This is a genomic window from Nocardia thraciensis (genome assembly GCF_054782435.1).
In genome coordinates this window covers 1-46,129 of record NZ_BAAGSM010000048.1, presented here as the reverse complement: position 1 = coordinate 46,129, position 46,129 = coordinate 1, and the positions used below count along the sequence as shown (strand labels likewise).

The 46,129-nt window shown below is 68.7% G+C and carries 40 protein-coding genes, 1 tRNA gene and 4 pseudogenes; 25 read left to right on the top strand and 20 right to left on the bottom strand.

What is annotated here, in order from left to right; translation table 11 throughout:
* Nucleotides 1–375: universal stress protein (locus ACYVLQ_RS29475; protein WP_460700804.1), on the top strand; the 375-nt coding region annotated here is incomplete at its 5' end.
* A 4-nt stretch (nt 376–379) separates the two neighbouring features.
* On the opposite strand, the gene ACYVLQ_RS29470 is transcribed toward ACYVLQ_RS29475, so the two are convergent.
* Nucleotides 380–2,113 (bottom strand): sensor histidine kinase, encoded by a 1,734-nt coding sequence (locus ACYVLQ_RS29470; protein ID WP_460700803.1) that lies wholly within the window; start codon nt 2,111–2,113, stop codon nt 380–382.
* A 487-nt stretch (nt 2,114–2,600) separates the two neighbouring features.
* On the opposite strand from ACYVLQ_RS29470, the gene ACYVLQ_RS29465 reads away from it, so the two are divergent.
* The gene (locus tag ACYVLQ_RS29465) at nt 2,601–3,530 is read left to right on the top strand and encodes a universal stress protein (RefSeq protein WP_460700802.1); all 930 of its coding nucleotides are present in this window, start codon (nt 2,601–2,603) and stop codon (nt 3,528–3,530) included.
* Nucleotides 3,531–3,550: 20 nt separating this feature from the next.
* Nucleotides 3,551–4,579 (top strand): hypothetical protein, encoded by a 1,029-nt coding sequence (locus ACYVLQ_RS29460; protein ID WP_460700801.1) that lies wholly within the window; start codon nt 3,551–3,553, stop codon nt 4,577–4,579.
* A 237-nt stretch (nt 4,580–4,816) separates the two neighbouring features.
* Here ACYVLQ_RS29460 and ACYVLQ_RS29455 read toward each other — a convergent pair whose 3' ends face one another.
* From ACYVLQ_RS29455 to ACYVLQ_RS29440, 4 genes and pseudogenes are all read right to left on the bottom strand, one after another.
* Nucleotides 4,817–5,158, bottom strand: coding sequence for a CBS domain-containing protein (locus ACYVLQ_RS29455; protein WP_460700800.1), 342 nt, complete (start codon nt 5,156–5,158; stop codon nt 4,817–4,819).
* A 325-nt stretch (nt 5,159–5,483) separates the two neighbouring features.
* Nucleotides 5,484–6,002, bottom strand: a pseudogene (locus ACYVLQ_RS29450) (site-2 protease family protein); the annotation flags it as partial.
* Between the two features lie 146 nt (nt 6,003–6,148).
* Nucleotides 6,149–6,703, bottom strand: coding sequence for a flavodoxin domain-containing protein (locus ACYVLQ_RS29445; RefSeq protein ID WP_460700799.1), 555 nt, complete (start codon nt 6,701–6,703; stop codon nt 6,149–6,151).
* A gap of 407 nt (nt 6,704–7,110) precedes the next feature.
* The gene (locus tag ACYVLQ_RS29440; RefSeq protein ID WP_460700798.1) at nt 7,111–7,995 is read right to left on the bottom strand and encodes a DUF302 domain-containing protein; all 885 of its coding nucleotides are present in this window, start codon (nt 7,993–7,995) and stop codon (nt 7,111–7,113) included.
* 245 nt (nt 7,996–8,240) lie between these two features.
* Here ACYVLQ_RS29440 and ACYVLQ_RS29435 point away from each other — a divergent pair, with 245 nt between their 5' ends.
* Complete coding sequence (locus ACYVLQ_RS29435; protein ID WP_460700797.1) at nt 8,241–8,516, top strand: hypothetical protein; 276 nt, start codon at nt 8,241–8,243, stop codon at nt 8,514–8,516.
* A gap of 9 nt (nt 8,517–8,525) precedes the next feature.
* Nucleotides 8,526–9,218: a magnesium transporter gene (locus ACYVLQ_RS29430; protein ID WP_460700796.1), complete on the top strand. Its 693-nt coding sequence runs from the start codon at nt 8,526–8,528 to the stop codon at nt 9,216–9,218.
* On the opposite strand, the gene ACYVLQ_RS29425 is transcribed toward ACYVLQ_RS29430, so the two are convergent.
* The gene (locus ACYVLQ_RS29425; RefSeq protein ID WP_460700795.1) at nt 9,205–9,630 is read right to left on the bottom strand and encodes a hypothetical protein; all 426 of its coding nucleotides are present in this window, start codon (nt 9,628–9,630) and stop codon (nt 9,205–9,207) included. The two genes, ACYVLQ_RS29430 and ACYVLQ_RS29425, sit on opposite strands and share 14 nt — an antisense overlap.
* Nucleotides 9,631–9,832: 202 nt before the next feature.
* Between ACYVLQ_RS29425 and ACYVLQ_RS29420 the strand changes: the two genes are divergently transcribed.
* The 11 genes and pseudogenes from ACYVLQ_RS29420 (at nt 9,833) to ACYVLQ_RS29370 (ending at nt 21,810) form a co-directional block, all read left to right on the top strand.
* A complete protein-coding gene (locus tag ACYVLQ_RS29420) occupies nt 9,833–10,735 on the top strand; it encodes a universal stress protein (protein WP_460700794.1) in 903 nt (300 codons plus the stop codon).
* A gap of 107 nt (nt 10,736–10,842) precedes the next feature.
* Nucleotides 10,843–12,213, top strand: a complete 1,371-nt coding sequence (locus ACYVLQ_RS29415; RefSeq protein ID WP_460700793.1) for a serine hydrolase domain-containing protein — start codon at nt 10,843–10,845, stop codon at nt 12,211–12,213.
* Nucleotides 12,214–12,346: 133 nt separating this feature from the next.
* The gene (locus ACYVLQ_RS29410; protein WP_460700792.1) at nt 12,347–13,264 is read left to right on the top strand and encodes a universal stress protein; all 918 of its coding nucleotides are present in this window, start codon (nt 12,347–12,349) and stop codon (nt 13,262–13,264) included.
* A 30-nt stretch (nt 13,265–13,294) separates the two neighbouring features.
* Nucleotides 13,295–13,897, top strand: coding sequence for a hypothetical protein (locus ACYVLQ_RS29405; protein ID WP_460700791.1), 603 nt, complete (start codon nt 13,295–13,297; stop codon nt 13,895–13,897).
* Between the two features lie 147 nt (nt 13,898–14,044).
* Nucleotides 14,045–14,869 carry a sigma 54 modulation/S30EA ribosomal C-terminal domain-containing protein gene (locus tag ACYVLQ_RS29400; RefSeq protein ID WP_460700790.1) on the top strand — a complete coding sequence of 275 codons (825 nt, stop codon included), beginning with the start codon at nt 14,045–14,047 and terminating at the stop codon, nt 14,867–14,869.
* Nucleotides 14,866–15,777 (top strand): ABC transporter ATP-binding protein, encoded by a 912-nt coding sequence (locus tag ACYVLQ_RS29395; RefSeq protein ID WP_460700789.1) that lies wholly within the window; start codon nt 14,866–14,868, stop codon nt 15,775–15,777. Before ACYVLQ_RS29400 ends, ACYVLQ_RS29395 begins: the two co-directional genes overlap by 4 nt.
* Complete coding sequence (locus tag ACYVLQ_RS29390; protein ID WP_460700788.1) at nt 15,774–17,396, top strand: ABC transporter permease; 1,623 nt, start codon at nt 15,774–15,776, stop codon at nt 17,394–17,396. The genes ACYVLQ_RS29395 and ACYVLQ_RS29390 overlap by 4 nt, the downstream gene beginning before the upstream one ends.
* A 205-nt stretch (nt 17,397–17,601) precedes the next feature.
* The gene (locus ACYVLQ_RS29385) at nt 17,602–18,519 is read left to right on the top strand and encodes a cation-transporting P-type ATPase (protein ID WP_460700787.1); all 918 of its coding nucleotides are present in this window, start codon (nt 17,602–17,604) and stop codon (nt 18,517–18,519) included.
* Nucleotides 18,520–18,866: 347 nt separating this feature from the next.
* The gene (locus tag ACYVLQ_RS29380; RefSeq protein ID WP_460700786.1) at nt 18,867–19,301 is read left to right on the top strand and encodes a spore germination protein GerW family protein; all 435 of its coding nucleotides are present in this window, start codon (nt 18,867–18,869) and stop codon (nt 19,299–19,301) included.
* A 265-nt stretch (nt 19,302–19,566) separates the two neighbouring features.
* A complete protein-coding gene (locus tag ACYVLQ_RS29375; RefSeq protein ID WP_460700785.1) occupies nt 19,567–20,022 on the top strand; it encodes a pyridoxamine 5'-phosphate oxidase family protein in 456 nt (151 codons plus the stop codon).
* A 117-nt stretch (nt 20,023–20,139) separates the two neighbouring features.
* Nucleotides 20,140–21,810, top strand: a pseudogene (locus ACYVLQ_RS29370) (SulP family inorganic anion transporter).
* A 49-nt stretch (nt 21,811–21,859) separates the two neighbouring features.
* Here the strand turns inward: ACYVLQ_RS29370 and ACYVLQ_RS29365 are convergent.
* On the bottom strand, nt 21,860–22,378 hold the full coding sequence (locus tag ACYVLQ_RS29365) for a flavodoxin domain-containing protein (protein WP_460700784.1): 519 nt from the start codon (nt 22,376–22,378) through the stop codon (nt 21,860–21,862).
* A 313-nt stretch (nt 22,379–22,691) separates the two neighbouring features.
* Between ACYVLQ_RS29365 and ACYVLQ_RS29360 the strand changes: the two genes are divergently transcribed.
* A complete protein-coding gene (locus tag ACYVLQ_RS29360) occupies nt 22,692–23,114 on the top strand; it encodes an Hsp20/alpha crystallin family protein (RefSeq protein WP_460700783.1) in 423 nt (140 codons plus the stop codon).
* 125 nt (nt 23,115–23,239) lie between these two features.
* On the opposite strand, the gene ACYVLQ_RS29355 is transcribed toward ACYVLQ_RS29360, so the two are convergent.
* Nucleotides 23,240–23,887 (bottom strand): response regulator, encoded by a 648-nt coding sequence (locus ACYVLQ_RS29355; RefSeq protein WP_460700782.1) that lies wholly within the window; start codon nt 23,885–23,887, stop codon nt 23,240–23,242.
* A 209-nt stretch (nt 23,888–24,096) separates the two neighbouring features.
* Between ACYVLQ_RS29355 and ACYVLQ_RS29350 the strand changes: the two genes are divergently transcribed.
* Entirely contained in the window at nt 24,097–24,537 is a 441-nt protein-coding gene (locus ACYVLQ_RS29350) for a pyridoxamine 5'-phosphate oxidase family protein (protein ID WP_460700781.1), read from the top strand.
* A 135-nt stretch (nt 24,538–24,672) separates the two neighbouring features.
* On the opposite strand, the pseudogene ACYVLQ_RS29345 reads toward ACYVLQ_RS29350, so the two are convergent.
* From ACYVLQ_RS29345 to ACYVLQ_RS29330, 4 genes and pseudogenes are all read right to left on the bottom strand, one after another.
* Nucleotides 24,673–24,801: pseudogene (locus tag ACYVLQ_RS29345) on the bottom strand (carbonic anhydrase family protein); the annotation flags it as partial.
* Complete coding sequence (locus tag ACYVLQ_RS29340) at nt 24,759–25,442, bottom strand: carbonic anhydrase family protein (RefSeq protein WP_460700780.1); 684 nt, start codon at nt 25,440–25,442, stop codon at nt 24,759–24,761. The gene ACYVLQ_RS29340 and the pseudogene ACYVLQ_RS29345, both read right to left, overlap by 43 nt.
* 288 nt (nt 25,443–25,730) lie before the next feature.
* Nucleotides 25,731–26,315, bottom strand: a complete 585-nt coding sequence (locus ACYVLQ_RS29335; RefSeq protein WP_460700779.1) for a flavodoxin domain-containing protein — start codon at nt 26,313–26,315, stop codon at nt 25,731–25,733.
* Nucleotides 26,316–26,418: 103 nt separating this feature from the next.
* Nucleotides 26,419–27,423: an Acg family FMN-binding oxidoreductase gene (locus tag ACYVLQ_RS29330; protein ID WP_460700778.1), complete on the bottom strand. Its 1,005-nt coding sequence runs from the start codon at nt 27,421–27,423 to the stop codon at nt 26,419–26,421.
* A 286-nt stretch (nt 27,424–27,709) separates the two neighbouring features.
* On the opposite strand from ACYVLQ_RS29330, the gene ACYVLQ_RS29325 reads away from it, so the two are divergent.
* On the top strand, nt 27,710–27,949 hold the full coding sequence (locus ACYVLQ_RS29325) for an SHOCT domain-containing protein (protein ID WP_460700777.1): 240 nt from the start codon (nt 27,710–27,712) through the stop codon (nt 27,947–27,949).
* A gap of 227 nt (nt 27,950–28,176) precedes the next feature.
* Complete coding sequence (locus tag ACYVLQ_RS29320) at nt 28,177–29,100, top strand: universal stress protein (RefSeq protein WP_460700776.1); 924 nt, start codon at nt 28,177–28,179, stop codon at nt 29,098–29,100.
* Here ACYVLQ_RS29320 and ACYVLQ_RS29315 read toward each other — a convergent pair.
* Both ACYVLQ_RS29315 and ACYVLQ_RS29310 read right to left on the bottom strand, forming a co-directional pair.
* Nucleotides 29,097–30,605 (bottom strand): bifunctional aminoglycoside phosphotransferase/ATP-binding protein, encoded by a 1,509-nt coding sequence (locus ACYVLQ_RS29315; protein ID WP_460700775.1) that lies wholly within the window; start codon nt 30,603–30,605, stop codon nt 29,097–29,099. The genes ACYVLQ_RS29320 and ACYVLQ_RS29315 overlap by 4 nt on opposite strands.
* An 11-nt stretch (nt 30,606–30,616) precedes the next feature.
* Nucleotides 30,617–31,597: an Acg family FMN-binding oxidoreductase gene (locus tag ACYVLQ_RS29310; protein WP_460700774.1), complete on the bottom strand. Its 981-nt coding sequence runs from the start codon at nt 31,595–31,597 to the stop codon at nt 30,617–30,619.
* A 157-nt stretch (nt 31,598–31,754) separates the two neighbouring features.
* Here ACYVLQ_RS29310 and otsB point away from each other — a divergent pair, with 157 nt between their 5' ends.
* Nucleotides 31,755–35,729 carry a trehalose-phosphatase gene (gene otsB, locus ACYVLQ_RS29305; RefSeq protein WP_460700773.1) on the top strand — a complete coding sequence of 1,325 codons (3,975 nt, stop codon included), beginning with the start codon at nt 31,755–31,757 and terminating at the stop codon, nt 35,727–35,729.
* 23 nt (nt 35,730–35,752) lie between these two features.
* Here the strand turns inward: otsB and ACYVLQ_RS29300 are convergent, their stop codons facing one another.
* Together ACYVLQ_RS29300 and ACYVLQ_RS29295 are read right to left on the bottom strand one after the other, a co-directional pair.
* A complete protein-coding gene (locus tag ACYVLQ_RS29300) occupies nt 35,753–38,134 on the bottom strand; it encodes a phosphoketolase family protein (RefSeq protein WP_460700772.1) in 2,382 nt (793 codons plus the stop codon).
* 12 nt (nt 38,135–38,146) lie between these two features.
* Nucleotides 38,147–39,073, bottom strand: coding sequence for a universal stress protein (locus ACYVLQ_RS29295; protein ID WP_460700771.1), 927 nt, complete (start codon nt 39,071–39,073; stop codon nt 38,147–38,149).
* Nucleotides 39,074–39,424: 351 nt separating this feature from the next.
* Between ACYVLQ_RS29295 and ACYVLQ_RS29290 the strand changes: the two genes are divergently transcribed.
* Together ACYVLQ_RS29290 and ACYVLQ_RS29285 are read left to right on the top strand one after the other, a co-directional pair.
* A complete protein-coding gene (locus tag ACYVLQ_RS29290) occupies nt 39,425–39,829 on the top strand; it encodes a nitroreductase family protein (protein WP_460700805.1) in 405 nt (134 codons plus the stop codon).
* 13 nt (nt 39,830–39,842) lie between these two features.
* A complete protein-coding gene (locus tag ACYVLQ_RS29285) occupies nt 39,843–40,445 on the top strand; it encodes an Rv1733c family protein (protein ID WP_460700770.1) in 603 nt (200 codons plus the stop codon).
* 751 nt (nt 40,446–41,196) lie between these two features.
* Here the strand turns inward: ACYVLQ_RS29285 and ACYVLQ_RS29280 are convergent.
* The 4 genes and pseudogenes from ACYVLQ_RS29280 to ACYVLQ_RS29265 all read right to left on the bottom strand — a co-directional run bounded on the left by ACYVLQ_RS29280 (nt 41,197) and on the right by ACYVLQ_RS29265 (nt 42,654).
* Nucleotides 41,197–41,508 (bottom strand): hypothetical protein, encoded by a 312-nt coding sequence (locus ACYVLQ_RS29280; RefSeq protein WP_460700769.1) that lies wholly within the window; start codon nt 41,506–41,508, stop codon nt 41,197–41,199.
* 22 nt (nt 41,509–41,530) lie between these two features.
* A pseudogene (locus ACYVLQ_RS29275) lies at nt 41,531–41,635 on the bottom strand (hypothetical protein); the annotation flags it as partial.
* Between the two features lie 226 nt (nt 41,636–41,861).
* Nucleotides 41,862–42,089, bottom strand: coding sequence for a helix-turn-helix domain-containing protein (locus tag ACYVLQ_RS29270; RefSeq protein WP_460700768.1), 228 nt, complete (start codon nt 42,087–42,089; stop codon nt 41,862–41,864).
* A gap of 488 nt (nt 42,090–42,577) precedes the next feature.
* Nucleotides 42,578–42,654: transfer RNA gene (locus ACYVLQ_RS29265), tRNA-Pro, on the bottom strand.
* Between the two features lie 295 nt (nt 42,655–42,949).
* Here ACYVLQ_RS29265 and ACYVLQ_RS29260 point away from each other — a divergent pair.
* Both ACYVLQ_RS29260 and ACYVLQ_RS29255 read left to right on the top strand, forming a co-directional pair.
* Nucleotides 42,950–43,552: a hypothetical protein gene (locus ACYVLQ_RS29260; RefSeq protein WP_460700767.1), complete on the top strand. Its 603-nt coding sequence runs from the start codon at nt 42,950–42,952 to the stop codon at nt 43,550–43,552.
* Between the two features lie 160 nt (nt 43,553–43,712).
* On the top strand, nt 43,713–46,100 hold the full coding sequence (locus ACYVLQ_RS29255; RefSeq protein ID WP_460700766.1) for a beta-glucosidase family protein: 2,388 nt from the start codon (nt 43,713–43,715) through the stop codon (nt 46,098–46,100).
* Nucleotides 46,101–46,129: the final 29 nt, after the last annotated feature.

The following is a 46,129-nucleotide window of genomic DNA, read 5'->3' as shown; positions in this document are numbered from 1 at the left end:
CTCATCAACCAGCACGAAACCACATGCTACCCAAAAACATTACAAAGTGATGCTGGAGTACTAGAACCGTCGATCCTGGGCTGGGACGTGATCCGCGATACCGAGGACGCCGTGTTCGCCGAAAGCCTGGCCGGGTTCGGTGAACGGTATCCGGATGTGCCGGTGCGGCGAATCCTGGTGCGCGACCGGCCCGTTCGCTCGCTGCTCGAGGAGTCGGAGAAGGCGCAACTGGTCGTGGTCGGCAGTCACGGGCGCGGTGGATTCGCCGGGATGCTGCTCGGATCCACCAGCGCCGCCCTGGTGCAGTCGGTGGACTGCCCGATCATCGTCGTGCGGCAACCCGCGAAAGATGCCTCCGGACAAAAGGATTCGTGATCGGTCAGCCCAGCGGTGCGGACCACCGCAGCCGGGTGCCGGGGCGTGTCCCGGCACCCTCGGAGGTGCCTTGGAGCGCGGAGAACTCGCCGTCGGCGGATTCGGCGCGCCGGGCCAGATTGGTCAGGCCGCTGGGGGTGATGTTGTCCGGGATGCCGCGGCCGTCGTCGGTCACGATGATCACGAGGTTGTCCGCCACGTCGATCTCCACGTCGATCGAGGACGCCTCGGCGTAGCGGACGGCATTGCTGACTCCTTCGCGCACAACGGCTTCCGCGTGGTCGGCCAGGTCGGCCTCTACCACCGACAGTGGACCGGTCACGCGCAGCGAGGTCCGGATCTCCGTATCGGCGGCCTGCTGGCGGATCGCCTCCTCGACGCGCTGCCGCAGCCGGGTGCTGTTGGTGGCGTTGCCGTGCAGGTCGAAAATGGCTGTGCGAATCTCCTGCACCACATCCTGCAGATCGTTGATGGCGTCGGTGAGGCGGACCCGGACCTCGGGGACCTTGGTACGGGGCACTGTGCCCTGCAAGCTGAGGCCGATGGCGAACAGCCGCTGAATGACATGGTCGTGCAGGTCCCGGGCGATACGGTCGCGGTCGGTGAGAATGTCGAGATCCCGCATCCGGCGCTGCGATTCGGCCAGGTGCATGGCCAGTGCCGCTTGATCGGTGAACGCGGTCGCCAATTCCAGGGTCTCGTCGTCGTAAGGTGCTTCCTCACGCGGCCGCGCCGCGATCAGCACACCCAGCGGTGCGTCCGGGGTATGCAGGGGGAGGACCAGTACGGGGCCGGACTGTTCGATGATGTCGGCGAGATCGGTGGCGCGCGCATCATCGATGCGTAGCGAAGTGCGCCGGGCGAACGCCTTTCCGACCGTGGTGCCCTCTAGCGCCAATCGCCTGCCACGGTGCGCGTCCGGATCTCCGGACGCCTGGGTCACGAGGAGTTCGGTGACCTCATCGGGCGGTGTTCCCGGTTCGGCGACCGTGGCGAGCAGCATGCGATCGGAACGAGTCAGCCGCCGCGCGTTGTCGACCAGGTGTGCCAGGACGTCGTCGGGATCGGTACCGGCGAGGAATTCGGTGGTCAGATCGCCGGTGGCCTCGATCCAGGACTGCCGGGCACGGGCGGACTCGTAGAGCCGGGCGTTCTCGATGGCGATACCGGCGGCCGCGGCCAGCGCCTGCACGATCAGCTCGTCATCCTCGGTGAACAGCTGGCCGTTGGATTTCTCGGTCAGGTACAGATTCCCGAAGATCGAGCCGCGGATGCGGACCGGGACCCCGAGGAAGCTGCGCATGGGCGGATGGTTGGGCGGGAAGCCTACCGAGGCCGGATGGGTTGCCAGGTCCTCGAGCCGGATCGGCTTGGGCTGGCTGAACAGCAGTCCGAGGACGCCGTGGCCCTCGGGCAGGTCGCCGATCAGGGTGCGGGTCTGTTCGTCGATGCCCTCGTAGATGAACTGGGACAGCTGCTCGTCGTGGCCTCGGACGCCCACGGCGCCGTAATGCGCGTCGACCAGGCTGGTGGCGGTGTGCACGATGGTGCGCAGGGTCTCGTCCAGGTCGAGCCCCGACGTCACGGCGAGCATGGCCTCGACCAGCCCGTCCATGCGGTCGCGGGAATCGATGATCTGCTCGACGCGGTCCTTCACCTCGGTGAGCAGCTCCCGCAGCCGCAGCTGCGACAGAGTGTCGCGCACCGAATAGGAGCCGGTCCGCGAATCGTCGGTCATCTCAGCAATCCTGTACTCCGGAGGGGCTATTTCCGAACCACAAGATTCTACGCGGAGCGAACCAATGACGCCGGAATCAGGACTGTACCGTCGGTAGACAAGAATCCGATCAACCCATGGAAATTTGGGTTCGCTGTATCCAGGCTTCTCTGACGACGTGTCGCGGGTGCTCGGTTGCGTCGTGCGCCGGGCAGCACCGACGCTCGATTCCGCCGCACGCGAGCGGATCGGCTGTGCCCTCGTCGCCGCTCGCTCGTAGCGGCTTTGTCCATCGCCCGGAGTCAGCGTCACGCAGGTCCGGTATCCGATGCCATGGCCGAAGGTCCCGCGTCGGTGCGTCGATGGCCCCGCGGGTGGTGCGACCCCGGGCGGATTGGTCTTTCGGCTCGCGGCTCGGTGACGATCGGCAGCGGTGGGCTGCCGCGTCCGGCTTCTACCGTTGAACCGGTTGCCGCTGGGGCGATCACGGCCGGTTTCGGAGGTCGACATGAGTGTGCGGCGCAGCGGCGATTCCCATCGTCTGGCATCGGCGGCGGTGGTCGTCGGGGTGGACGGTTCCGAGGGATCCGATAGTGCCCTGCGCTGGGCCGCGCGGTATGCGGCACTGCGCGACCGTGAATTGCGGATCGTGCACGGGACGGACCTGCGGGGGATGCGCCGGGTGATCGGTATCTACGAGGTGGTCGTGCCGCCGGTGGTCGAGGCCGTGGAACGACATGGCAAGGCGGTGGTCGCGCGGGCCGAGCGCACCGCACACGCGGCGGCGCACGGGCTGCGGGTCACCACGATGGTGTCGGACGATTCGCCCGCCCACGTACTGATCGAACAGAGCGACGGGGCCTTCGTCACTGTGCTGGGTGCCACCGGATCCGCGGGAACCATGGCGCATCTCGGGTCGACATTGCTCGCGGTGTCCTCCCACGGGCATGGCGCAGTGGTCGTGGTGCGTTCGGATCCGGAGTCCGACAACGTAGTTCGCGATAGCGGGCCGGTCGTGGTCGGTATCGACGGTAGCCGTGTCGGCGAGGCGGCGATCGCGGCCGCGTTCGCGGAGGCGGCCGAACGGCGTACCGACCTCGTCGCGGTGCATGTCTGGAGCGATTGGGATTACGGCCGATTCGCCGGGCAGGACGACCCACTGCTGCCCTACGCCAACCTCGAGGAGGTCGAGCACGCCATCCTGGCCGAGCGGCTCGCCGGGTGGCAGGAGAAGTATCCGGACGTGCGGGTGTGCCGCAAGGTGTACATGTCGGCGCCCGTACGGCACCTGCTGACCTGGTCGGAATCGGCGCAGCTACTGGTGGTCGGGAGTCGTGGCCGGGGCGGATTCCTCGGAGCGGTGCTCGGGTCGACCTCCAATTCCCTTGTGCAGCACGCCCATTGCCCGGTGATGGTGGTTCACCCGGCGGATCGATGAACGAGAGCGCAGGTCCCGCGATGACGACGAAGTACCGGACGCCGGGTATCGGGGCATCGGCGATGCTCCTGGCGCTGCGCCTGCCGACCTGGTTGCGGCACACGGTGGGGGAGTTGCGATACGAGGGGAGATTGACCGGTAGGCGTGTCGCCCTGCCCGTGTCGCTCGCGCGAGTGGACGACATGGTCATCGTGCGGGTGGCGCGCGCCGAGACCGAGACCTGGTGGCGCGATTTCCGCACACCCCACCCGCTGTCGATCCGCGTCGACGGGGCATGGCTGTCCGGGTCCGGCCGTGTCGTGCTGCCCGGGACGATGGAACACGAAGAAATGCAGGCGTGGTACGAGCGGGGACACCCGCGCGAACGAGTGTCGGAGTCCGACCCGTACGTGGTGGTCCAGGTGAATCACGCTGCGGCACCTGATATTCGGAACCGATTGTGGCAGCGCTGGTTTCGCGCTGTCACCCTGGGCGAGTTCCTCGGCCTTCTCGCTCCCGCGCTGGCGGGCGCGCTGACGGTGAATGCGGCGCCGGCGGTGACCGCCGGGGCGATGCTCGCCGCGGGAGCGGTGGAGGGGGCCGTGCTCGGCCGGTCGCAGGCCGGAGTGCTGCGGCCGGTACTGCGGGGATTCGCCCCGCGCGACTGGATCGTCGCCACGATGGTCGCGGCCGTGGCCGCTTGGGCGGTGGGGCTTGTCCCGATGCTGTACGGCGACCATTGGCCGGAGTGGCCTCCAGCGGCGCTGGTGCCCGTCGTGGTGGCCGGTGCCTCGGTGATCGTGTTCTCGCTGGGTGTCGCCCAGTGGTTCGTGTTGCGGTACTGGACGACTCGGGCCTGGTGGTGGATCTGGGCGAATGTGCTCGGCTGGGGCGCGGGACTAGGTACGTTCGCGCTGGTGACCACGCCACTGTGGCAGCCGGGGCAATCGGCTGCGCTGGTGGCCGCCATCGGTGCGGTCGGCGGCTTGGCGATGGCCGCGGCCATGGCGGCGGTGACGGGCGCTTTCCTGGTGCGCATCCTGGCGGCCGAACGTACCGTAACGCCCTGATCGGGCCGCCCCGGGCGTCCCGGCGTTCGACGGCGAACCGGGCATTGGCGAAAAGCTGGGTGATTCAGGATGACGACATCCTTCCGGCATTGCGCAAGTTTCCCGGCTTGCGCAGTCGACGGGTGCGTTAGAGACCCTCCGCGCTCGTGATGCCGCGGCAGTTTCCCGAGTGCCCGACCGCCTCGTGGCGGTCAGGAAGGATCTGCTCGGGGGCGTCCACGAGTAGGGGCGTGGCTGTCATGGCAGGGCTGCCCGTTGTGGTGAACGGCGGAGTTCGTTGGGCGGCTCCATCTTTCGGATCGGCAGGCCGAGTGCGGACCGGTCACAGGCGGTGGTCAGGTCGGTGGCGGTCACCACGCCGATGAGACGGCCCGACCCGTCGACGACGGTGAGCGCATCGAGTTGGGGCCGCAGGACGACGCGCGTGGCGGCGTCCGCGAGCAACTCGTCGGGACCGACAATCGCGCCGGAGGGCAGGCTCCGGGCCACCGCGTCGATCCGGGTGGCATGGGCGGGTGGCGGTCGGCGCCGCCGCGAGATCCGACCACGCGAGGATCGCGACCGGGTGGCCTTGCGCATCGATGACCGGGAAGACCCGGTGACCGGAATCGGGGGCGCTCGAGTCCAGCAACTGCGTGATGTGCCAGAAGCTGGGTACGGCCATCGGGCTCGGGGTCATGATGTCCCGGATCTTGGTGTCGCCCAGTCGGTGTCGCAAACCGGCGAGGGTGAGTTCGGCGTGCGCCGCGGTCCGCAGGAACCATCCGAGCAGCATCAGCCAGGCGCCGCCGAGGTGCCCGAAGACGATGATTTCCGCGACACCGAGAACGATCAACGCGGTGCCGAACATCTGTCCGCTGCGCGCGGCGATGGTCGCCGCGCGCAGCCGGTCGCCGGTGCGCCACCATATCGCGGCGCGCAGCACCCGGTCGCCGTCCAGCGGTGCGCCGGGCAGCAGGTTGAACACGGCGAGAACCATATTCGTGAGCGCCAGCCACACAAGAGCGCCCACCACCGCCCCGCCGGGGGCCGTGGCCTCGGCGATTGCCGCCAGGCCGAAGGCGAGGGCGCCGAGGCCGAGACTGGCCAGCGGTCCGGCGATCGCGATTCGGAAGTCGGCGCGGGCGTCGCGTGGTTCGTCGGCGAGTTCGGAGGCTCCGCCCAGCAGCCACAGCACGATGCGTTCGACGCGCACTCCGTTGCGTGTGGCGACGATCGAATGTGCCAGCTCGTGCGTCGCCAGCGACGCGAACAAGGCGAGCGCGCCGCCGATGGCTACCGACCACACGACGGCGGTGGTCCCGGTGTCGCGCAGGTCGGTGCCGAGTATCCAGGTGAACAGCGCAATGGTGACCAGCACCGACCAGTGTGCGCCGAGGCGGATTCCGGCGACGCGGCCGAGGGGGATCGTTTCGTGCAACATCGTTCGTGCGACCTCTCGAACCAGTTCTACCGGCCGTGCCCGCCAGGCACGGCCCGGCCATCGCTGCGCATCGCGAGCAGCAGCGCGGACAGCAGGCAGCGTTGGTAGCCTCGCGCCAAGGTGGGCGGCCATGGGTTTGGTCTTGCTCACGGGTGGATCACGGAACTGTGGGACTGCGGCAGCCGCAGGGCGTCGGCGATCGTCTCGGTCCAGGCGGTGATCGCCGCCCAGTCCCGCAGGTCGCCGTACCGGCCGCCGCCCAGCAACCGGTGGCGCAGCCGGGCGCCCAGGGAGACCCCGGCGCGTTCGTAGTGCCCGGCGAAGGCGTGAAAGCCCCTGGCGCCGACCGAATTCCGCAGTGCCGCGATGCGCTCGGGCACCCGCCGCGCGATCCGGCGGCCGATGGGCCCGCGCAGTGCTGCGGAAACGCTCACGCTGAACATCCAGACATCGAGATCCGCGAGGGCATCGCGATTATTGCGGACGTACTGTACGGCGGAGGGAAGGTAGTCCATGTTATGTACGGCGCTGCCGAGAACGACGGCGTCGAAGCGCGACAGTTCGGGGGCGTGGTCGACGTCGGCGATCTCGACGTCAGCGCCGCGATTGGCCAGATCCTCGCCGATGTACTCGGCGATTTCACGGGTCGACCCCTGTGCGGTCGCGAAGATGACGGCGATACGAGGCTGTTCGGTCTCCATACCCCAAGCCTCCGCTCACCGCATTCGGCCGATGAGAGGCGAGATGCCTGACCACGGCAGGACCAACGTCATCGGCGGAGGTTACGCGGTGGTGGCCGATCAGGGTTCGGCACTGTGGTGGGCGAATCCATATGTGGAGGCGATGCGTCGCTACCCCTGCGGGAGGAGGAACGCCATGAACACACTCGCGCCGTGCGCTGGAGCTGGCATGCGGCGTGATTGGAATCTGCCGAACGGCATGCGGCGCTTCACAATTGATCTCCCGGGGCCATCTCGGGTCGACAAGCGGCCGAGAAGGTGGAGGAATCCGGAACACTGCGCCGATCCGCGGCAACGCAGGCAAGTAGACGGCGGTGATTGCGGCCGGACACCTCGCCGGATGACAGCGTGTCGTGGGCCCAGGGCGACTATCGGTGCTGACCTTGGGCGACGGGTAGGCGCAAGGTGGCGACTGTACGGGCCAGCAGGCGCCGGGCGTCGTCGGCGACCGTCTGTAATCCGTCCTGTCCGGTCGCGCGCACCAGTACCGACGGATCCGCCGCTTCGACGAGCGTGCCTCCGTCCGCCGCGCGGACCACGACGTTGCACGGCAGCAGTAATCCGGCCTGGCGATCCGCATCGAGCGCCCGGCGGGCCAGCATGGGATTGCAGGCGCCCAGCACCGTGTACTCCTCGATCTCCTCGCCCAGTTTCTCCCGGAGCACGGCCTGGATGTCGATTTCGGTGACGATGCCGAAACCTCCCTGCCGCAAGGCCTCTCGTATCCTCGGCAGGGCTTCGGCGAACGGCGCGTCGATGTGCGCGGCGATTGCCGGAGAGGGGACTACCGGGATGCGAATCTCGGTAATCAGCCGACGGGGATCACTTACCTCGTCGGGGCCGACGAGGTACGCCTCCGTCGGCAGTCCTACCGGGCGGTATCCGTACTCGTCCATCCATTCGTGTAAGGCGCGGTAGGCGGATGGGAGTCCGCCGTAGCCGCCTCGATGGGCGGTTCGCGCGACCATCGCACCGGGAGCGACGACTACCTCTGCCCCGGACCGCAGGCTCAAGGTCGGGGCCGGCTCGACCGGCACACCGAAGTCCACGACCGTCACCTCGTCGGGCGACAGGTTCTCGGCGAAGGTGAGGGTCGGCGCACCGCAGGCTGTCAATCCCGCTCGCTGGACGGTCGCCGTCAGCTCGCGCATGCCCGCCGCGATGTCCTCACCCAGCCGGTCCGGCCGGATCTCCCGTGGCATACGCAACACCGCCTGCGGCACGGCCTCACACACATCGACCCGATACTCCATCGCAGCCCTCCTCACTCTCCACACGAGCCTGCGACGGTGAGCGCGGTGGAACGAGGGGCGAAAGGCCCGCAACGACGGGGAAACGCCGGAAATCCCGCAGGCGACGGAGGTCACAGGCGGGATGGTCTTTCGCCTGCACGCAGCTGGTGCTCGCGATAGGGAGCACGGCATTGCGGGGCGCGAGTTTCGTTGAGAGGCAGCGCTACTCGATGGCGCGTCCGGGCGGTCGGGGATACCGTGCGACGGTGCTAACACCTCTGCCGACCACCGAAATCCTCGAGACGGCGGCGGTGCACGCCACCCGGGACGTACCGATCGCGGCCCCAAGGGAACGCGTGGACGACGTACTCGCCCGGATCCGCGGCCGACGGTTCACCTGCGCTGCCGTGGTCGCGGTGTGTGACGGCAGTCGGCTGGCCGGGGCGATCACGATCGAGAGCCTGTTCGCGGCGGCCGCGGACGCAGTCGTCGGCGACATCATGGACGTGCATCCGCCGACCGTCGCCGGTCACCGGGACTAGGAGCACGCGGTGTGGGAGGCGTTGCGGCACAACGAGCCCGCGCTCGCGGTCGTGGACGGCGAGGGGCGGTGGCTGGGCGTGATACCGCCGCAGCGGTTGCTGTCGGTGCTGCTGCGGGAGCACGACGAGGACGTGGCCCGGTTGGCGGGGTACCTGTCGTCCACGGCGGGCGCGCGTACGGCGACCGAGGAACCGGTGGGACGGCGGCTGTGGCACCGGTTGCCGTGGCTGCTGGTCGGTCTCGCCGGGGCGATGCTCGCGGCCGGTGTCGTAGACGCCTTCCACGCCCAGCTCGAGCGCGAGGTACTGGTGGCGTTCTTCATCCCGGGGATCGTCTATCTCGCCGATGCGGTCGGCACCCAGACCGAGGCGCTGGTGATCCGGGGCTTGTCGGTGGGGGTCGGTATCCGTCGCATCGTGTATCGCGAAGCGGTGACCGGGGCGCTGATCGGGCTGCTGATCGCGCTCGTGAGTTATCCCCTGACGCTGTTGTTCTGGGGTAACCAGGAGGCGTCGCTGGCGGTGTCGGTGTCGCTGCTGGCCGCCTGCTCCGTGGCGGGGGTCGTCGCGATGGCGTTGCCGTGGGCGATCTCGAGGCTGCAGGTCGATCCGGCGTTCGGATCGGGTCCCCTGGCCACGGTCGTGCAGGATCTGCTGTCGATCCTGGTGTACTTCGCCGTCGCGGCCGTCATTGTGGGGTGAAGCGGGTTCGGCGCGGGTCGGAATCGGTCATCGCCAGCGCGATTACGACGAGTCCGGCCACCACGCAGACCGGTTGCAGCCAGCTGAAGGTCTCGATCGTGTAGATCTGCACGATGATCCAGCTGACGAGCAGGGCACCGCTGATCATGGCGATGGCCGTGGCACGCCGGTCTCCGCGCACGACGAGCACGGCGGTGAATACCATCGGTACCCCCACCATCAAGGCGAGTGCCACGGCGGCCAACGGAGGACTGTCGAGGGGGAGTCGTTCCGTCGCGGTCGCACCGAGGTCGATTGCCCCGGTGGCCAGGCCGACGGCCCCGGCGAGCGCCCAAATCGCGACGACACCGGCGACGAGTACCAGTGCGGACTGCCGGATGTCGATCCGGTGCTTGTTCCGGGTGGCCATCATGAGACCCACGATCGCTGGATCGGCGTGGCCCGGGTAGAAGCGATGTACCCGGACGACCGGTGACCTTCGACCGCCCCGGCGACGCGACACCTCGCGGCCCCGAATACTCGCGGGGCGCAGGTCCACTCACCGCGTGACCTTGTTCCCTGGGCCTCGCACCGCGGGGGCGTGATGCTCGAATCGACACCGACGAGGAGGCATCATGGCGGACCCCCAGACACCCCGTATCGACCCGGCCGACGCGCCGATCGTGGCCGCCGTGGACGGCTCGGCCATCTCGTATCAGGCGGTCGAATGGGCGGCGGTGGATGCCGAGCTGCGGCACTGCCCGCTGCACATCGTCACCTCCCAGGCGTTCCCGACCGGCTACGGTTTCGGCGCGACGCTGGGCGAGCGGGAGATGGAGTGGCTGCGCAGCGACGCGGAGCGCGTGCTCACCGAGGCGAGCCGGATCGCGCACAACGCCGTGCCGGGGGACACGATCGCGGTCACGACCGAGTTGACCTTCGAACTGATCATCCCGACCATGATCGATCGTTCTCGCGCGGCGCGGATGGTCGTGGTGGGCAACCGCGGGCGCGGCGCGATCGGGCGCGCCGTGCTCGGGTCGGTGAGCACGTCGCTGACCCGACACGCGCACTGCCCGGTCGCGATGGTGCACGGCAGCTCGCGGACGGATGCGATCTCGGCGCGTCAGCCGGTGGTCGTGGGCGTCGACGGCAGCGCCGACAGCATGTCCGCCATCGAGCTGGCGTTCGAGGAGGCATCGCGCCGGAAGGTCCCGCTGATCGCCGTGCACGCGTGGAGCGATACCCCCGGCTACGGCCTGCCCGTGCACGGATGGGAGGAGATTCGGACAGCCGAGGAGATCATGCTGGCGGAGAGCATGGCCGGTTTCGGTGAGCGGTATCCGGAAGTGCCCGTCGAGCGGATCGTGGTGTGCGACAGGCCGGTTCGATCGATTCTGGACTACGCCGACGGCGCCCAACTGGTCGTGGTGGGCAGCCGCGGGCGTGGTGGGTTCGCCGGTATGACGCTGGGGTCGACGAGCACCGCGGTCCTGCACGCGGCCGAGTGCCCGGTGATCGTGGTGCGTGAACGATGAGTTCGAGTGCCGGGATGGATATGAGCACTCGACAGGTTCGAGACCGTGCGTCGGACAGGAAGACTCTGACGGTTAGGGTCGCAGAACTGTTCAACCGCAGGCCGGTCGTGGGCGCCGTGGTCGCGGTGGTGCGCGACGGGAAAGCGGAGTTCGTGCGGCACGGGTCGGCGGATCTCGCCGCGAACCGGCCGGTCACGGAGGACACGGTGTTCCGCATCGCGTCGATCACCAAGACCTTCACCGCCATCGCGGTGCTGCAACTGTGGGAGCGCGGACTCGTCGAGCTCGACGCGCCCGCCGCCGACTACCTACGCGGCTTCCGACTGGTCGCCGACGACGCGGACTTCGGCCCGGTGACGGTCCGGCACCTGCTGACCCACACGTCCGGAATCGGTGAGACGGCCTACCCCTGGCACGCGCTGCTTCCGGATTTCGGGGAGAGCGTGCGGCAGGGGACGTCCTTGCCCTCGCTCGGTGAGTACTACCGGCACGGCCTGCGAATTCGAGCCGAGCCGGGCACCCGATGGACCTACACCGATCACGGGTTCGCCACGCTCGGTCAGATCGTCACCGATGTCACCGGCGTACCGCTCGCGGAATACCTGCGCGCGCATGTCTTCCGGCCGCTGGGCATGTTCGACACCACCCTGGCCTACGCCGACGTTCCGCGAGTCGACCGCGCCACCGGCTACACCCTCGGCAGGCACGGCCCGGAACCGGTGGTGCATCGTGAAATGACCACTGCGGCGGCATCTTCGGCCTGCTCCTCCGCCCGCGACATGGCCCGATACCTGGACGCCCTGCTGGGAGGAGGTCGCAACGATCACGGTCGCGTGCTCGAATCGGACACGCTGGCAATGATGTTCGCGTCCCAGTACCAGCCGGACCCGCGAGTCCCGGGGCTCGGACTGAGCTTCTTCCGGGGGCTCGTCGGTGCCCACCGGGTTATCGAGCATCAGGGCATTCTGCCGGGTTTCAACTCCCAGATATGGGTTGCCCCCGACGCAGGGACCGGCGTGCTCGTCTTCGTCACCGGCGGCCACCGTGCCCTGCTGTGGTTGCCCGCCGAGACCTCGACACTGGTGCACGACATCCTCGGTGTCCCGGAACCCGCGATCCGGACCGATGTTCCGCACCGCCCGGACGTGTGGCCCGAGATCTGCGGGCACTATCGGCTGCCCGGCTCGCTCGCCGACGTTCGCGCGCGGGCCATGGTCGGCGCCGGCGCCGAGGTGCGCATCAGCGGCGGGCGGCCGGTGCTGCGCGTACTGACCGCGGTGCCGTCCCTGCTGCGTGGACTGCCGCTGCACCCCGACGATCCGGATGACCCGCGCGCGTTCCGTATCGACCTCACCCGCTTCGGAATCGGCACGGGCCGAATCCTGTTCGGCCGGGAGCCCGGTACCGGAACCCCTGCGATGTATTTCGATCTGCATCCACTGACCATGATCCGCCGGACGGGCGACCTCGGACGGTGACGCCGTGTGGTCCCGGGGTCGTTGGTCCCCGGCACCGATGACCGTCGGCCGCGTCGGGCAGGCGCCGCCGATGCCTATGGTGAGGGTGATTTCCGGATTCGGGGCTGGAAACCCTTGTTACCGAGGAGAAGTCATGGCATTCGATGATGATCGGCACCACCCTGCCTCGGCTCCTGTGGTGGTGGGTGTCGACGACTCCGCCGGGGCCGCTACCGCGCTGCGGTGGGCGGCACGGTACGCGAGCCGGCGCCGGTCTCCGCTCCGGATCGTGCACGGGATGAACCTGGCGATGGTCGGCGCGAGGCTGGGCGCCTACGCGGTCACGGCGGCACCGGCCGCCGATGCCGCCCGAGCGCACGGCAGCGCGGTCGTCGAGCGGGCCGAACGGCTGGCCCGCGAGATCGATGCGGACCTGCGAGTGACCGTCGAGCTGTCCGACGATCGGGCGTCCGCGCTGCTGGTCGGCCGGAGTGCGGAGGCGCACACGGTGGTGCTCGGCGCGACCGGCAGGACGGGCACGCCCGCACATCTGGGCTCCACCCTGCTCGCCGTCACATCGCACGCCCAGGGCACGGTCATCGTCGTCCGCGGCGGCCCCGGCGGCGCGATTCCCTCGACCGGACCGGTCGTCGTGGGCGTCGACGGCAGCGAGATCAGCGAGCCCGCGATCGCGGCCGCGTTCACCGCGGCGGCCGAACGCGAGACGGACCTCGTCGCCGTACATTGCTGGGGCGACTGGAATTTCGGGCGGTACGCCAGGATCGACGATCTGCCGCTTCCCGGCCCGGACCTGGAGGAGAGCGAGGACGCGCTCCTGGCCGAACGGCTCGCGGGGTGGCAGGAGAAGTATCCCGACATCCGCGTCACCCGCAAGGTCTACCTTTCCCATCCCGCGGCGCAGTTGCAGCAGTGGTCGGAGGCCGCGCAGCTGGTCGTGGTGGGCAGCCGGGGCCGCGGCGGATTCGTCGGCCTGCTGCTCGGATCGACCTCCAATTACCTTGTGCAGCATGCACATTGCCCGGTAATGGTGGTCCACCCGGCGAAACGCTGACCTTGCGGCGCGGGCAGGTGCCGGTTCGCCGTGAGTGAGGTACTGCTGCCGTATCTGGCCCTCGTCGGCGTGGTGTTCGCGGTGAATCTGATGCCGGCGTTCGCTCCGCCCAACTCGGTGGTGCTGGTGGTGTTCCGGCTCAACTGGCACCTCGACCCGGTTGCCCTCGTCATCATCGGCGCGCTCACCTCGGGCGCCGGTCGATACATCCTGGCGGCGTCGACCAGTCGCCTCCGTCGCCACCTCAGCCCACGGCGCAAGGCCGGGCTGCAGGCCGCCAACGACTACCTCACCGGCCACCGCGGCCGGTCTCTGGCCGGACTCGGATTGTTTTTCGTGTCCCCGCTGCCGTCGGCGCAGATGTTCGAGGCGGCCGGGCTGCTGGGAGTGCGGCTGCTGCCCATCACCGCTGCGCATGTCCTGGGACGACTTGTCAGCTTCTCCTTCTATCTCGCCGCGACCACCGTCGCCGAGCGCAATCTAAGTGCCACGTTCATCGACTCGCTCACCTCGCCGTACGGCGTCGCCCTCCAGATCGCGCTGGTCATCGCCATCGTCCTGCTCGCCCGCGTCGACTGGACCAAATACCTCCCCGGCACCGGCCCGCGCGGCGTCCGGGATGCGGAGCCCTGAAGGCTTGCCGTTCCCGCGTCCATTCGGTTCCGGAGGTCACCGCGGCGCGGGGGGACGTTGCCCGTCCGCCGGTGGCGGTCGAACGGGCCTGGTCGCGGTGACCTTCTGCTCTCTCGAAGGCGCCGGAAACGGTGGCAGAGTCCTCATATGCAGACCAGTACATCGCCGTCGAAGTCCATCCTGCGGGTCTCCGCCGCGCACCATGTGTCGGCAGCAGGAGCGCAGTATGCGCGTGAGAAGATCAGCCGCGCACTGGATTACGCGTCGGAACCGGTGTTGTCGGCCCGGGTGCGGCTGAGCGGCCACGGCGATCCGGCTGCCGCCGATCCCGTTGTGGCCCAGGCGAATGTGAACATGGCGGGGCGCGCGGTGCGGGTGCAGGTGACTGGCGCGAGCACACGCGAGGCGGTGGATCTGCTGCAGGCGCGGTTGCGGTCGCGGCTGGCGCGATTGTCGCGGAACTGGGAGGCGATACGGGGCAGCCGATCCCCAGTGACTCCCCACGAGTGGCGGCACGGCGACGCCACAAGGGCCCGGCTGCCGTATTTCCCCCGGCCGGAGGAGGAACGTCAGGTTGTGCGGCACAAGTCGTACGCGCTGGCGCACGAGACCGTCGACGAGGCGGCGTTCGACATGGAGATCATGGACTACGATTTCCACCTGTTCACCGAGTCCGGCAGCCGGGTCGGCAGCGTGCTGTACCGCAGTGGCGCCACGGGTTACCGTCTCGCACAGGTCGATCCGCATCCCGGCGATGTCACGCCCGGATCGGTGGCGGTGAGCTTCAGCCCTTGGCCGGCGCCGGAGCTTAGCGTCGAGGGTGCCATTGTCCGGTTGGAGCTCACGGGCTGGCCCTTCGTGTTCTTCCGGCACCGCGGGCTCGATCGCGGCGGCGTGCTCTATCACCGCTACGACGGCCACTACGGGCTCATCACGCCGTCCGAGCCGCACACCGAGAGGAGGACATCATGACCGACACGGCGATTTCGATTGCGGGCCTGACGAAGACGTTCGGCCGGACCAAGGCCCTCGACGGCCTCGACCTGACCGTGCGAGCGGGGGAAGTCCATGGGTTTCTCGGTCCGAACGGTTCGGGGAAGACGACGACCATCCGGATCCTGCTCGGCTTGCTGCGCGCGGATTCCGGGACGGTGCGAGTGCTGGGCGACGACCCGTGGACGGATACCGTCGCGCTGCACGCGCGCCTGGCCTACGTGCCGGGTGAGGTCACGCTGTGGCCCGGTATCACCGGCGGCGAGGTGATCGATCTGATGGGACGGCTGCGCGGCGACCTGGACCGGCGCAGGCGCGCGGAGCTGCTGGAACGATTCGATCTCGACCCGCACCAGAAGGCGCGTGCGTATTCGAAGGGAAATCGGCAGAAGGTCGCGCTGATCGCGGCGCTGGCCTCGCGGGCGGAACTGTTGCTGCTCGACGAGCCGACCGTCGGCCTGGACCCCCTGATGGAAGCCGAATTCCAGCGCTGCGTCGAGGAATTGGCGAACGAGGGCCGTACCGTGCTGCTGTCCAGCCACATTCTCGGTGAGGTCGAGGCGCTGTGCGAGCGGGTCAGCATCATCCGGCACGGGCGGACCGTGGAGACCGGCACCCTCGCCGACCTGCGGCACCTCACTCGCACCACGATCACCGTGGACACCGTCCGGCCCGTGACCGGCCTGGACACGTTGCCGGGTGTGCAGGATCTCGTACGGGACGGTACCCGCGCCCGATTCGATGTGGAAAGCACCGCACTGGACGCGGTGCTGCACGCGGTGGCCGAGCACGGCGTCCGCGAGATCACCAGCGCTCCCCCGACGCTGGAGGACATCTTCCTGCGCCATTACGGAGCCGAGCAGGTCGCGGCGGGAGAGACATCGTGAGCATCCAGACGACCGAGCCGCGAAAAGGTCTGGGCGACAACCTATCGGGCGCGGGGGCACTGCTTCGTTTCGCGGCCCGGCGGGAACGGTTTACGCTGCCCTGGTGGTTGCTGGGAGTGGGATTGCTGCTGGGCTACCAGTCCGCCGGTAGCCAGGCACTTTACGACACACCGGCAAAGCTCGCCCGGTTACGCGAGACCATGACGGGCAACGCGGCGGCTGTCGCCATGGGCGGGCCGACGCGACTGCTGGACACCATCGGTGGCGAGATCCTGTTCGAGATCTTCGCTTACGTCGCGATCGTGGTCGCGTTGATGAATATGTTCCTGATCGGGCGGCACACGCGGACCGACGAGGAGACCGGCCGGGCCGAGTTGATCCGCTCCGCGCGGGTCGGGCGGCGGGCACCGACGGTGGCCGCGCTCACCCTCGCCGGTCTGGCGGACCTGGTCGCGGCGCTGGTGGTGTTCGGCGCCGCGGTGGGGACCGGACTGCCCGTCGGGGGATCCGTACTGCTCGGTGCGTCCGTCGCCGGCGTGGGATTCACGTTCGCGGCGCTCGCCACGGTGGCCGCGCAGGTGTTCGAAAACCCGCGCGGCGTCTACGGTTCCGTCGCGCTCGCGCTGGCGGTGGCCTATGTGGTGCGGGCGGTCGGCGACGTCGGCAGTGGCGTGGTGTCGTGGGCGTCCCCGATCGGGTGGGGGCAACGTACCTATCCCTACGTGGACGAGCAGTGGTGGCCGCTGCTGCTGTTCGCGGGTGCGAGCGCCGTCCTGGTGGCGATCGCCTTCGCACTGCTGGATCGTCGCGATTTCGGCGCGGGCCTACTGGGGTACGGTGTCGGTCGCGCGACCGCTTCGTGGGCGCTCGGCTCGCCGCTGGCCTTGGCGTGGCGGCTGCAGCGCGGCGCGCTGATCGGTTGGGGGATAGGCGTTTTCGCGCTGGGTGCGGCGTACGGATCGTTCGCCGACAGCATCGAGGATTTCCTCGCGGACAACCCGGAGATCGCCCGGTACCTGCCGGGCGGTGCGGCCGACGCGGTCGATGCGTATCTGGCATTGACGATCACGATCGCCGGGTTGCTCGCGGCCGCCTGCGGAATCACCTGTGTATTGCGGGCTCGCGGAGAGGAAACCACGGGACGCGCCGAACCGATCCTGGCGGCCCCGGTCGGCCGATCCGCCTGGTTCGCGGGTTATCTGAGCGTCGCCCTGGTCGGTAGCGGGCTCGTGCTGTTGGCGGGCGGGCTGGGCGAGGGTCTGTCGCACGGTCTGACGGTCGGGGAACCGGGCCAACTGTTGCGCGTCGCCGGAGCGGCGCTGGCCTATCTACCGGCGGTCTGGCTGGTGATCGCCGTCGCTGTCGTCGGATTCGGCTGGCTCCCGGCGATGGCCACCCCCGTGGCCTGGATCGCCTTCGCCTACTGCGTCGTAGCGGTGCTCTTCGCCGACTCGTTCGACCTGCCCGCCTGGTTCGACGACGGCTCCCCGTTCGAACACACACCGCAGGCCCCGCTCGACACCGTCACGGCCACACCGATTCTCGCCCTGCTGGTGACAGGTGCCGCCGGAATCGCCATCGGATTCGTCGGACTGCGCCGCCGCGACATCGGGTATTGAGGTGCGCAGGGACTATCGGTGCGAGCGAGGAGGTGTCTGCCGCCTCGCTCGCCCGGTCGTCATTTGCTGCGGGAACCGATGTAGGTCGCCACGATCACCATGAACGTGATGAGCAGAGCGATCAGCACCGCTGCCATAGGCCAATCCATGTCCTTCTCCTGTCCTCGACGACGGTCTCCGACAACCGTCCCGTGCGGTATTCAGCATGGGCCCGAACATGCCGCGCGAACAGGGCCGGTCGGCCACAGTCGAGGGCCTGATCCCAGGGCGCAGGACCCGGCCGCGGATCGACTTTGGTCTCTGTGCGCGGGGCGCCGGACGCGGGAGTCTCGGAGGCGAAATCGGGGCACGAGGGAGGCACCATGAGCGATGCGCGCACGACGTCGATGCGACCGACCGCCGCGGTCGGCGCCGATGGATCGGAGATCACACCGAGGGTCGTCGCGCGGGGTGGCGCTGGAGGCCGAATCCGGAGCGTCGCCGGTCCCGCAGCCCGGTTGCGCAGGTGACTGGAGTGTCCGGGAGCCGAACCGCGCCAACCGAATTCATCGGACTGTCGGACGAGGAAGCTGCCGTCCGCATGGCACATGACGGCGCGAACGTCCTTCCGCGACGACGGCCCGTGCGCTTGTGGCGGCGCGTGCTCGCACAACTACGCGATCCGTTGATCGTGGTGCTGCTGGTGGCCGCGGCGCTGACCATGGCCACCGCTGACCGGACTGACATGCGCAGAACTGCTCCGGGAATCGTGGCGCCCGGGCGGGGATGCCACACCAGTTGCTTGAGGATGTCGTACTCCACCAGCAGCTTCACCGGTGGGAGCAGCAGCATTGCCGCCGACAGTCGATATCGGCGGGTGACAGCCGCGCCGACCGCGACCACCAGCGGAGCGCCGAGCACGCCGATCAGCTGCGCCGCCCATAGCGGGCGATACAGTGCGTCCGGGGTGGAGTTGATCCAGTGGAAGAGGGTCGATCCGCCGTATCCAGAACGCCGGTCCGGGTCACCCAGACGGCAACTCCGGTCACCGCGGCTCCGCCGAGCGCCCACCCTCCGTACCGCGGCGGACGGAGATACCGCACGGTGCCGTACTGCCTGGTGCGCAGGCGAATTCGCTCGATGATACTCACCTCCGCGCTGTCTCCCACGGGGCGAACCGCCGGTTATCCCGGCCTTCTCAGTCTGGCGGGGCGCCCGGTGTCGTCCCGGAGGCGAAGTTCCTCGGTCGCGGGCCCGAAAGTCATCGCACCCGCGCGCCACTCGGCGCAGGCTGTGCTCGCGCACGATCGGTGCGGCGCGGCACCGTTCACCACGGACCTCGAGGCCGACCCGCCACCGCGCAGGGTGGGCGCAATGCCTTCCGGCGAATCGACTTTGGGCTCTGGCCGCAGCCGGTCCCGCCGAGGAGGCTCGATGATGATGGACGCCATTCGGCGCCGCGACGGAACTCGACCGAGGTTGGATGTGCACATGACGAATACGGAAACACCTGCCACCGTCCGCGACGTAGCTGTGCCCACGGGTGCGGCCGAGGCGGCGACGACGCTGCTGGAGCGGCTGGCGGCACGACTGGGTGGAACAGCCTCGGTGACCACCATATTCGGTGACCCGATAACGGCCGGAGGTGTCACGGTCGTGCCCGTGGCGCGGGCCGGATTCGGTTTCGGCGGCGGTGCCGGACACGACTCGGCCGATGGAAAGGGCGGCGCCGGTGGCGGCGGTGGCGGCGGGGTCGATGTGCGGCCGGTCGGGTTCATCGAGATCCGGGAGGGCGGCGCCGTGTATCGGCCGATCCGCGATCCCTGGGTGGATGTCGCCCTGCCACTGGCCGCGACGATCGCGGGCCTGGCGATACCGCGCCTGTGGCGCAGGCGAATTCGCTCACTGCGCGCCCGCGGCGAGTAGGGCTGCGGGACGAGAAGGAGCTGATCTCCGTCCGCACGCAGGGCCGAAAGTCGTAGGTTGAACGGGCGGAATCCGGTTTCGGATCGGAGTCCCCGGCGCCCGGGGCCGACGGCAAGTTGGACGGATGACCTTCTTCTCTGTCGGCGGTTCGGCGCGGCTGCTGGAATGGGCGGTTGGGAATTGTGGCCGAATTCGAGATACCGAGAGGTTGTTGCCAGTGGGTGCGTTCGAATCAAGCTCGGCCGGCGCGGCCCCGGAGTCCGTGGTGCGTTCCGATGACGCTGGTGTACTCCGTGTGGTCGAGGAGATCGGGCGGGACGAGTCGATGCGGCTGGTGGCGGCCGCACCGTTCGGGCGCGTGGTGTTCACGCGCGACGCGCTACCGGCCGTCCGCCCGGTCAACCATTGCGTAGCGGACGGCGAGGTCGTCATCCGTACTCGTCTGACCTCCCGGTTGACGGACGCGGTGCGTTCCGACCCGGCGGTCGTCGTCGCCTACCAGGTGGACGACATAGACATGGTCCGGCGCACCGGCTGGTCGGTGGTGGTGACCGGCCTGGCCCGCACGGTCACCGATCCGGAGCGCGTCGCCCGCTATGAGGAAATGTTGCGGCCATGGACCGATACGGTCATGGATGCCGTGATCTCCATCGAGCCGACGATTGTCACCGGCATCCGGCTGGTCGAGCAGGGTCCGGCGGTGGACAGGCTCGCTTCCTGACCTGCTTCCCGGCCGATCTACCTGTGATTGTGACCTTGGGCGGTGTCGCCGATGCCGGGGAAGCGCGATGCTTCGGAGATGGAGAATCGGGCCGAGCGCACGAAGCCGAACCGTGCGATGCGGTGGCTGCCGGGGCTCGCGCAGTTCCGCGGGTATCGGCGGGCGTGGCTGCGGTCGGATGCGATCGCGGGGGTGACCGTTGCCGCCTATCTGGTTCCCCAGGTGATGGCGTATGCGACGGTGGCGGGGCCACCGGTGGTGGGGCTGTGGGCGGCGCTCGGCTGATCGGTACCTCGCGTCAGTTGTCGGTGGGGCCGGAGTCGACAACCGCCCTGCTCACCGCTGTCGCGCTGGCGCCGCTGGCGATGGGGGATCCGGGTCGTTACGCGGCGCTGGCGGCGGTCCTCGCCGTGCTGGTGGGCGCGATCTGCCTGGTCGCCGCCGTGGCCCGGCTGGGGATGCTGGCGGATTTGTTGTCGAAGCCGGTGCTGGTCGGGTATCTGGCGGGTACGGCGGGAATCATGATCGCAGGGCAGCTCGAGCGGGTGTCCGGCGTGCCGGTTTCGGGGGAGACCATTCCCGCGCAGGTGCGCTCTTTCGTAGCGAATCTGGCGGAGGTGCATTGGCCGACGGCGACCATGGGCGTCGTCGTGCTGGTGAGCCTGCTCGTGCTGAACAGGTGGTCCGCGCGAGTGCCGGGTCCATTGCTGGTGGTGCTCGGGGCGACCCTGGTCGTCGCCGTATTCTCGTTGCAGCAGTACGGAATCCGAGTCGTCGGGTCGATACCGGCCGGGCTTCCCGTGCCCGGTGTCGATCGGGTGGCGATGTCGGATCTCGTGCAGCTCGTGCTGCCCGCCGTGGGCATCGCGGTTGTCGGATTCTCCGATAACGCACTCACCGCACGGGCCTTTGCCGCCCGGCACGGCCGGACCGTCGATGCCAACGCCGAACTCGGTGCGCTCGGAGCGACCAATGTGGCCGCCGGTGTGCTGCACGGATTTCCGGTGAGCTGCAGCGGGAGCCGCACCACCCTCGCGGATATCGCCGGAGCACGCACGCAGCTGTACTCGATCGTCACGCTGGGCACCGTGCTGGCCGTATTGCTCGGGGCCCGAGGGGTTCTCGCGGGTTTCCCCGCGGCGGCACTGGGCGGGCTCGTGGTGTTCGCGGCGCTGCAGCTGATCGATACGGCCGAGTTCCGGCGCATCGCGCGCTTCCGGCGCAGTGAGCTGGTGCTGGCGGTCGGGACGACGGTGGCGGTGCTCGCCCTGGGTGTGTTGTACGGCGTGCTGGTCGCGGTCGCGCTGTCGATTCTGGACCTGTTGCGCCGGGTGGCGCGGGGCCCACGACGCCGTGCAGGGTTTTGTCCCCGGCCTGGCCGGTATGCACGACATCGACGACTTTCCTGCCGCGGAAACCGTTGCGGGCCTGGTCGTCTACCGATACGACGCGCCGCTGTGCTTCGCCAATGCCGAGGACTTCCGGCGTCGTGCCCTGGAGGCGGTCGAGATGTCGGCGGCGCGGGCGCCGGTGCGCTGGTTCGTGCTCAATGCCGAGGCGAACGTCGAGGTCGACCTCACCGCGCTGGACGCACTGGAACAGTTGAGGGCCGAACTCGTCTCGCGCGGCATCGTTTTCGCGATGGCGCGGGTCAAACAGGATCTGCGTGACTCGCTGGATGCCGCCGGGCTCGTCGACCGGATCGGTGCGGCGCTGCTGTTCCCGACTCTGCCGACCGCGCTCGAGGCGTACCGCCGGGCGACGGGCCCATCCGGCGGTGCCGCGTGACGGTGGACCGCCCGCGTCCCGGTACCCGCCTCCTGGCTCGGAACGCCGGTCAGCGCATCTGGTAGGTCAGCTGCACGGCGATATCGGCTGCCCAGGCCGTGATGCGCTCCCTGTTCCGGAAATCGCCTGCGTGCGTCTTCGCCATCGCCGACGCCGGGAAGCCACGCGCGTCCGGTGCAAGTCTGCCGCCGAAAAGGACGAATTCGCGGGCTCCGAGACGCTCGGCCGTCTTACGAACGGCGTTGGCGCCGGGGATCTTTCCCGGGTCGGGTCGGTCGGCGGAGTCGTCGAGTGGACCGCTGCCGAACAACCAGACCGGTCGTTCGCGCAGTTGCCGCGTGAACCGCCGGGCGAAGCGGCGAGCGTCCCCGTGCCAGCGACCGGCGTAGAGGGCGCCGCCCAGAACGACGGCACAGTAGCTGTCGAGAGACTGGACCTCGTGTGCCGACTTCGCTTCGGCGGCAACGTGTTCGGACCGCAGCTCCGCTGCGATCCACCCCGCGATCTCGGCGGTTCCGCCGCGCTTGGAGCCGTAGGCCACCAGAACCGGATCTTGCTTCATTGTCATCAACCTCCTTGCGTGCCTCATTCGACGCCTCACGGAGGGTGAACGGCCAGTGCCGAAGGTCCTGGCGGGACCGGGCCGAACAGCGTGGCGGCCGAATATGCCGACGCGATCATCCTCGGCTGGTCGCAGCAGCTGGGTCCGGCCGCGCGGACGGTCCGGAAATCGTGGCCGAGGCGACGGTCCCGGTGATGTTGGTACCGCAGGCGCGGGACTTCGGTCATCCCTCCGAGCTACCCGATGCCCTACCCCAAGAATCGGTGAACGCGTGAAATCGACAGTGTCAGAACACTTTTATCCCTCTCGAGGAGTGATCATGAGTCTGCTTCCCGCCCACCGCCGGGGTTCGCTGCTGTCCGAGTTCGCCGACCTGTGGAACGCCTTCCCACCGGGGACGGTACCGGTCTTCGGCACCCATCTGCTGCGGATGGAGGACACCGTCGACGAGGGCCACTACGTGGTGCGCGCGGAGATTCCCGGCATCGATCCGGCGAAGGATGTCGAGGTGTCGGTGCACAACGGCCAGCTGACCATCAGGGCCGAGCGCAGCGAAAAGCATGAGGAGAAGGGGCGTTCGGAGTTCAGCTACGGCTCGTTCGTGCGCACGGTGACGCTGCCGACGGGTGCCCAGGACGAGGGTATCGAGGCCCGCTACGCCCAGGGCATCCTGACCGTCTCCGTACCGATGAAGGAACCGAAGGAACAGGTCAAGAAGGTCGAGGTCACATCCGGCGAATAGCCGGTAGGAACGGCGCGGTCGCGCCGCCATCGCCACCCGAACCGACGGCGTGCGGCCGACCGAGCCCTGGGCCCGCGCACCCACGTGGAGCAGCTCTATCACGTGCTCACCTGCGCGGCCGTGGGTCAGTTCGACTGTGATCGGTCGGAACGCAGTTTCGACGCGTACACCGCCGCCTGAGTGCGACGTTCCATGCCGAGCTTCGCCAGCAGCCGCGACACGTAGTTCTTGACGGTCTTCTCGGCGAGGAACATGCGCTCGGCGATCTGCCGATTGGTGAGCCCTTCGCTGAGCAGATCGAGCAGTTTGCGTTCCTGCTCGGTGAGCGTGGCCAGCGGACCGTCGGGCTCGGTTCCGCGCCGTAACTGCTCCATCAGGGCGGCGGCGGCCCGGTTGTCCAGCAGCGACCGCCCGGCCCCCACCTCCTTGACGGCCTGGGCCAGCTCCATGCCCTTGATGTCCTTGACGACGTAACCGCTGGCTCCGGCCAGGATCGCGTCGAGCATGGCGTGCTCGTCGGTGAAGGACGTGAGGATGAGGCAGTGCAGATCGTCGAGCTTCGACAGCAGGTCGCGGCACAGTTCGATGCCGTTGCCGTCGGGCAGGCGGACATCGAGCACGGCGACGTCGGGGCGCAACGCCGGGATTCGGGCCATGGCCTGGGAGACGTCACCGGCCTCGCCGACCACGGTGAGCTCCGGGTCGCTCTCGAGCAGGTCGGCGAGGCCGCGCCGGACGATCTCGTGGTCGTCGACCAGGAAGACCTTGATCATTGGACAGTTTCCAATCCGAAGTAATGGTGTTGCTGATCACGATATTCCACCGAATCGCCCGCGGAAAACGGACGAAAGTCACCTTTCCTGGATCGCTGACCACCGGTTTCGGTCGGATCGTCAGTGACCTCGTGCCCTACACGCCGCAATCGGGTCGGTAATGGGATGGCGGGAATACATCCCGCCGCGGAAGGTGTTCGGGAGACATCGTGACCGAAGATGCCGTCGACGACAGATCCGGTTGTGCCGTCCTGAAACTGGACCGCGCGGAGTCGATACACCTGCTGGCGAGCACGCCTGTCGGCCGAGTGGTGTTCACCCGCAAGGCATTACCGGATATCCGACCGGTCAATCACGTGGTGGACCGGGGTCTGATCGTCATCCGCACGCGCCTCACCGCCCAATTCACCTCGGCAATTCGCGGCAACTCGCCGGTCGTCGTCGCCTACGAGGCCGACGATATCGACGGAGAACGGCACACGGGGTGGTCGGTCGTGGTGGTCGGGCTCGCCCGCCCGGTCACCGATCCCGACCTCGTGACGCGTTACGAAGGGCTGCTCCACTCGTGGGTCGACAAGGTGATGGACACCGTGATCGTCATCGAACCCGAGATCGTCACGGGTGTCCGCCTGGTCGAAAAGGACAGGTAGACAAATGTTCTCGGCGGTCGTCCGGCGATCACGGATCTTCTCCGGGCACGGCGCCGACGCCGGTCAGTTCCCGGTGCGGATCACGGTTCGGCCGTTGAGCGGCCGGGTCGGCCGGTTGGAGTGAGGGAACAGCGCCCGGTAGCGGTCGACGAGCGCAGCGGGGACCGGGACCGGGCTCCGCAGCACCGTCCAGGAGACGTTTTCACTGCATGGCGGGGTGGTCAGCGACCCCTCGTACCGGAACTGAGTGAGATCCGAGGGCAGGAACCGCCGGAGATCGATCGGCCCGCCATGACGGTGGCGCCGCTGCTGTGCGGAATGTCGGTCAGGACCGGGTCGAAGGCCGAGGGTCCCGGCTCCGGCCGCATGAGCACCGCCAAAACGGCCACCGCGCCGACCGTGTTCCGGTGCACCAGATGCACTTCCATCGCGGTGCCGCGACCGTCGACGGTGTGCTCACTGGGAGCGTGGAAATGGAACTGCACGAGCCGGAACCGCTGCCCGCCGACCAGGATCCGGCAGGCGTTTGCGGCGGGCGGGTCGGCCTGCAGCGTGTGTCCGGTGTTCGTGAGGCCGACTGCGGGGAGCCGGCCGAAGTCGATGCCGATCCGGTCGGCGGAGTCCAGTAGCGTCGCGCTGGGCAGGTCGATGGGAGATTGTTTGCTGCCGCGGGCGCAGGCGAGATAGCGGTAGTCGAGTTCGGCCCAGTGTTCCGGGCCCTCGGCGTCGTAATCCCAATGTGGCGCACCGTCTTCGGGATTCGGTGCGGCCGCTTGAGGCGGATGGACGAAGGTGTCCCATTCGCCCGTCGTACTTCCGCCGGGAATGGCGAGCAAGGTCAGCCCGGCCAGTAGTTGCCTACGCCGGATGTGGCGGGGGCCGGGGGCCTCTGATCGAACCTGCACAAAAGTCTCCTCGAGACCGGATGACCCGGGCCACTTTGTCCGATTCGGGTCGATTGCGCCGAATACCCTTTTGACGCAAGGTATTTCGTACTCGGACCGACCCAAGAGTAGACGGTGTCGCGGCACCGGTCCGCACGGGGTGTGGCCTCGTCCGGCACCTCGGCGATCGCGCGTTGGTAGGTGGGCGGGTTCGTTTCGATATGGGGGATATGAGGCCCATGTCGGCGTCGTACCGGCGCACCGGAGAATTGGAGCCACGCCGTGCGGCGGTGGTAGGAGATACGGGTGTCAGGGGCGATGCCCGGCATCGCGCGGCGCCGGGAACAGGGTGCTCGGCAGCCGGGTGTCGATCCAGACGGTGATGGTGTCGGCCCACTCGGCGATGGCCTGCCAGTCACGGAGATCGCCGAAGCGGCAGCCGAGCAGCCGCACGATGATCCGGGTCAATGCGTCGTCGGGCCGCTGAAGGACACCGGCGAACGGTTGGAACCCCAAGGCGCACATATCTCTTCGCACCGCGGCCACGGCGGGCGGCGTGAGGTGCCTCAGCGGGAAGCCGAGTGGCCCGCGCAGGGCGGGTCCCATGCCGACACTGAACAGCCACGCCGGTCGCATGCGCAGGGCGAGCCCGTGTCGTTCGGTGTACTCGGTGAATTCCGGCAGAAAGGCTCCGTTGTGGATCGCGCTGCCCAGGACGACCGCTTCGAACAGCGTCGGGTCGAGATCCTCGCGCACCGAGGCGACGCGCACATGAGAGCCGTTGTCTCGCAGTCGTTTACCGACGAACTCCGCGATCTCCGCGGTGGACCCGCGGGCGGTTGCGTATGTGACCAGCACCGTGTGTTCGGTGCGGTCGGAACTGTCGGTGCTCATATCCCTACTCTCCGCCGAGGCTCGCTTGCCCGTGAGGGCCTTCCGTTGCGCTCGGGACCGACTTTCGTCGCCTGTTCGCCGAAGTCCCCGCGGTGCTCTGCTGTCACCGATGGTGGATCGTGAGAATGTCGGCCAGCGGGCGGCGCGACGTCGGCGGTAGTTCCGGTTCGTCGGCGGGTGCCGTGCCGATGCGGATCAGCACCTGCGGCAGAGTCTGGTGGGGGAGCAGTTCGGCGATCGCGCGGCGACCGGCGGGCAGTTCGGTGAGATGGGTGACCGCGCACGTCGCGAGTCCGGCGGCCGTGCATTCGAGCAGCACCGCGGACAGCGCCTCGCCGGTGTGCAGCCACTGCGGTACCGACTCGCCGGAGGAGCTGAGCACGACCAGCCGGGCGTGATCGATGAGGTCGGCACGGCGCGCGGAATGCGGCGCCGACGGGAAGGGCCGGTGCACGTCGACGCGCGCCGCCTCGGCATCGGAGATCAAGGCGCTCTGCGGTATCCCTTCCGGGTCGCCGGAATGTCCGGCCCACCAGTGCAGCTCCATTTGATACATGTCGTCGTCGCGGCGTGCGGTCGCGGCCCGCTCCGATATCGCGGCCAGTCGCGCTCGGGCGCTGTCGTCGAGCACATCGAGTTCGATCTCGTGCGGCGACGCGAGCTTGCGCAGGGCGTGTACGACCTCGTCCCAGCCCTCGGGTTCGAGCAGCGGTAACCGGTCGGTGCGCCGCCGGGACATCGCGGCCGCGCGCGCGGCGATGCCCGCGGGCGGGTCGGGCCAAGGCCGGAACTCGACCGCCGCGAGATAGTCGCGCCGGTCCGGGTCGGGCATGCGGGCGGTATCGGTGTGCCAGCCCCCTGCGGCGAAGGCGGTGCGGACGTGGTGCAGCATGGCGCCGCAGCTGATCACCTGCTGGCGGCCGTGCGGATCGGTGGCGAGGAGCTGCCGGTCGATGTCGGTGTGCAGGTGCAGCCGGTTACCGTCGAACGCCCAGCGCCAGGGCTGGGTGTTGTGCACCGAGGGCGCGCGCTGCGCCGACCGCATCACCGCGAGGATCGTCTGGTCATCCGGTGTGATCCGGGTGTCGGATCGGTTCGCTGAGGTCATGGTTCCAGCCTCCGGACGTGATCGGTGTCCTGGTAGAGGTCCTTGCATCCAGGATTGCGGGTCGATGGTCACTTCCGCGCCCGGCCCGGGCCGCCGGTGCGGCCAATGCCCCGATCGCGTCGAGCGGGACTCGGTGGGCCGATACAACTGGAGGGTGCCCGCCGATGTCGTTTGTACTCGCGAGCCGTGGCTATCGGCTCTGCCGCCGGTCGTGGCGGCGGCCGCACTGTGGTGGTAACCGCCTCGATGAAGGAGATGAGCCGCGATGTTCCGGTACGGCCACGAAATGACCGGGTGGGGGTACGCCTGGATGGGGGTCGGCACGGTCCTGTTCTGGGGCCTGCTGATCGCCGGACTCGTCATGCTCGTGCGATACGCCGCCGCGACGGACCGCGGGGCGAGGTATCGTGCCGAGGCCCCCGGCCCCGAGAGGCTGCTCGCCGAGCGATTCGCACGGGGAGAGATCGACGAAGCGGAATACACGAGCCGCCTTACCGCCCTGCGCAACACTCTGACGCCGGGTTGATCGGCAGCGGATACGTCATGCCGGACCGGGCGACTCTCGCTCTCTGCCATATCGAATTGCCTTGTGCGACGGCTCCTTTGCCCGGGAATGATCGTCCCTCAGCCGAACAGGGTGGCGACGGCCCGGCTCGGAACCGGTGTCGCAGGGCCCGGTGGTAGATCGACTTTGGGCCCTGTGCCCGCACTGCTCCGCGAGGGACGCTCGAAGACGAGACTGAAGGAGTCGCCATGACACAGACGGGTGCCCGTCCGACCATTGTGGTCGGTGCCGATGGATCGGAGGTCGCGCTGCAGGCCGTGGTGTGGGCCGCCGTGGAGGCCGCGTTGCACGGCTGCGCGCTGCACATCATCACATCCTTCGGGGTGGACCCGAGGCCCGGGATGGTCTCGATACTGGCCGCGAACGAGCAGCGGTGGCTGCGCGAGGACGGTGAACGTGTCCTGGCCGAGGCGGCGTCGATCGCCCGGCACGCCGTACCCGATACCGAGGTGGTGATCACCACCGAGTTGACGTTCGACATGATCATTCCCACCCTGCTCGAACGATCGGCGCAGGCGCGGATGATCGTGGTCGGCAGCCGCGGCCGCGGCGCGATCCGCCGCACCCTGCTCGGGTCCGTAAGCACCGCGGTCAGCCGCCACGCGCGCTGTCCGGTCGCGGTCGTGCACGGTGACGCGGCCGCGGAAGCGGCCTGGGGGCAGAAGCCGGTAGTGGTCGGAATCGACGGAACGGCCAACAGCGTCCCGGCCGTCGAGGTGGCCTTCGGCGAGGCGTCGCAGCGCAAGGTCGGACTGGTCGCCGTGCACGCCTGGAGTGATATGAGCGGATACGACCTGCCCATCGTCGGCTGGGACGGTATTCGCGAGACCGAGCAGGTGCTGCTGGCGGAGAGCCTGGCCGGTTGGGCGGAGCGGTACCCGGACGTGGCGGTCGAACGAATCGTGGTGTGCGACAGCCCCACTCGCGCCCTGCTGACCCGGTCCGAGGCGGCGCAGCTGCTGGTCGTCGGCAGTCACGGACGCGGCGGTTTCCCGGGCATGGTGCTGGGCTCGACCAGTACGGCGCTGCTGCATCTGGCGCACTGCCCGACGATCGTGGTTCCCGCCAGCGCGGTCCGTACGACACTCGGAGCGGGCTCGGCGGGCGCCTAGGCAGGCGGATCGGCCCGGTTGGAGCGCCGTCGGCCCGAGGGGCCGTCGGTGCTGCCGGGCATTCCGTCGTTCCAGATGCGGACGGCCGCATGTGCGGTGTACTCGAGGGGCAAGGTGGTGTCGAGTCCGACGGCCGTCGGCCAGGGGTCCTGGTCGGCGGCCATCGCGGCTGCGATGGCGGGTGTCGCCTCGGATTCGCCGCCGGACCGGGCGGTGATTCGTTTCGATGCCACCGATTGCGGTGCGGTACAGCATAATTCGATCAGTTCGGAGCCGGTGTCCGCTGCGGTGTGCGCGGCGTACCGGCGTTCGTCGGCGTCGCCCCAACCGGCGTCGAGGACGACCGAGCGACCGGCCTCCAGCAGCGTCTGAGCCTCGGCCCGCAGCACCGCGTACACCTGCGCACGTGCGGAGGGGCTGTAGGCGCCGCTGTTGTACGAGCCGCTCGGCCCGGTCAGTACGCCCTGTGACCGGCGACCGGCCCGGATGTGGTCGCTGGACAGCAGGATCGCACCGGTTCGCTCCGCGAGCGCGCGCGCCACGGTGGATTTTCCGGTGCCGGGGAGGCCGCCGACGAGTGCCAGGCGGACTCTGCCCGCCTCCAGATGCCGCAGCGCGAGTTCGATGTGCCGGGTGGCGTGCTCGGCGGCGTCCCCGCCACCCTGCCGGTGCCGGATGCAGTTCACCTTGGCGCGCACGGCCGCACGGTAGGCGATGTAGTGGTGGCGCAGCGACGCCGGGGCCGGATCGTTTGTGGCGGTCAGGTATTCGTCGACGAGCGCGGCGGCGAGCTCGGGACGGCCTCGAAACTCCAGATCCATGGCGAGGAAGGCGATGTCGTCGAGCCGGTCCACGTGACGGAGCTCGTCGTCGAAGTCCAGGCAGTCCAGAATGCGGAAGCCGTCGGGCAGCACGAAGATGTCACCGGCGTGCAGATCGCCGTGCCCGTCCACGATCCGCGCCGTCGCGATCCGCTTGTCGAACAACGGCTTCCGGCCGTCCAGATAGCGGTTCACCAGGTCGCGCATACGCCGCACATGCTCGGGTGTAATCGGTGGATCGGTGAGTCCACGCAGCAGCGAGGACCATCGTGCGCGCAGTGCGCCCGGCGTCGCGGCACGGTCGATGCCCGGGCCGCGGTCGGCGCCGTCATGGAACCGCACGAGCATTCGCACGAGAGCCGACAGCGTGTCGGCGGTCGTGCCCGGTTCGGCGAGCACCGTCGACAGCCGGTCCGCATCCGACATGCGCCGCATGACGAGCACCGGCTCGCCGGGTCCTCCGGTGGGATCGGTGAGCCGTCCGACACCGAGATAGACATCGGGCGACAGCCGTCGGTTCAGCTCCAGTTCCCGTGCGCACGCCTGCTCTCGGCGGGCGAGGGTGCCGAAGTCGAGGAAGTCGGTGACGACCGGCTTCTTCATCTTGTACGCGCGGTTCCCGCACAGCAGGACCAGCGCCGAATGGGTCTCGTGGAGCAGGGCGAAGGGTTCGTCGGTCGACATACCACCAGCCCCTACGAATTCGACCCGGTCACTCGGAGTATATCGGCGAGAGGCAATCGTGGTGTCGGCGCCGACTCCTCGTGACCCGGCGCTGTTCCCACGCGAATCAGTATTTGCGGCAACATATTTCGGCCCGTGAGTTCACGGACGATGGCGCGGGCACGGGGCACTTCGGTGAGATGTGTGAGGGGGCAGGTGGCATATCCGGCGAGTGTGCATTCCAGCAACACCCGCGACAGCACCTCACCGCACCCTAACCAGTCGTCGGAGGTGTCGCCGTCGGTTGACAAGACCAGGATCGTGGACCGGTCGGCCGCCGACTGTGGCCGGTGTGCGCTGCCGACCGGCAGTGGGCGGCCGATGGCGACGTGTTGTCGTTCCGCGCGGGTGATCAGCGCCTCGCGGGGAATGCCCGCGGAGGCCACGACATGTCCTGTCCACCACTGCAATTCGGCATGGTAATCGGAGTCGTAGCGGCGTAGCGCGGCGCTGAGTTCGGACGCCCCAGTCAGGGCGGGGCGGGCACTGTCGCCGAGGACGTCCAGTACGGCGTCGGCGGGGTCGAAGGTGGTGCGCAGTACGGTCTCGAAGTCGTCCCAGCCCTCCGGGGCGGCGAACGGCAGTCGATCCGTGTATCGCCGCACGATGGCCTCGGCGCGGTCGCGGTCGCCGTCGGTGATGACGCGAGCGCGCTGGAATCGGACGTCGGCCAGGTGGTCGCGCCGATTGGGGTCCGGGAAGCGCCGGATGAAGGTACGCCATCCGGCGGCGGCGAGGGCGGCGTGCAGATGGTCGAGCGCGATGCCGCAGCTGATGATCATCTGTCGTCCGGAGGTGTCGGTGGCGGGGAGCATGCGGTCGGGCACGGAGTACAGCCTCAGTGCGTCGCCGTCGAACACCCAGCGCCACGGCTGGCTGTTGTGCAGCGACGGAGCGCGTCCGGCGAGCAGGACGGCCTTCTCGACGATGTTCCCGGCGGGCACGGTGTTCATGCTGTCGACGCTACGAGCCGGGCGGGAGCGGGGGAGGTGCCGTTGGTCCCGTACGGCACTGCCGGTCGGCTCCTGTCGACCGGGCGCGGCTCCGGCGGCGCACCGGCGGGACTTGCGACCCTTGCCCGTGGCGGTGGGCCGGGCCCAGGCTGGTGTTGTGACACCGAAGCATCCGGGCGGCCCGCTGATCGACACTCGCCGCCACGACGCGGTGATCTTCGACCTGGACGGGGTGGTGACCGACAGTGCGTCGATCCACGCCGCGGCCTGGACGGAGCTGTTCGACGCCTTCCTGGCCCGGCGCACGCCGACCGCGGCCGAAGTCCTCTCGCCGTTCACCGCGACCGACTACCAGCGGTTCGTCGACGGCAAACCGCGATACGACGGGGTCGCGGACTTCCTTGCGGCGCGTGGGATCACGCTGCCGCGCGGGGAGCCGTCGGATGCCCCGGGCACCTCGACGGTGTGCGGTCTCGGGAACCGGAAGGACGAACTGTTTCTCGCGCACCTCGCCCGCACCGGAGTTCCCGTGTTCGCCTCCACCGTCGCGCTGGTTCGACAGCTGCGAGCCGCGGGCCTCGGTATCGCGATCTTCTCGGCCAGCCGCCACTGCGCGGAGGTGCTCGCGGCGGCCGGGGTCGCCGATCTGTTCCCGGTGCGTGTCGACGGGATCGTCGCCGACGAACTGAACCTGCCCGGCAAACCGGATCCGGCGATGCTGACGGAGGCGGCTCGGCGGCTCGGCGCCGAGCCGGAACGGACGGTGGTGGTCGAGGATGCCGAGGCGGGCGTGGCCGCCGGGCACCGCGGCGGGTTCGGGCTGGTGGTCGGCGTCGATCGGGTCGGTCATGCGCAGCGGCTGCGCGCGGGTGGCGCGGATGTGGTGGTCGGTGATCTCGCCGACGTGGGGGTCCGCGCGGGATTCCGGCACATGTCGGAGGTGCCGGACGCGTTCATCTCCTGGATCGCCCTCGAGGACCGGCTCGAGCCCGGGAAGACCGCCGTACTCCTGGATTTCGACGGGACGCTGGTAGATATCGTGGCCGATCCGAACGCGGCGATACTCGCCGACGGTGTCGGTGCGACGCTGGGCCGCTTGGCCGGGCAGTGCCCGGTCGCCATCCTGAGCGGCCGTGATCTCGACGATGTGCGTGCGCGGGTGGGCGTGGAGGGGATCTGGTACGCGGGCAGCCACGGTTTCGAAGTCCTGGCTCCCGACGGCAGCCGTCACGTCCACGACGCCGGACCGAGTGCCGAGCAGGCACTGGCCCGGGCCGCGGCGGAACTCGATCGGCGATTGCGTGCGCTCGCGGGTGTGCTGGTGGAGCACAAGCGATTCGCCGTCGCGGTGCATCACCGCAACGTCCGCGCCGAGGCGGTGCCCGGTGTGGTGAGCGCCGTGCACGACCTGGCGCGACAGGAGGGGTTGCGGGTAACCACGGGACGCAAGGTCACCGAACTGCGGCCGGACGTGGACTGGGACAAAGGCCGTGCCCTGCAATGGCTCGTGGAGCGCATCGGCACCTCGATGGTGCCGATATATGCCGGTGACGACCTGACCGATGAGGACGCCTTCGACGCAATCGCCGACGCCGGGCTGGCCATCGTGGTGCGGCACACCGAGAACGGTGATCGCCGCACGGCCGCACACTTCGCGGTCGACGGTCCGGTCCGTGTGCACGAGTTCCTGAGCCGGTTGGCCGATAACCTGTCGCGCGAATCGGGCTCGTCGCCGTCGCGGTCCTGGACCCTCACCTACGACGGCTACGATCCGGCGACGGAGAAACAACGCGAGGCGCTGTGCACCGTCGGCAACGGATACCTGGCCACGCGCGGTGCCGCGCCCGAATCCCGGGCCGGGGCGCAGCACTACCCGGGCACCTACATCGCAGGCGTCTACAACCGGCTGACCGATGAGATTGCCGGACGGACCATCGACAACGAGAGCCTGGTGAACGCGCCGAACTGGCTACCGGTGACGTGGCGCACGACAGACGGCGAATGGTTCGACCTCGATTCCGCCGAACTCCTGGATTATCGGCAGGAGTTCGATCTGCGCCGGGCGGTGCTGAGCCGGACGCTGCGATACCGCGACGCGGCCGGTCGCGTCACGGCGGTCACGCAGGAGCGGTTCGCCGCGATGCACGAGCCACACGCCTGTGCGCTGCGAACGACGATCGTCGCGGAGAACTGGTCGGGACCGTTGACGATACGGTCCGCGATCGACGCCGGCGTACGAAACTCGCTCGTCGATCGCTATCGCGGCTTGTCCGATCAGCATCTGGCACCGATTGCGGCCCGGCCCGTCGATTCCGACGCCGTCGTGGTCCTGGTACAGACCAATCATTCACGCGTTCCGATCACCACCGCCGCGCGCACTGTCGTCTATAGGAACGGCGAGAAGGCTTTTCCGGCAAACGAACTCGTCGACGGCGACGGTCTGTTCGGATACGACATCGGCATCGAGGTGGCGACCGGTGAAGCGATCGTGGTCGACAAGACCGCCGTGACGTTCACCGGCCGCGACCATGCCGTGTCCGCGCCCGACGATGCGGCCGTACGATCGCTCGGCGAACTCGGCGATTTCGAGGAGCTGCGTACCGCCCACGCGAGCGCCTGGGATCGACTGTGGTCGCGGCTGTATATCGAGCTGCAGGGCAGCGAGCACGCCCTGCGCGTGTTGCGACTGCATCTGCTGCACCTGGTCCAGACGTTGTCGCCGCACACGTGCGATCTCGACGCGGGTGTCCCGGCTCGGGGACTGCACGGCGAGGCCTACCGCGGTCATGTCTTCTGGGATGAGCTGTTCGTCTTCCCGGTGTTGAATGTGCGGTTTCCCCAGCTGTCTCGTGCGCTGCTGCGCTACCGCTATCGGCGCCTGCCCGAAGCACGTCGCGCCGCCCGTCGGATCGGTGCCGCGGGCGCGCTGTTCCCGTGGCAATCGGGCAGCGACGGACGCGAGGAGAGTCAGCAGCTACACCTGAATCCTCGCTCGGGGCACTGGAATCCGGACCCGAGCGCGCGTGCCCGGCACGGCGGGCTGGCGCTCGCCTACAACGTGTGGCAGTACTACCAGGCCACCGGCGACGGTGAGTTTCTCGCCGATTACGGCGCCGAGCTCCTGGTGGAGATCGCCCGATTCTGGTCGGGCACAGCCGAATACGATCCGGCCGATGATCGGTATCACTTTCGCGGTGTCATCGGCCCGGACGAATTCCATGCCGGTTATCCGGACGCGCCCTACGACGGGATCGACGACAACGCCTACACCAACATCATGGCGGCCTGGACCCTGCGACGCGCCGTGGCGGCCGTGGCGGTTCTCGCGCCGCGGGTCCGGGCCGAGTTGCTGGATGCGCTGGGGGTGATGCCGTGCGAGACGACGCGCTGGGCGGAGGTCGCCGGTCGCGTATTCGTGCCCTTCCACGACGGCGTCCTCAGTCAGTTCGCGCGCTATGACGAACTGGCCGAACTGAATTGGGAGCACTACCGCCGCCGCTACGGCGACATCCAGCGTTTGGACCGGATCCTCGAGGCCGAGGGCGACGATGTGAATCGCTACCGGATCGCCAAGCAGGCCGACGTACTCATGCTGTTCTATCTGCTCTCCGCCGACGAACTGCGCGAACTGCTGGGGCAGGCGGGATATGAGCTGCCCGGCGACATGATTCCACGCACCGTCGACTACTACCTGGCCCGCACCTCGCACGGGTCCACCCTCAGCGCTGTCGTGCACGCCTGGGTACTGGCCCGTGCGAACCGGGATCGGGCGCTCGAGTTCTTCGGCAATGTCCTGGAATCCGATATCGCCGACATCCAGGGCGGGACCACCGCGGAGGGGATCCACCTCGGCGCGATGGCCGGTAGCGTCGACCTGGTGCAGCGCTGCTTCACCGGGCTGGAGATGCGCGGCGACCGGATGATCTTCGCGCCACGCTGGCCGAAAACACTGGGAACTCTGGTGTTCCCGATCATCTACCGCGACCATCGCCTGACCGTGCGAATCGACACGACCGCCGTCGAGGTCAGCTCGGACGCCGACGGCGCCGCTCCGATCGAGATCGAGTGCCGAGGCGCCACCGCCCGCCTCGCCACGGGCCATACCGTACGGTTACCGGTCGATCCCGACTGACGGGTCGGCGGGCCCCGCGGACGTCACGCGTGCGCCTTTCCCGGCCACGTCCAGTCGGTGATTTCCGGTGGGTCCTCGCCGAACCGGCAGGCGTGGTCGTGTGCCCGATCGAGCAGTCCGAGCAGGTGCTCACGCAGGTGGCCGATGCGAGTATCCAGCCGCGGCACCTGTTCGAGCGCGGCGAGCGCGAGGTGGTAGCGGTCGATACCGTTGAGGGCGCACATCTGAAATGGTGTGGTGGTGGTGCCGCGGTCGTGGAAGCCGCGGACGTGCAGGCGGTCGTGGCCGGGGCGGCGGTAGGTGAGTTGATGAATGAGCCAGGGGTAGCCGTGGAAGGCGAATACCACGGGACCGGACGGGGTGAAGATGTCGATGTAGGCGTCGTCGGAGATGCCGTGCGGATGCCGGTCGGCGGGAAACAAGCGAGCCAGATCGACCACGTTGACAACGCGAACGGCCAGGTCCGGCACCAGTTCCCGCAGCAGCGCCGCCGCGGCCACGGTCTCCTGGGTCGGCACGTCACCGGCGCACGCCAGCACCACGTCGGTGTCGCCGCCGACATCCGAACTGGCCCAGGACCACACGCCCAGGCCCTGCGCGCAGTGCCGCCTGGACTCCGGCTCGTCGAGATACTGCAGGGCCGGTTGTTTCCCCGCCACCACGACATTCACGTATCCGCGACTGCGCAGGCAGTGGTCGAAGACCTGCAGTAGGCAGTTGGCATCCGGCGGCAGATAGACACGCGCCACCTCCGGGCGCTTGCTCAACACGTGGTCGATGAAGCCGGGATCCTGATGCGAGGCGCCGTTGTGATCCTGCCGCCACACATGCGAAGTGATCAGGTAGTTCAGGCTGGGAACAGGCTCGCGCCAGCGATACTCGGCGGCCATGTACAGCCACTTGGCGTGCTGCACCACCATCGAGTCCACCACGTGCGCGAAGGCCTCGTAGGTGGAGAACACCCCGTGGCGGCCGGTGAGGGTGTAGCCCTCGAGCCAGCCCTGGCACAGATGCTCCGACAGCACCTCGAAGACCCGGCCGTCGGGCGCCAGGCGATCGTCACCCGGCCGCCGGGCCGCGTGCCAGCGGCGGCCGGTCACCTCCAAGACGGCGTCGAGCCGGTTGGAGGTGTGCTCGTCGGGCGAAAAGAACAGCAGGTCACGAGGATTGGCCCGGAGCGCGGCCCGCAGGTAGGCACCCAATACCCGGGTCGCCTCCGCAGTGAACTCGGCCGGGCGAGACGCCGGCAGGGCGTGCTCGGCAACGGTCGGCAAGCGCAGATCGGTCTGGGTGCGTCCGTGCGCCACGGGATTCGCGCTCATGCGCAGATCGCCCGGCGGAGCGGACGATCGAATGCGTGAGACCGGTGCACCACCCGGCTCGAACAGCTCGCCGGGCCGGTACGAGCGCATCCAGTGTTCCAGCAGCGCAAGGTGTTCGGGATTCTCGCGCACGGCGGGCAGCGGCACTTGATGGGCGCGGTAGGTGCCCTCCACAGGCACTCCGTCGACACTCCGCGGGCCGGTCCAGCCTTTCGGGGTGGACAGCACGATCATCGGCAGCCGGGCATTGCCGGGACCGGTGCGCCGACGGGCGTCGTCACGGATCTCGGCGATCCGATCGAAGACCTCGTCGAGCACCTGACGGTAACGCTCGTGCACCTCCGTGGGCTCGCTGCCCCGGACATAGCGTGGTTCCCATCCGTGCCCGGTCAGGAGCGCATCGAGGTCCTCGCGCGGGATCCGCGCCAGCAGTGCGGGATTGGCGATCTTATACCCGTTGAGGTGCAGGATCGGCAGCACCGTCCCGTCGGCGACCGGATCGAGGAACGCGGGCGCGTGCCAGCTGGTGGCCAGGGCTCCGGTTTCGGCCTCACCGTCACCGATCATGCACGCGACCACCAACTCCGGATTGTCGAGCGCGGCGCCGGTCGCGTGCGCGAGCGAGTACCCGAGTTCGCCGCCCTCGTGAATCGAGCCGGGCAGATGTGGCGATGCGTGGCTGGGCACTCCGCCGGGAAACGAGAACTGCCGGAACAGTTCTCGCATTCCCGCGAGGTCCTGTGCCACCGCGAGGTGGCGTTCGCTGTAGGTGCCTTCCAGCCACGCGGCGGCATTGAGTCCGGCCGCGCCGTGCCCGGGACCGCAGACGAACAGCATCGACTGCCGCCTGGTCGCGATGATCCGGTTGAGGTGGGCGTAGGTGAGGGTGATGCCCGGCACACTGCCCCAATGCCCGACCAGCCGCGGCTTGATATGGTGCGGCGCAAGGGGTTCGGAGAGTAGCGGGTTGTCCGTGAGATAGATCTGCCCGACCGACAGATAGTTCGCGGCCCGCCACCAGGAATCCAGATCAGCGATCGTGGTGTCTGTGTCGGTGTGCACTCGGGGAAGGACCTCCGTCATCTCCGCTACCTCCTACTTTGCCGGGTGGACGACCATGACCGGGCAGTGCGCGTGCTGCACCAGGGCGTTCGAGGTGGACCCGAGCAGCAGACTGCGGAAACCGCCGCGGCCGCGGCTACCCACCACCAGCAGTTGCGCGGACTTCGACCAGCGGAGCAGTTCTTCGGCCGGGGCCGCCAGCGCGACCTCGCGCCGGACAGGTACGCCCGGGTACTTCTCCTGCCAGCCCGCCAACCGCTCGGCCAGCGCGGCGCGCTCGTCGGTTTCGATCTCGTCGACCGGGAACAGCAGGTACGGGTCGCCGGCGAACCGACCGATGGTGAGATCGTTCCACGCATGCACGGCCACCAGCTCGGCCTTACGCTGAGCGGCCTCCTCGAACGCGGCGGCCAGGGCGCCCTCGCTGACGGGGCTGCCGTCGATGCCGACGACCACCGGACCGTCGGCTCGCACGTGGCCGTCGGTGTCCGGATCCGTCCGCACCACCACGATAGGCCCCTCGGCATGACTGGTGACAGACAGCAGAATGGAACCGACGTGTGCCAGGAGTCCGTTCGTGCCGGAGGCGCCGAGCACGACCAGATACGCGGTGGCGCTGTGCCGCAGCAGAATTTCGGCCGGGCCGTCGTCGGATACCTCCGTCGACACTCGCGCGCCGGGGCTCGTCTCCTGCGCGCGCCGCTTCGCCCGTTCCATCAGTACCGCGCCCTGGGTTCGGACGCCGTCGAGCACCGGTGGTACCCAGACGTCGTAGCGGCCGAAGACGTCGCGCATCCCGTTCAGATCCAGCCCGTGCACGATGCGCAGCTCCCGGCCGCGCTCCAAGGCGACTTCGGCCGCCCACGTCAATGCGGAGTCCGCCGCCGCGGACCCATCGACCCCCACCACCACGGGCGCGGACGCCAAGCGGTGCGGATCGCTGCCGTACTCGCGCGTCATCGCTGATTCCTTTCGTCGTAAGCAGTCCGATGTCATCGGTGTCGGTCCTCACGCTAGGAATGCGCGCCGCCCGGTGATGCTGCCGAAAGTCCCGGACCCGGAGGACTCGAGCACCTCGTGGACGTCGCCGGAAACCGGTCGCCGTGATCGTTGTCAGACGGCCCGGCGGCCGGTGACCTTCGGCAGTCTCGGTGCCACGCGCCGGGCGCGAGGCTGGATCACACACGGACCATCGTCCGGGGCGGTTCCGCCGGTCGGGCGTCGACCGCGGTCGGCGAATCCTGAAAGGAGCGAGACCATGTCGAACGCGCATCCCGATCGTGAGACCCTTACTCCGCACTGGCCTTGGCCGTGCGAGCCCCGTCGGTCCACAACAGCGCGGTGGGCGCGGATGTGGTGACCGTCCGGCCGTTCTCCAACCCCGGTCTGCCACAGTCGGTCTACCGCGACGCGGGCGCCGCAGACCGGATGCTGCTGCTGAGTACCTCCGGCGACGATCGGATATCGCGGCTGCGGGCCGGGGAAGCCACCAGTGCGGTGCTATTGGCAGCGACCACGCTCGGGCTGGCCAGCTGCCCGTTGACCGAGCCGCTCGAGGTGCCCGGCACCCGCAAACGCCTCGGCACCGACATCCTCGGTGACAGCGGTTCTCCGCAGATGATCATTCGGATCGGTTGGGCGGCAACCAGTTCCGATCCGCTTCCGCATACACCGCGGCGTGCGGTCGGCGACGTCGTGTTGCCGCTGGACCGGTAGGGAGGTGCTCGTCATGACCGAACACCCGATGATCGCGCAGCGGATCTGGCGGACGGCGCCGTGGTCGCCCAGTCCGCTCCTCCGCCCTTCCGACCGGCTGGAAGGCGTAATCCAGATCCTGGCCGTTGTCGTGGTGTTGGCGGCTGTTCCGCTGTGCGGCGCGATCGGCACCGCTCGATACGGCTCGACCGTCGTCGAAGCCCGCGCCGAGAACGCCACGAAAGTACCGGTGACGGCGCTGATCATCGACGATCCGGTGCAGGTGACGAAGTCGCGAGGCAATGGACCCTATGACGAACGCTTCCATGCCGAGGTGGAATGGAATACAGACGGTAGGTCCGGCGCGGCGACCATGGAAGTGGACCGCACCGCACGTGTCGGTGACCCGGTCTCGGTATGGCTCGGGCCGGACGGTAGCCGGGTCGATCCGCCGGTGGCGGCGAACTCGGCGGTCTGGCGGGGAATCGGCCTCGGCTCGGGCACGCTGGCCGGAATCTGGGGCACAACCGCGGCGGTGCTCTGGTTGACGGCATGGGCCTTCGGCCGACACCACGGTGCGGCCTGGGCGCGGGAGTGGCACGAGATCGATCGCCCGATCGAACAGGACAGACAATGACATTGAGCGTGGTGGGGGTGCGAGACTGGGCACATCGACCTGCGACGGCCTCCACGTCGGCCAGCGGCAGGCCCTGGGTGCGGGCGATCTGCCAGCGCGCCGCGCTGCGGGACAGATTGCCCTTCTTGTGCTCGCGCCATGTCCGAGTGCGGAAAACCGCCGGGGAGCGATACCGGTAGCTGGCGGGATACACGACCGCAGCAGGATGTTCTCCATCACCACCACCACTGCGATGCAATCCTCGGCAGCGCACCGTCGCGAGGAGTGCTGCTGTTCGCCGATCACCCGTCACCGGGAGTTCCACGAGACCTTGGCTGAATGGCTTTGTCCGACAGGGCGATTCGCATTCTGGGACGGCCAGGTGCAGTGTGGGGCCGCGGCGGGCCAGCGTCGTGAGAACGGTGGCGAGTTCGAGCTTCGCCAGCGGGATGCCCAGGCAGCGGTGCGGCGCGCTGCCGAAGGCCATGTGCTACGAGGGTTCAGGCGGTGCGCGTCGAATGCGTCGGCGGCCGGAACCGTTCGTCGTCGCGGTTGGCCGAGGCCAGACCGGGAACGACCAGGCTTCCGCAGGGATGAGGGTGCCGGACAGTTCGATGTCTCGCGTCACCCTGCGTGGTACGGCGATCTCGGTGTGCCCGTTCGTGCCGTGCGGAGTGCCAATGCTGCCGCAGCCGTCCTGTCAAGTATCAAGCGGTCGATCACTATTCGGTCGACCTCGCGATTGCTGTTGTCTTGCATGGCATTTCCCTCCTCACTTCCTCGACGCACCAGGCAGTAGCGTGATGTCGATCAGGGCCTGTGGTTGATGGTCGTGACAGACCAGTATCCAGTGAGCTCGGATAGTAAACCAGTCAAGGGTGTCGAGCCGGATGCGGAAAGCTGCAGTCGCCGTATGGTTTCCGGTGAGAAGATGTAGGTAGGCGGCCTCTACGACTTTGAGGTCTTCGGGATGGATCTGCGGGATACGGCCGCGTCGGCAGGCGAGGCGATGGTGGTCGTCGGCAATCCACTCGTGAATGAGACGAGACTCGAGATCGACTATGCCGATGGCGTGAACCGTCACGGGTAAGGGACCAGCTTCGGTTTCAGACCAGCGCCGGTCGGCGTGGTGGTTGTTGAGAGTAGTACGCGGCTTCGTATTCGGCCGGGGTCAGGTAGTCCAGCCGGGAATGCAGGCGGGCGTTGTTGTACCAGTCGCATCATTCCATGAGCGCGAACTCGACCTCGGCGAGGGTGCGGAACAGGCCGTGCCGGCGCACGACCTCGGTCTTGAACAGTCCGATGATCGATTCCGCGAGAGCGTTGTCGTAGGCATCCCCGACAGAGCCTATGGACAGTTTGATGCCGACTGGAACCTGCAGGGATGGGGTCCTTTCAGTGCACCCCCGGAGTGAGTGCTCTGCATCGTGGGCTCGATTATTGAGCCGGGCGGATGTGCCGGGATTCCAGGTATTCCTCGAGATCGCTTGCGGATATTTCGCGACCCGTTCCGACACTCGAATGAATCCCGGTCCCCTGCGCCGGTGTTGCGCGGCGCCAGCGGCGCAAGGTGGAGGTGTCGACGCCGAGCAGTTTCGCGACCTCGGCGGGGGTATACATGGGCTGGTTCAGCAGTACATGTTGGATTCCGTCCGGAATCTGCATGACAGACCTCCTGCCCTCGGTGCCCGCGGGCCCGGATGCGTTGTCCGCCACGCAGACACGGCTGGATCCGGCAGGCTGCGGAGAAATCGATCGACGCCACAGGAGAGGGGAGAACGTGGCGTGACGACGTGTCGTCCGCTGACGTCACCACGGCAGACCGCGGTGTGCGATCGAGACTGCCGGGGAGCGCTGCATCCGGTTCCGCTGCTGCGGTTGCCGGGGACCTCCAGAAACTGGACTGTTCCACCACGGTAAGCCCGCGCCCGTTCTGCCCGCAACCTTCCAGCATCCTCGACTGTGGCCGACCGGAACTGCCCATAACGGACACCGGCCGACGACCGGAGTGGGCTCTGCAGGACTCGACGGAGCGCGCGTCGTGCGCGATGATGGCGGGTGTGCCCGACAGGCTTGATGTGCCTGGGACCGGCCTGTGGTCCATGATTGGTCCACAGAACGGGTTCCCCCAAAGGGGAAAACCCCCTCTGACCTGGTCGGGCTGACAGGATTTGAACCTGCGACCACTTGACCCCCAGTCAAGTGCGCTACCAAGCTGCGCCACAGCCCGTGGCTCCCGCTTGCGGCGGGTACTCGATGAGATTACCCCAGGACCCCCGGGTGGCACCAAATCGGCATGACAGGGGGTTGATGGGCGTGTTGGGTGCGGAGTTGGGTGGTTCGGGGGGCATGGTGCGGTGGGATGTGCAATCTTGTTATCGCCCAACGAGATTGACCGCCGGATCGGGTGGTGAGGGCGGCGCGCATCGGAAAGGGGGTGCGGTCGGGACATGGTTGTGCAGCGCAGGTCGCGGGGCCGGTCGTCGGGGAGCGGGGTGCCGAGGAGTGGTGGGCCGCTTCGGGATGTGGCTCGCGGAGCGCCCGCGCCGGTGTGGCCGGGGATGATCACGTCCGCGCGGCCGCGGCGGCACGCTCGGCGGCGGACTCGGCGCGGGATGCTGGTGGGGTCGGCGGCGATGATCGGGTCGGCGGCGGTCGGCGTGCTGGTGTTGGGCCGGGTCGATGCCCATACGCCCGCGACGGAGCCCGAAGCGCTGGTGGGCGCGGCCGATCTGAGCCTCGGTGGCGGGCCCGAATGCCTCCCGGCGCGAACGGCGCAGCTGGTGCGCGGGAACGGTGTGGGGTCGACGGGGTCGGGGCCCGACGTCATCCTGGCGTTTCAGCACGCGTACTACGTGGCCCGGTCGGGGTTGCGGGCCCGAGCCGTCACGACTCCCGATGCGTGGGTGTCACCGGCGGCGGTGATCGATGTCGGGATCGCGACGGTTCCGATCGGCACCCGGCACTGCGTAGAGATCGCGCCGCGGCCGGACGGGCGGTTCGCCGTGACGATCACCGAGAACCGGCTGGATCGAACGGTGCGCACCTATCGTCAGGAGGTGACCGTCGAGGTCCGCGAGAGCGCCGTGGTGATCACCCGGATCGACCCGGTGCGCCCGCGACGGTAGGCGCGACGCCGAACGAACCGTCCCCACCCGAGGAACGGCGCGTCGCAGGACGGTGTGGTGGAGTGACGATCGGGAGATGCGGGAGACACGCACTTGACCGAGCGGTCGGTCGGGTAGCCTCGGGCGGGATACGCGGCAGTCGACAGGAACGGGGCGGCGCATGGACGAGCGGATCGAGGAGTTGCTGGCGAAACTGGACCTGCCTGCGAAGGTGCGGCTGATCTCCGGGGCCGGAATGTTCCGGATGGCGGGCGATCCGGCGATCGGGCTGGCCGAGATGCCGGTGTCGGACGGTCCGTCGGGGGTGCGCGGGGAGAACTGGGACGAACGCGACCCGTCGGTGAGCCTGCCCTCGGGCACCGCGCTGGCCGCCACCTGGGACCGGGACCTGCTCGGCGAGATCGGCGGGCTGATCGCCGCGCAGGCGCGCCGCAAGGACGTGTACGCGGTGCTGGGCCCCACCATCAACCTGCATCGATCCCCGTTGGGCGGCAGGCATTTCGAATGCTTCTCCGAGGATCCGATGCTCACCGCCGAGATGGCCGACGCGTACGTGCGGGCCGTGCAGCGGTACGGGGTGAGCGCGTGCCCGAAACACTACGTGGCCAACGACTCCGAGACCGATCGCTTCACGGTCGATGTGCGCGTCGACGACCGCACGCTGCACGAGTTGTACCTGTATCCGTTCGAGCGCAGCGTGCAGGCGGGCGCCTGGATGGTGATGGCGGCCTACAACTCCGTCGACGGCGCCACCATGACAGAGAACGGGCTGCTGGACGAACCGCTCAAGGGCAGTTGGGGTTTCGACGGCGTGGTGGTGTCGGACTGGACGGCGGTGCGGTCTACCGAGGGCGCCGCGCGGGGGACCGATCTGTGCATGCCCGGCCCACCGACGCTGTGGGGCGAGCCGCTGCTGCAGGCGGTCCGTGCGGGCACCGTGCCGGAGGCGGCGATCGACGAAAAGGTCCGGCGCATCCTGCGTTTCGCGATACGCGTCGGTGCGCTGGACGGATCTCCGGCTCCCACACCGGAATTCACCGACGAGCAGTCGCGACGCCTGGTGCGCCGCGCCGCCGCCGAGGCGATGGTGCTGGCCCGCAACGACGGCGTGCTGCCGCTGCGGCCCGATACGACGGTCGCGCTGCTGGGCGCGCCCGCGGCCGAGCCGCGGCTGATGGGCGGCGGCAGCGCCACGGTGATCCCGTCCCACATCAGTACGCCGCTGCGGGGTCTGCGAGACGTACTGCCGGTCACCCCCACCGCCGGTGTCTGGCTGTCTGACGCGTTGTCCCCGGTGTCGCTGGACCTGATCACCGACCCCGAAACAGGCACGCCCGGACTGTGTCTGCGCTATCTGGACGGCGATGCGGTCCTCTCCACCCAACACCGCGCGGCGGGAAATCTGGTTCTCTTCGGCGACCCGGCGGCGGAGCGTGCGTCGGCGGTCGAGCTGCGCGCGACATTGCGTGCCGACCGGTCCGGCGAATGGCGCATCGGTGTCGGGGCGCTCGGGCACGTGCGGCTCGATCTGGACGGCGAGACCGCGGCCGAGGGGGACGTCGGATTCGAGGGCAGCGATCCCGTTGCCGCACTGCTGGGTCCGCCGCAGCGAGCGGTCACGCGAACGCTGGCCGAGGGCCAGGAGGTCGACGTCCGCATCACCATCGGCAATCTGAGCGCGATGCCGGGACTGGGCGTCTTCCTCGGCGTGACGCTCGGCGCCGAGCGTCCGCGGCGTTCGCCGGAGGACGAATTCGCGGCCGCGGTCGAGGCGGCGCGAACGTGTGACGTGGCGGTTGTGGTTGTCGGCACCACCGAGCAGATAGAGAGCGAGGGCACCGACCGGGCCACCTTGCGGCTGCCGGGTCGCCAGGACGAACTGGTCGCCGCCGTGGCGGCGGTGAACCCGCGCACCATAGTCGTGGTGAATTCCGGTGCACCCGTGGAGATGCCGTGGCGCGAGGATGTCGCCGCGGTGCTGCTGTCGTGGTTCCCGGGGCAGGAGTTCGGCGCGGCGCTGGCCGATGTGCTCACCGGCGCGAGCGAACCCGGTGGGCGTCTGCCCACCACGTGGCCGAAAACCATGGCCGATGTCCCCGTGTTGAACACCACTCCCGACGGCGGGGCCCTGACCTACGCCGAGGGCGTGCACATCGGTTACCGGGCCTGGCTGCGAGCCGGGATCGAACCCGCGTATCCGTTTGGCCACGGGCTCGGTTATACGACATGGGAATTGCGCAATCTGGATGTCTCGGGCCGGACCGTCACCGTCACGGTCACCAATATCGGTGAGCGCACGGGCAAACAGGTCGTGCAGGTCTATCTCGCCCGCGAGCACAGTGCGATCGATCGGCCGGTGCGCTGGCTGGCCGCGTTCGCCGCCGTGACCCTGGAGCCGGGGGAGTCGCAACGCGTGGAAATCGCGTTGCCGCAGCGGGCATTCGAGCACTGGACCGAAGCGGGGTGGGCCGTCGAGCCCGGTGTCTTCGGCGTGCATGTCGGCACATCGGTGATCGCGCTGCCTTTGGCGGCCGAGATCGTCGTCTGACCGCGCAGGGTCTGTCGTTCCGGCGTGCT

Coding starts and splice junctions, on each gene's coding strand:
- ACYVLQ_RS29410 (WP_460700792.1), top strand. CDS start 12,347: ATGGCATTCGATGATGATCGGCACCACCCTGCCTCGGCTCCTGTGGTG.
- ACYVLQ_RS29470 (WP_460700803.1), bottom strand. CDS start 2,113: ATGACCGACGATTCGCGGACCGGCTCCTATTCGGTGCGCGACACTCTG.
- ACYVLQ_RS29315 (WP_460700775.1), bottom strand. CDS start 30,605: ATGTCGACCGACGAACCCTTCGCCCTGCTCCACGAGACCCATTCGGCG.
- ACYVLQ_RS29395 (WP_460700789.1), top strand. CDS start 14,866: ATGACCGACACGGCGATTTCGATTGCGGGCCTGACGAAGACGTTCGGC.
- ACYVLQ_RS29455 (WP_460700800.1), bottom strand. CDS start 5,158: ATGCGCAAGGCCACCCGGTCGCGATCCTCGCGTGGTCGGATCTCGCGG.
- ACYVLQ_RS29355 (WP_460700782.1), bottom strand. CDS start 23,887: ATGATCAAGGTCTTCCTGGTCGACGACCACGAGATCGTCCGGCGCGGC.
- ACYVLQ_RS29425 (WP_460700795.1), bottom strand. CDS start 9,630: ATGATGGCCACCCGGAACAAGCACCGGATCGACATCCGGCAGTCCGCA.
- ACYVLQ_RS29325 (WP_460700777.1), top strand. CDS start 27,710: ATGACCGGGTGGGGGTACGCCTGGATGGGGGTCGGCACGGTCCTGTTC.
- ACYVLQ_RS29420 (WP_460700794.1), top strand. CDS start 9,833: ATGGCGGACCCCCAGACACCCCGTATCGACCCGGCCGACGCGCCGATC.
- ACYVLQ_RS29365 (WP_460700784.1), bottom strand. CDS start 22,378: ATGACAATGAAGCAAGATCCGGTTCTGGTGGCCTACGGCTCCAAGCGC.
- ACYVLQ_RS29310 (WP_460700774.1), bottom strand. CDS start 31,597: ATGAACACCGTGCCCGCCGGGAACATCGTCGAGAAGGCCGTCCTGCTC.
- ACYVLQ_RS29360 (WP_460700783.1), top strand. CDS start 22,692: ATGAGTCTGCTTCCCGCCCACCGCCGGGGTTCGCTGCTGTCCGAGTTC.
- ACYVLQ_RS29285 (WP_460700770.1), top strand. CDS start 39,843: ATGACCGAACACCCGATGATCGCGCAGCGGATCTGGCGGACGGCGCCG.
- ACYVLQ_RS29330 (WP_460700778.1), bottom strand. CDS start 27,423: ATGACCTCAGCGAACCGATCCGACACCCGGATCACACCGGATGACCAG.
- ACYVLQ_RS29295 (WP_460700771.1), bottom strand. CDS start 39,073: ATGACGCGCGAGTACGGCAGCGATCCGCACCGCTTGGCGTCCGCGCCC.
- ACYVLQ_RS29300 (WP_460700772.1), bottom strand. CDS start 38,134: ATGACGGAGGTCCTTCCCCGAGTGCACACCGACACAGACACCACGATC.
- ACYVLQ_RS29320 (WP_460700776.1), top strand. CDS start 28,177: ATGACACAGACGGGTGCCCGTCCGACCATTGTGGTCGGTGCCGATGGA.
- ACYVLQ_RS29385 (WP_460700787.1), top strand. CDS start 17,602: ATGGGCCCGAACATGCCGCGCGAACAGGGCCGGTCGGCCACAGTCGAG.
- ACYVLQ_RS29465 (WP_460700802.1), top strand. CDS start 2,601: ATGAGTGTGCGGCGCAGCGGCGATTCCCATCGTCTGGCATCGGCGGCG.
- ACYVLQ_RS29460 (WP_460700801.1), top strand. CDS start 3,551: ATGACGACGAAGTACCGGACGCCGGGTATCGGGGCATCGGCGATGCTC.
- ACYVLQ_RS29400 (WP_460700790.1), top strand. CDS start 14,045: ATGCAGACCAGTACATCGCCGTCGAAGTCCATCCTGCGGGTCTCCGCC.
- ACYVLQ_RS29270 (WP_460700768.1), bottom strand. CDS start 42,089: ATGCAGATTCCGGACGGAATCCAACATGTACTGCTGAACCAGCCCATG.
- ACYVLQ_RS29255 (WP_460700766.1), top strand. CDS start 43,713: ATGGACGAGCGGATCGAGGAGTTGCTGGCGAAACTGGACCTGCCTGCG.
- ACYVLQ_RS29335 (WP_460700779.1), bottom strand. CDS start 26,315: ATGAGCACCGACAGTTCCGACCGCACCGAACACACGGTGCTGGTCACA.
- ACYVLQ_RS29440 (WP_460700798.1), bottom strand. CDS start 7,995: ATGGAGTATCGGGTCGATGTGTGTGAGGCCGTGCCGCAGGCGGTGTTG.
- ACYVLQ_RS29445 (WP_460700799.1), bottom strand. CDS start 6,703: ATGGAGACCGAACAGCCTCGTATCGCCGTCATCTTCGCGACCGCACAG.
- ACYVLQ_RS29380 (WP_460700786.1), top strand. CDS start 18,867: ATGACGAATACGGAAACACCTGCCACCGTCCGCGACGTAGCTGTGCCC.